At 74.0% G+C, this 55593-nt stretch carries 53 protein-coding genes (1 of these 53 only partly in view); 35 read left to right on the plus strand and 18 right to left on the minus strand.

The window, feature by feature from the left end; all coding sequences use genetic code 11:
- Positions 1-12: 12 nt before the first annotated feature.
- The 3 genes from ACFVHI_RS20190 to ACFVHI_RS20200 form a co-directional block, all read right to left on the minus strand.
- Positions 13-1443 (minus strand): hypothetical protein, encoded by a 1431-nt coding sequence (locus ACFVHI_RS20190; RefSeq protein ID WP_380341268.1) that lies wholly within the window; start codon positions 1441-1443, stop codon positions 13-15.
- Between the two features lie 151 nt (positions 1444-1594).
- A complete protein-coding gene (gene tatA, locus ACFVHI_RS20195) occupies positions 1595-1891 on the minus strand; it encodes a Sec-independent protein translocase subunit TatA (RefSeq protein ID WP_063348755.1) in 297 nt (98 codons plus the stop codon).
- Between the two features lie 292 nt (positions 1892-2183).
- The gene (locus ACFVHI_RS20200; protein ID WP_380341272.1) at positions 2184-2753 is read right to left on the minus strand and encodes a methyltransferase family protein; all 570 of its coding nucleotides are present in this window, start codon (positions 2751-2753) and stop codon (positions 2184-2186) included.
- A 175-nt stretch (positions 2754-2928) separates the two neighbouring features.
- Between ACFVHI_RS20200 and ACFVHI_RS20205 the strand changes: the two genes are divergently transcribed.
- Complete coding sequence (locus ACFVHI_RS20205; RefSeq protein ID WP_244293429.1) at positions 2929-3210, plus strand: type II toxin-antitoxin system Phd/YefM family antitoxin; 282 nt, start codon at positions 2929-2931, stop codon at positions 3208-3210.
- A gap of 5 nt (positions 3211-3215) precedes the next feature.
- A complete protein-coding gene (locus tag ACFVHI_RS20210; protein WP_380341275.1) occupies positions 3216-3494 on the plus strand; it encodes a type II toxin-antitoxin system RelE/ParE family toxin in 279 nt (92 codons plus the stop codon).
- 79 nt (positions 3495-3573) lie between these two features.
- Here the strand turns inward: ACFVHI_RS20210 and ACFVHI_RS20215 are convergent, their stop codons facing one another.
- On the minus strand, positions 3574-5130 hold the full coding sequence (locus tag ACFVHI_RS20215) for an MFS transporter (RefSeq protein WP_380341278.1): 1557 nt from the start codon (positions 5128-5130) through the stop codon (positions 3574-3576).
- 135 nt (positions 5131-5265) lie between these two features.
- Between ACFVHI_RS20215 and ACFVHI_RS20220 the strand changes: the two genes are divergently transcribed.
- Positions 5266-5877 (plus strand): TetR/AcrR family transcriptional regulator, encoded by a 612-nt coding sequence (locus ACFVHI_RS20220; RefSeq protein ID WP_380341281.1) that lies wholly within the window; start codon positions 5266-5268, stop codon positions 5875-5877.
- Positions 5878-5951: 74 nt separating this feature from the next.
- Here the strand turns inward: ACFVHI_RS20220 and ACFVHI_RS20225 are convergent, their stop codons facing one another.
- Entirely contained in the window at positions 5952-6269 is a 318-nt protein-coding gene (locus tag ACFVHI_RS20225; RefSeq protein WP_063348760.1) for a hypothetical protein, read from the minus strand.
- 143 nt (positions 6270-6412) lie between these two features.
- Here ACFVHI_RS20225 and ACFVHI_RS20230 point away from each other — a divergent pair, with 143 nt between their 5' ends.
- Positions 6413-6679, plus strand: coding sequence for a hypothetical protein (locus ACFVHI_RS20230; RefSeq protein ID WP_063348761.1), 267 nt, complete (start codon positions 6413-6415; stop codon positions 6677-6679).
- Between the two features lie 123 nt (positions 6680-6802).
- Here ACFVHI_RS20230 and ACFVHI_RS20235 read toward each other — a convergent pair whose 3' ends face one another.
- Positions 6803-7960 carry an acyl-CoA dehydrogenase family protein gene (locus ACFVHI_RS20235; protein WP_380341283.1) on the minus strand — a complete coding sequence of 386 codons (1158 nt, stop codon included), beginning with the start codon at positions 7958-7960 and terminating at the stop codon, positions 6803-6805.
- A 209-nt stretch (positions 7961-8169) separates the two neighbouring features.
- Here ACFVHI_RS20235 and ACFVHI_RS20240 point away from each other — a divergent pair, with 209 nt between their 5' ends.
- Entirely contained in the window at positions 8170-9405 is a 1236-nt protein-coding gene (locus ACFVHI_RS20240; RefSeq protein ID WP_380341286.1) for a TetR family transcriptional regulator, read from the plus strand.
- A gap of 52 nt (positions 9406-9457) precedes the next feature.
- On the opposite strand, the gene ACFVHI_RS20245 is transcribed toward ACFVHI_RS20240, so the two are convergent.
- Positions 9458-9775: a hypothetical protein gene (locus ACFVHI_RS20245; protein ID WP_063348764.1), complete on the minus strand. Its 318-nt coding sequence runs from the start codon at positions 9773-9775 to the stop codon at positions 9458-9460.
- Positions 9776-10118: 343 nt separating this feature from the next.
- On the opposite strand from ACFVHI_RS20245, the gene ACFVHI_RS20250 reads away from it, so the two are divergent.
- The 8 genes from ACFVHI_RS20250 (at position 10119) to ACFVHI_RS20285 (ending at position 21848) form a co-directional block, all read left to right on the plus strand.
- A complete protein-coding gene (locus ACFVHI_RS20250) occupies positions 10119-12056 on the plus strand; it encodes an ATP-binding protein (RefSeq protein WP_380341289.1) in 1938 nt (645 codons plus the stop codon).
- A gap of 75 nt (positions 12057-12131) precedes the next feature.
- The gene (locus ACFVHI_RS20255) at positions 12132-14489 is read left to right on the plus strand and encodes a hypothetical protein (protein WP_380341292.1); all 2358 of its coding nucleotides are present in this window, start codon (positions 12132-12134) and stop codon (positions 14487-14489) included.
- Between the two features lie 107 nt (positions 14490-14596).
- Positions 14597-15250, plus strand: coding sequence for a DedA family protein (locus ACFVHI_RS20260; protein ID WP_063348767.1), 654 nt, complete (start codon positions 14597-14599; stop codon positions 15248-15250).
- Between the two features lie 209 nt (positions 15251-15459).
- On the plus strand, positions 15460-17235 hold the full coding sequence (locus ACFVHI_RS20265) for a threonine/serine exporter ThrE family protein (RefSeq protein WP_063348768.1): 1776 nt from the start codon (positions 15460-15462) through the stop codon (positions 17233-17235).
- 78 nt (positions 17236-17313) lie between these two features.
- Positions 17314-18387, plus strand: coding sequence for a hypothetical protein (locus ACFVHI_RS20270; RefSeq protein WP_063348769.1), 1074 nt, complete (start codon positions 17314-17316; stop codon positions 18385-18387).
- Positions 18388-18625: 238 nt separating this feature from the next.
- Entirely contained in the window at positions 18626-19897 is a 1272-nt protein-coding gene (locus ACFVHI_RS20275) for a C40 family peptidase (RefSeq protein WP_063348770.1), read from the plus strand.
- A gap of 108 nt (positions 19898-20005) precedes the next feature.
- A complete protein-coding gene (locus ACFVHI_RS20280; RefSeq protein ID WP_063348771.1) occupies positions 20006-20527 on the plus strand; it encodes a GNAT family N-acetyltransferase in 522 nt (173 codons plus the stop codon).
- A gap of 40 nt (positions 20528-20567) precedes the next feature.
- Positions 20568-21848, plus strand: coding sequence for a GNAT family N-acetyltransferase (locus ACFVHI_RS20285; protein ID WP_380341297.1), 1281 nt, complete (start codon positions 20568-20570; stop codon positions 21846-21848).
- 77 nt (positions 21849-21925) lie between these two features.
- Here ACFVHI_RS20285 and ACFVHI_RS20290 read toward each other — a convergent pair whose 3' ends face one another.
- Complete coding sequence (locus ACFVHI_RS20290) at positions 21926-22792, minus strand: TetR family transcriptional regulator (protein ID WP_380341300.1); 867 nt, start codon at positions 22790-22792, stop codon at positions 21926-21928.
- A 194-nt stretch (positions 22793-22986) separates the two neighbouring features.
- On the opposite strand from ACFVHI_RS20290, the gene ACFVHI_RS20295 reads away from it, so the two are divergent.
- The gene (locus ACFVHI_RS20295; protein WP_380341303.1) at positions 22987-23544 is read left to right on the plus strand and encodes a GNAT family N-acetyltransferase; all 558 of its coding nucleotides are present in this window, start codon (positions 22987-22989) and stop codon (positions 23542-23544) included.
- Here the strand turns inward: ACFVHI_RS20295 and ACFVHI_RS20300 are convergent.
- Together ACFVHI_RS20300 and ACFVHI_RS20305 are read right to left on the minus strand one after the other, a co-directional pair.
- On the minus strand, positions 23529-24008 hold the full coding sequence (locus ACFVHI_RS20300; RefSeq protein WP_380341306.1) for a macro domain-containing protein: 480 nt from the start codon (positions 24006-24008) through the stop codon (positions 23529-23531). The genes ACFVHI_RS20295 and ACFVHI_RS20300 overlap by 16 nt on opposite strands.
- Before the next feature lie 10 nt (positions 24009-24018).
- A complete protein-coding gene (locus tag ACFVHI_RS20305) occupies positions 24019-25275 on the minus strand; it encodes an MFS transporter (RefSeq protein WP_380341309.1) in 1257 nt (418 codons plus the stop codon).
- Positions 25276-25387: 112 nt separating this feature from the next.
- Between ACFVHI_RS20305 and ACFVHI_RS20310 the strand changes: the two genes are divergently transcribed.
- Positions 25388-26350 (plus strand): LysR family transcriptional regulator, encoded by a 963-nt coding sequence (locus tag ACFVHI_RS20310; RefSeq protein WP_063348775.1) that lies wholly within the window; start codon positions 25388-25390, stop codon positions 26348-26350.
- Between the two features lie 180 nt (positions 26351-26530).
- Here ACFVHI_RS20310 and ACFVHI_RS20315 read toward each other — a convergent pair whose 3' ends face one another.
- A complete protein-coding gene (locus tag ACFVHI_RS20315) occupies positions 26531-27145 on the minus strand; it encodes a YceI family protein (protein ID WP_063348776.1) in 615 nt (204 codons plus the stop codon).
- 182 nt (positions 27146-27327) lie between these two features.
- Between ACFVHI_RS20315 and ACFVHI_RS20320 the strand changes: the two genes are divergently transcribed.
- From ACFVHI_RS20320 to ACFVHI_RS20350, 7 genes are all read left to right on the plus strand, one after another.
- Positions 27328-30600 (plus strand): SNF2-related protein, encoded by a 3273-nt coding sequence (locus tag ACFVHI_RS20320; protein WP_380341312.1) that lies wholly within the window; start codon positions 27328-27330, stop codon positions 30598-30600.
- Positions 30597-30863 carry a hypothetical protein gene (locus tag ACFVHI_RS20325; protein ID WP_380341314.1) on the plus strand — a complete coding sequence of 89 codons (267 nt, stop codon included), beginning with the start codon at positions 30597-30599 and terminating at the stop codon, positions 30861-30863. The genes ACFVHI_RS20320 and ACFVHI_RS20325 overlap by 4 nt, the downstream gene beginning before the upstream one ends.
- Before the next feature lie 43 nt (positions 30864-30906).
- On the plus strand, positions 30907-31800 hold the full coding sequence (locus ACFVHI_RS20330) for an RNA polymerase sigma-70 factor (RefSeq protein ID WP_380341316.1): 894 nt from the start codon (positions 30907-30909) through the stop codon (positions 31798-31800).
- Between the two features lie 34 nt (positions 31801-31834).
- Complete coding sequence (locus ACFVHI_RS20335; protein WP_380341318.1) at positions 31835-32968, plus strand: MerR family transcriptional regulator; 1134 nt, start codon at positions 31835-31837, stop codon at positions 32966-32968.
- Between the two features lie 69 nt (positions 32969-33037).
- Positions 33038-33502: a helix-turn-helix domain-containing protein gene (locus ACFVHI_RS20340; RefSeq protein WP_079135790.1), complete on the plus strand. Its 465-nt coding sequence runs from the start codon at positions 33038-33040 to the stop codon at positions 33500-33502.
- A gap of 2 nt (positions 33503-33504) precedes the next feature.
- Positions 33505-34083: a hypothetical protein gene (locus ACFVHI_RS20345; RefSeq protein WP_380341321.1), complete on the plus strand. Its 579-nt coding sequence runs from the start codon at positions 33505-33507 to the stop codon at positions 34081-34083.
- Positions 34084-34206: 123 nt separating this feature from the next.
- Positions 34207-34557 carry a DUF2516 family protein gene (locus ACFVHI_RS20350; protein ID WP_063348783.1) on the plus strand — a complete coding sequence of 117 codons (351 nt, stop codon included), beginning with the start codon at positions 34207-34209 and terminating at the stop codon, positions 34555-34557.
- Between the two features lie 110 nt (positions 34558-34667).
- Here ACFVHI_RS20350 and ACFVHI_RS20355 read toward each other — a convergent pair whose 3' ends face one another.
- Together ACFVHI_RS20355 and ACFVHI_RS20360 are read right to left on the minus strand one after the other, a co-directional pair.
- On the minus strand, positions 34668-36158 hold the full coding sequence (locus tag ACFVHI_RS20355) for a PP2C family protein-serine/threonine phosphatase (protein WP_063348784.1): 1491 nt from the start codon (positions 36156-36158) through the stop codon (positions 34668-34670).
- Positions 36159-36613: 455 nt separating this feature from the next.
- Positions 36614-37444 carry a class I SAM-dependent methyltransferase gene (locus ACFVHI_RS20360; protein ID WP_380341325.1) on the minus strand — a complete coding sequence of 277 codons (831 nt, stop codon included), beginning with the start codon at positions 37442-37444 and terminating at the stop codon, positions 36614-36616.
- A 218-nt stretch (positions 37445-37662) separates the two neighbouring features.
- Between ACFVHI_RS20360 and mshA the strand changes: the two genes are divergently transcribed.
- Both mshA and ACFVHI_RS20370 read left to right on the plus strand, forming a co-directional pair.
- Positions 37663-39033, plus strand: a complete 1371-nt coding sequence (mshA, locus tag ACFVHI_RS20365; protein WP_380341362.1) for a D-inositol-3-phosphate glycosyltransferase — start codon at positions 37663-37665, stop codon at positions 39031-39033.
- A 119-nt stretch (positions 39034-39152) separates the two neighbouring features.
- A complete protein-coding gene (locus tag ACFVHI_RS20370) occupies positions 39153-39665 on the plus strand; it encodes a YbjN domain-containing protein (RefSeq protein WP_363375114.1) in 513 nt (170 codons plus the stop codon).
- A 22-nt stretch (positions 39666-39687) separates the two neighbouring features.
- Here the strand turns inward: ACFVHI_RS20370 and ACFVHI_RS20375 are convergent, their stop codons facing one another.
- Positions 39688-41076: an MDR family MFS transporter gene (locus ACFVHI_RS20375; protein ID WP_380341328.1), complete on the minus strand. Its 1389-nt coding sequence runs from the start codon at positions 41074-41076 to the stop codon at positions 39688-39690.
- Between the two features lie 149 nt (positions 41077-41225).
- Here ACFVHI_RS20375 and ACFVHI_RS20380 point away from each other — a divergent pair, with 149 nt between their 5' ends.
- Complete coding sequence (locus tag ACFVHI_RS20380) at positions 41226-41984, plus strand: phosphoglyceromutase (protein WP_380341330.1); 759 nt, start codon at positions 41226-41228, stop codon at positions 41982-41984.
- Between the two features lie 282 nt (positions 41985-42266).
- A complete protein-coding gene (locus tag ACFVHI_RS20385; protein WP_063348790.1) occupies positions 42267-42857 on the plus strand; it encodes a lytic polysaccharide monooxygenase in 591 nt (196 codons plus the stop codon).
- Positions 42858-42972: 115 nt separating this feature from the next.
- On the opposite strand, the gene ACFVHI_RS20390 is transcribed toward ACFVHI_RS20385, so the two are convergent.
- Positions 42973-43152, minus strand: coding sequence for a hypothetical protein (locus ACFVHI_RS20390; protein ID WP_063348791.1), 180 nt, complete (start codon positions 43150-43152; stop codon positions 42973-42975).
- A gap of 244 nt (positions 43153-43396) precedes the next feature.
- On the minus strand, positions 43397-44077 hold the full coding sequence (gene phoU, locus ACFVHI_RS20395) for a phosphate signaling complex protein PhoU (protein ID WP_063348792.1): 681 nt from the start codon (positions 44075-44077) through the stop codon (positions 43397-43399).
- A gap of 307 nt (positions 44078-44384) precedes the next feature.
- Here phoU and ACFVHI_RS20400 point away from each other — a divergent pair, with 307 nt between their 5' ends.
- Complete coding sequence (locus tag ACFVHI_RS20400) at positions 44385-45806, plus strand: sensor histidine kinase (RefSeq protein ID WP_380341334.1); 1422 nt, start codon at positions 44385-44387, stop codon at positions 45804-45806.
- Positions 45807-45808: 2 nt separating this feature from the next.
- Positions 45809-46504, plus strand: a complete 696-nt coding sequence (locus ACFVHI_RS20405; protein ID WP_030061050.1) for a response regulator transcription factor — start codon at positions 45809-45811, stop codon at positions 46502-46504.
- Positions 46505-46613: 109 nt separating this feature from the next.
- Here the strand turns inward: ACFVHI_RS20405 and ACFVHI_RS20410 are convergent, their stop codons facing one another.
- Positions 46614-47279, minus strand: coding sequence for a DUF461 domain-containing protein (locus ACFVHI_RS20410; protein ID WP_363375142.1), 666 nt, complete (start codon positions 47277-47279; stop codon positions 46614-46616).
- A gap of 428 nt (positions 47280-47707) precedes the next feature.
- Between ACFVHI_RS20410 and ACFVHI_RS20415 the strand changes: the two genes are divergently transcribed.
- From ACFVHI_RS20415 to ACFVHI_RS20445, 7 genes are all read left to right on the plus strand, one after another.
- A complete protein-coding gene (locus ACFVHI_RS20415) occupies positions 47708-48190 on the plus strand; it encodes a CarD family transcriptional regulator (RefSeq protein WP_030244332.1) in 483 nt (160 codons plus the stop codon).
- Positions 48191-48501: 311 nt separating this feature from the next.
- Positions 48502-49227, plus strand: a complete 726-nt coding sequence (gene ispD, locus ACFVHI_RS20420; RefSeq protein WP_107452910.1) for a 2-C-methyl-D-erythritol 4-phosphate cytidylyltransferase — start codon at positions 48502-48504, stop codon at positions 49225-49227.
- Positions 49217-49738: a 2-C-methyl-D-erythritol 2,4-cyclodiphosphate synthase gene (gene ispF, locus ACFVHI_RS20425; protein WP_063348795.1), complete on the plus strand. Its 522-nt coding sequence runs from the start codon at positions 49217-49219 to the stop codon at positions 49736-49738. Before ispD ends, ispF begins: the two co-directional genes overlap by 11 nt.
- Positions 49739-49884: 146 nt before the next feature.
- A complete protein-coding gene (locus ACFVHI_RS20430; RefSeq protein ID WP_063348796.1) occupies positions 49885-50277 on the plus strand; it encodes a PPOX class F420-dependent oxidoreductase in 393 nt (130 codons plus the stop codon).
- 94 nt (positions 50278-50371) lie between these two features.
- Positions 50372-51781, plus strand: a complete 1410-nt coding sequence (gene cysS / locus ACFVHI_RS20435) for a cysteine--tRNA ligase (protein WP_063348797.1) — start codon at positions 50372-50374, stop codon at positions 51779-51781.
- Positions 51782-51916: 135 nt separating this feature from the next.
- Complete coding sequence (gene rlmB / locus ACFVHI_RS20440) at positions 51917-52909, plus strand: 23S rRNA (guanosine(2251)-2'-O)-methyltransferase RlmB (RefSeq protein WP_063348798.1); 993 nt, start codon at positions 51917-51919, stop codon at positions 52907-52909.
- Between the two features lie 252 nt (positions 52910-53161).
- Entirely contained in the window at positions 53162-54760 is a 1599-nt protein-coding gene (locus ACFVHI_RS20445; RefSeq protein ID WP_063348799.1) for a DoxX family membrane protein, read from the plus strand.
- 103 nt (positions 54761-54863) lie between these two features.
- On the opposite strand, the gene ACFVHI_RS20450 is transcribed toward ACFVHI_RS20445, so the two are convergent.
- Positions 54864-55593: the 3' portion of a nucleotidyltransferase family protein gene (locus ACFVHI_RS20450; protein ID WP_063348800.1), read on the minus strand. Its footprint extends 62 nt past the window's final position; only the last 730 of its 792 coding nucleotides appear in the window; its start codon lies beyond the right edge, outside the window; it ends in the stop codon at positions 54864-54866.

A 55593-nucleotide genomic window follows, 5' to 3' on the forward strand; every position in this document is an offset into this window, starting at 1 on the left:
GCCGACCGCTCCTCAGACGGAGGCCGGGGCTCCTCCGTCCGGTCGGCCGGGCTCGTCCAGCAGCTCCAGCACCGCCAGGACGGCGACCAGCGCGAGCGCCAGACAGAGCGTCACCAGCACCGTCGGATAGCTCCACAGCACGAACGCCAGCGCCGCGCCCGCGACCGCCGCCCAGCCCAGCCAGGCCTTCCAGCGGTGGACGAACCGCCCGACCGGGCCGAGCCGCAGCCCGGCCCGTTCGGCGGTGGTCCGCGCCGCGCCGAGCCCCGCGTGCCAGCCGCCGCGCGCGGTGCGGGCCCAGCGCCCGCCGCCGCTGATCCAGGCGCCGAGCGCGACGACCAGGCCGAGCGCGATCACCACCCGGACGGCGGAGCGCAGGTAGCGCACCAGCGCGTCGTACACCGCCTGGGCGGCCGACTGGTCCACCCCGGCGGGGAGCCCGTCCAGGTAGACGGCCCGGAACACGCTCAGCCCGATGCCCAGCAGCAGCGCCCCGCCGGCCATCCCCAGCGCCGCCGTGACCGCCGCCCGGCGCCGCCGGACCGCGAGCAGCACCCCGCCGACCGCGCAGGCCAGCGTGAGCACCGGCATCCAGAAGCCGGCCAGGTCCAGCAGCCGCAGGCCGGTGCGGACCTTGGGGATGGCGGAGGACTGCACCAGCGTGAACGAGGTGTGGATCTCCGGGATCCTCGCGGCCGGCGTGAGCCCGTTGTCGACCAGCGCGGTCTTCACCCGGGCGATCACCGGGGCGAGGTCGAGCACCACGGTGTCGTTCCTGACCTCGACGGCGCCGCCGCCCTGCCCGGTCAGCATCCGGTCGATCGCGGTGTGCGCCTGCCGGTTGACGTCCGTCCAGAGGGTGGCGAAGGCGTCGCTGTCCACCACCCGCTGGACCTGGTTGCGGACGAAGCCGGTGAGCCCGTCGGTGAGGGCCTGGCCGATGCCGTTCAGCAGCGCGCCGAGCTTGGGCCGGTCGTCGGGGGCGATGGTGTCGAGCAGCGAGTCGACCGGGATCCGCGTCACGATCTCGTCGGTGACCCGGTTGGTGACGGCCGCTCTGACCGCCGGGTCCCTGGCCAGCGGCGCCATCGTTGCGACGTACCGGTCGGTGTCGCCGATCTCCGACCTCGCCCACACCGCGACGGCGCTCAGCGGGGTCAGCACGCAGGCCAGCAGGATCAGCAGGACGGCGAAGAGGGAGCGCACCCGGTGGCGGTCCGGGCGGGTCTCCAACTGCCGGGTGAGCCGCGCCTGGTGGGCCTCGGCGGCGTTCAGGCGGGCCCGCAGGTCGGCCAGCTCGTCGGGCGACCCGGCGGGCGGTTCACCGGGGGGTTCACCGGGGGGTCCGCCCGGCGGTCCGGCAGACGGTCCGCCCGGGGGTCCACCCGGGGGTCCGACGGGCGGTCTGACGGGCGGCTCGTCGCCCGGTTCGTCGGTGGGCATGCCGCGACTCCGTTCCTCCGGTAGGTGCATACCAGGAGATAACGGATCAGATCGGACGGCCAGTCGGGAGCGCCGTGAGCAGCCCGGATGCAGCAGAAACCCCCGGCACCGTCATCGGACGGTACCGGGGGCTTCCGGAAAAGAGCGAGACTCAGACGGCCGTCTCGGGCCGCTTCGTCTCGGTGGCCTTGGTCACGTTGGTCGGCGTGACGGCCGGCGGGGTCGTGGCGGCCGGCTGCGGCGCGGCGGTGCTCTGCGCGGTGCCGGCGCTCTGCGCCGCGTCCGCCGGGGCTTCGTCCTCGCGCAGCGCCTTCGTCTCCGCCTTCAGGATGCGCATCGACTTGCCGAGGCCGCGGGCCATCTCCGGCAGCTTCTTCGACCCGAACAGCAGGATGACGATCGCCAGCACCACCAGGAGGTGCCAGGGCTCAAGACCGTTCCGCAGCATCCCTGGCCACCGGTCCCTTCTTGTCTAGAGTCAAGGGTGGGCGAGCGCCCGTGCTGGCCAGTATGCCTGGCGACGACGGCGAACGGATACACCGGCCGGGAAACGCTGGCCAAAAAGCAGGTGCCGTTCGAGCGGAACGCGAGCGCCCGCGGCAGCGGCCGGAACCGGCCCGGTCCGGCTCGCACACCCGTGACCAGCCCGCACGGCACCGCGCCGCGCAACACCCGCCCCTCGGGCCCCTTCGCTCCCGTCGCCGGGGGCCGCAGCCGACAACCGCCCGATCGGTGGCGGTTCAGTACACGAAGGGCACGAGTCGCTTCGACACCCGCCGGTATTCCGCGTACTCCGGCCCGAAGGCGGCCAGCAGCAGCCGCTCCTCGGCGGCGATCCGCCAGCCGTACGCGCCGAGCAGCAGCGCCGGCACCAGCAGGGCCGCCGGCCAGCTGCCCAGGCCGAGCGCGTAGCCCGTCCAGACCAGCAGGCTGCCGGCGTAGCCGGGGTGGCGGATCTGCCGGTACGGGCCGCTGCGGACGACGCGCTGGGTGTCCACGGTGCGCAGGGTGCGGGTGTAGTAGCGGCCCAGGGTGCGCATGCCCCAGGCCCGCAGCGCCAGCCCGGCGGCGATCAGTGCGATCCCGAACCAGCGGGCCCAGGGCGGCAGTTCGCCGATCCCGGCGCGGCCGAACAGCACCACGACCAGCACCGCGGCGACGTGGCAGGCGAGCAGCAGCCGGGTCGAGCCGCGGTCGCGGCCGTCCGCGCGCCAGGTGCCGGCGGCGGAGTCCTCGCGGCGGCGCAGCAGCAGCTCGTAGCCGACCCAGCAGAGCATGCCGAGGAGGGAGAGCAGGGTCGTCAGGGACATACGGCGGCTCCCGGCGGAGAGGAGGGACGGGCCACGTACCCCTTCACGGTCCTCCCCGGGGCCCGCCGACACACGCCCCCGGGGGTGGACGCCCCGCCCTCCACCCCCAGGTGGACCGTCCGGCCCGCCCGTCGGGCTCGATAAGCAACAGATGTACAACTGCTACATTGACGTCATGAGCGAGCCAGTGATCGAGTCGATGGCCGAGGTCCGGAGTCATCTCGCGGATGTGATCGACCGGGCGCGACGTGACGAGACTCCGACGATCATCACGAGGCGCGGTCGGCAGGAGGCGGTGGTGATCGACATCGCCGAGTACCAGCGCCTGCGGGAAGTCGCCGAGCAGGCCGAAGACGAGTGGCTGAACCGCCTTGCGGACGAGGCAGAGGCCGAGGGCCTCGAAGGCTCCGTGTCGCTGGAGGAAATGGCCGCCATGCTCCGCGAACACCACGGCTGAGCGCGATGGGGTATGTCACGCGGTTCAGTCCTGGCGCGCAACGGGATCTTCTCAAGGTGCCCAGGCCGGACGCTGTCCGCATCCTGCACCGCCTCGCCGAGTTGCAGAAGGTGCTGGACGTCGGCGACACCTCGGGTTTCGACATCAAGTCGCTCCAGGGGCACCAAGCCCGGTGGCGGCTGAGGGTGGGGGACTACCGGGTGCTGTACACGGTCGAAGACGGAGTGCTGATCGTCTGGGTCATGGCGGTCGGCAACCGTCGTGAGGTCTACCGGCACCAGTAGGGGCCGGCGGGAACGGCGGAGAGCCCCCGCCCGAGGGGGCGGGGGCTCTCGATGACTCGCGTGGATCGGTCCTGGTGGGTCAGACGGTGACGGCCTCGGGTGCGGTCTCCGGGGCCGGGGCGGCGGCGGGGAGGTGGCGCATCAGGCGGTAGGCCAGCAGGGCGGCGCCGAGGGCGAAGACCAGGCCGACCGCCGCGGCGACGTGCAGGCCGTCGGTGAAGGCGGCCCGGGCGGTCTCCAGCAGGTCCGTGCCGATCCGGCCGGGCAGGTGGCCGGCGACGGTGACCGCGCCGCCGAGGGTGTCCTGGGCGGTCCGGGCGGCCTCGCCGTCGACGCCCGCGGGGAGGGCGCCGTCCAGCTGGTGGCGGTAGACGGCGGCGCCGGCCGCGCCGAGCAGGGCGATGCCGAGTGAGCTGCCGAGTTCGACGGCGGTCTCGGAGATGGCGGAGGCGGCGCCGGCCTGCTCGACGGGGGCGGCGGAGACGACCATTTCGGCGGTCATGGTCATGGTGCCGACGGTGCCGGCGGCGAGGACGCCCGCCGCGACGAGGATGAGCGCCAGCGGGGAGTGCGCGCCGACCTGGGTCATCAGCGCGAAGCCCGCCGCGCCGACCAGGAATCCGCCGCCCATCAGGGCCGCCGGGCGGACCTTGCCGGCCAGCGCCGAGCTGGTGCCGACGGCCGCGCCGACGCCGACGCTGGGCACCAGCGACCAGAGCGAGGCGGTGAGCGGGCTCATGCCCTTGACCAGTTGCAGGTACTGCGAGGTGAAGAGGGCGAAGCCCATCATCGCGAACATCGCGATGGTGTTGACGCTGATCGCGCCGCTGAAGGTGCGGATCCGGAACAGGCCGAGGTCGATCAGCGGGTCGGCGGCGGTGCGCTGGCGCCGGACGAATGCGGCGGCCAGCAGCAGGCCGGCCGGGACGGCGAGGGCGGGCAGCGGGCTCCAGCCGTCCACGGCGAGGGTCTTGACGCCGTAGACCAGCGGCAGGATCGCGGCCATCGAGAGCGCGGCGCCGGGCAGGTCGAAGCGGCCGGTGCGTGCGGTGGAGCGGTACTCGGGGAGCAGGGCGGGCGCGGTGAGCAGCACCAGGGCCATCACCGGGACGGCGACCAGGAACGTGGAGCCCCACCAGAAGTGGTCGAGCAGCAGGCCGCCGACGACCGGGCCGAGGGTGGCGCCGGCGGTGAGGACGCCGCCCCAGGCGCCGAGGGCGATCTGCCGCTGCTTGGGGTCGTGGAACATGTTGCGGATCAGCGCGAGCGTCGAGGGCATCACGGTGGCCCCGGCGACGCCGAGCAGGGCACGGGCGGCGATCAGCTGGCCGGCGGTGTCGGCCCGGGCGGCGAGCAGCGAGGCGCCGATGAAGCCGGCGGCGCCGATCATCAGCAGCCGGCGGCGGCCGATCCGGTCGCCGAGCGAGCCCATGGTGATGAGCAGCCCGGCGAGCAGGAACGAGTACATGTCCATGATCCACAGCTGCTGGGTGCCGCTGGGCGCAAGCGTGGTGGAGATGAAAGGGACGGCGAAGAAGAGCACGCCCATGTCCATGGCCAGGACGAGGGTCGGGAGCAGGAGGACGGCCAGGCCGATCCATTCGCGACGGCCTGCGCGGCTGGTGGTTGCGGTCATGGGGAAGACGGTACGGGCGTGTCAGACGCCTGTCTAGTACATATGTGTAAATCGATCGTGCGAGACGAATGTACGAGACGGTCGTGCGAGACATTCGTGCAAGACATTTGTGCAGTCCTTCCGTAGGATCGGGTCATGGGAAACCGCGAAGACCTGATGGCCGGCGCCAAGCGCTGCCTGTACGAGAAGGGGTACGGGCGCACCACCGCCCGTGACGTCGCGACCGCCTCGGGCGTCAGCCTGGCCGCGATCGGCTACCACTTCGGTTCGAAGGACGCGCTGCTCAACGCGGCGATGATCGAGGCGATCGGGGAGATGGGGGCGGCCCTGGGCGCGGTGGTGGACGCCGCCAACCGGGTGTCGGACGACCCGGAGGAGCGCTTCGCCGCGGTCTGGGACGGCCTCAGGACCGTCTTCACGGAGCACCGCGGGCTCTGGGCGGCCCAGTTCGAGGCGCTCGCCCAGGCCGCGCACGCGCCCGAGCTGGCGCACGCGTTCGCGGAGGCGCAGAAGGAGGGCCGGCTCGGTCTCGCCGCGCTGTTCCAGGGGCTGCCCGAAGTGCCGGACACCGAGGAGGAGATCGCCCGCGGCTCCTTCTATCAGACCCTGCTGGCCGGGTACGCCGCCCAGTGGCTGGCCGCCCCCGAACTGGCGCCGAGCGGGCGGGACTTCCTGCGCGGGCTGCGGCTGGTCAGCGCAAGCGTGCTCAGCCCCGCGGTGCCGTCACCGCCCGCTGCCGCCCGCTGACGGCTGCCGCCCGTCGCCCGCTGTCGCCCGTCGCCCGCTGACAGTTGCCGCCCGCTGTCGACGCCGCCGCCCCGCTAGGCGGTGACCACCGTCAGCAGCACCACCGAGTCGACGTGGGCCAGCAGCCCGTGCCGCTCCTGCGGCACCGGCTCCAGCCGTCCGACCGGCAGCTCCTGGTGCCGGCCGGCGATGGTCAGCGAGACCCGGCCGCGCAGCACCTGGACGCTGCCGGCGGTCGGCGGGGTGTGTTCGTCCAGCGAGGTGCCCGCGGTCAGCGCGATCACGGTCTGCCGCAGGACGCCGTCGTGGAGCACCAGGTGGGCGCTGCGCCCGTGTGGGCTCTCGGCCGCCCGGGTGAGGTGTTCCACGGCGAGCTGTTCGAGATCGGGCATCGCGTGTCCTCCTGACCCGGCGGGCCGGGCCGACCCCGGGCGCCCGGACCGGCGCCGTGTGCCCAGGTTCGCGGACGCGCCCGGCTCGCGCACCCGGAGCCGTTCGACGTGCAGCCCCCGGCGAGTGCCCGCATCGTGGAGGCATGGCGATCAACGAGACAGTCTCCGGCGGGTTCCAGGTCAATCGCTCGCTGCTGGCGGGCGGCGCGCTGCTCACCGGTATCGGCGCCGTGCTCGGCGTGGCCGGGGCGGCGATGGTGTGCGCGGCGCTGGCCACGGCGGGCCGCAGCTGGGTGCGCAGCCTGGAGACCGCGCCGGCCGCGTTCGCCCAGCGGGCGCTGCGCGAGGCGAAGGTGGCGTCCAGTGCGGGCTGGGAGGCCTGGCGCGCGGAGCACGGTTCGCCCAACTGAGCGCACCCGTCCGCCTGAGCCGCACCCGCCGGCCCCGGCCGAGTGCGCCCGTCCGGGTGCGGCGGGCCGCCATGGGGGTGCGGCCCGCCGCGGTTGTGGACCCGTCTGCCCCGCCTACCCCGTCTACAGGCCGAGCGACTTGGCGATGATGCTGCGCATGACCTCGCTGGTGCCGCCGTAGATCCGGAACACCCGGTTGTCGGTGTAGAGCCGGGCGATCGGGTACTCCAGGATGTAGCCGTAACCACCGTGCAGCTGAAGGCACTTGTCGATGACGGTGGACGCCGACTCGGTGCAGAACAGCTTCGTGGCGGCCGCGTCGGCGACGGTCAGCTCCCCCTGCTGGTACAGCTCCAGCGCGCGGTCCACCATCGACTGCTGCGCCACCACCTGGGCCTCGCAGTCGGCCAGGGTGAACTTGGTGTTCTGGAACTCGGCCACCGCCTTGCCGAACACCTTGCGGTCCTTGACGTACTGGAGCGCGAACCGCACCGCCGCGGCCGCCGACGCGTACGCGCTGACGGCGATCGCCAGCCGCTCCTGCACCAGGTTGTGGGTCAGGTAGGAGAAGGCCCGGCCCTCCTCGCCGAGCAGGTTCTCCACCGGCACCTTGACGTCGCTGAAGGCCAGTTCGGCGGTGTCCGAGGTGCGCAGGCCGATCTTCTGCAGCTTGCGGCCGACCGTGTAGCCGGGGGACGTGGTGTCCACGCAGAGGATGGATAGGCCGGCCCGGCGGTTGTCCGGGTCGTACGGGGCGGTGCGGCAGACCACCAGGACGAGGTCGGCCAGCACGCCGCCGGTGATGAAGGTCTTGGCGCCGTTCAGGACGTAGTGGGTGCCGTCCTCGGAGAGCCGCGCGGTGGTGGTGATGCCCGCGAGGTCGGAGCCGGCGCCCGGCTCGGTCATCGCGATGGCGGTCATGATGTCGCCGGAGACGAAGCCGGGCAGCCAGCGCCGCTTCTGCTCCTCGGTGGCGTACTCCAGCAGGTAGGGCAGGACCAGTGCGGTGTGCACGCCCGAGGAGCCGAAGCTCACGCCCGCCCGGGCGGTCTCCTCGGTGATCACCGTCTGGTACTTGAAGCCGCTCTCGCCCGCGCCGCCGTACTCCTCCGGCACCTCGATGCCGTAGACGCCGAGCGCGCCGAGCTGTCGGTAGAAGTCGCGCGGCGGGTGGCCGTCGGCCTCCCAGTTCTCGTAGACCGGGACGACCTCGTTGGCGATGAAGTCCCGGATGGTCTCCCGGAAGGCCTCGTGGTCCTCGTTGAACACGGTGCGGCGCACGGCGGCGCTCCCTTCGGTGGTGACCGGCTGCGGGTGCCGGCGGGGGCTGAACGTGCCAGGTGATGGCCTCACAAGTTAATCCCGGGTAGCTTCGGCTGTCCAGGGTCGACGGCCCCGGAAAAGGCCGGTGGCCACCGGCGGTCGGCGCCCTCAAGTGAATCCTTGCTAGCCTTCGGTCGGCAGTCCGGAGCGCGGGAGGGAGGCTCGCCATGGTGGTCCGACGACCGCCCGGGCGGCGCGCCCAGATCCTCGCCGTGGCGGCCGACCGGTTCCACCGCAGCGGCTACCACCAGGTCTCCATGACCGAGGTCGCCGCCGGGGTCGGCATCACCGCGCCCGCCCTCTACCGGCACTTCCGCGGCAAGCCCGAACTGCTCGACCGCGCCGTCCGGCTGGGGCTGGACGCGCTGGCCTGCGGGCTGCGCGGGGCCCGCACCACCGGCGACCTCGGCGCCGCGCTGGCCGCCGTCGCGGTCGGACACCGCCCGCTCGGCACCCTGGTGCAGCGCGACGCCAGGCTGCTGCCGCCGGCCCGGCGGGCGGCGCTGCGCCGCGAACTGCGCGCCGACGTCGCGCTGATGACCGCCGTGCTGCGCGCCGGCCGGCCGGAACTCCCGTCGCCGGACGCCGAGTTGCTCTGCTGGTCGGCGCTCTCGGCCTGCACCGGGCTCTCCTACCAGTCGGCCGCGCCGCAGCCCCGCCGCGCCGAGGCGGTGCTGCGCGAACTCGTGGCCGCAGTCCTCGCGGCCTCCCTGTGCGGCGCCGCCGCCCACCCGGATCCCGCTGTCCACCCAGGTCCCGCCCTCATCCCCGTCTCCGCCGCCGATCCCGTCGCCCCCGGGCCGCCGGAGCCCAGGCCGCAGGCGCGCCGCGAGGAGCTGCTCGCGGCGGCCGTCCGGCTCTTCCACCAGCGCGGCTTCGACAACGTCAGCACCGACCAACTCGGCGCCGCCGTCGGCATCTCCGGCCCCAGCGTCTACCGGCACTTCGACAGCAAGGCCCAGTTGCTCGCCGCCTCGCTGGTGCGCAGCCGCGAACGGCTCTGGCAGGAGGTGGACGGCGCGTTCGCGGCCGCCGCCGGGCCGGAGGCGGCGCTGGCGGCCGGCCTGGGCGCGTACGTCGGTTTCGCGCTGCGCAACGGCGACTACCTGGGCGCGATGCTGAGCGAGACGGAGCGGCTGGCCCCGCCGGACCGCCGGGTCGCGGTGGACTTCCGGCGCGACTTCCTGCGCACCTGGGTCGGCCTGCTGCGGCAGGTCCGGTCCGAGTACGACGCGGTCGAGGCCCGGATCCGGGTCCACGCCCTGTTCGCGCTGGTCAACGACGGGGTGCGGAACCGCCCGCACAGCGCCCGCCCGGACCTCGGGGACTGCCTGCTGCACCTCGGCCGGGCGGTCCTCGGACTGCCCGGAACGGACGGCGGCCGGGTGCCCGCCCCGCGTTGAGGGGGCGGGCACCCGGCCCGTGGGGTGTGGCTGCGCCCGGGGCGGGGTGGCTCTAGCCGACCGGGAAGAAGGCCCGGGCGTCGAGGTTGCCGTTGCCCTGCAGGGCGCCGATGTTGCCGCCGTTGCCGGTCGCGGCGAGGCCGTTGTTCTGGTTGCTCGCGCCCGAGCCGGTGGCCGTCTGCTGGGTGACGACCACGTTGCCGTGGACGTTGCCGATGACGTTGGCGGAGCCGGTGTTGCTCACGACGCTGCTGTTGGAGTGGTCGAGGGCGCCGGCGCCGTTGTCGGCGTGGGCGCTGGCGGCGCCGAAGCCGACGAGGAGGAACGCCCCGAGGGCGGTGACGGCGGCGGCTGCGCGGATACGGGACACGGTGGTCTCCCTGAGCTGGGGGTGCGAAATGTGGCGCGATCCGGAGTGGCCGCTCCGTGGCGCCGTTGCCTGACGTCGCACGTTCAGCATTCACCAGCAGCGCGGACGAACTCCACCAAACGGGTGGCAATTCCCCCGATGGTGTCATGGTGACGCCGTATCCGGAGATTGCCCGATGGCCGCGACGAAGGCATCTCAACCCATCAAAACTGCTGGTGGAGAGGGAAGTTGATGCACAAGCGACGGAGTTGGACAACCCTGTGCAGTCAACACAGAGTTGACTGAGTTTTCTCAGAGAGAAAGAAATGGTGGCCAGATAGTCGCACTGGCACACTGGGGACCCATGTCTGAAGGTGCCCCGCCCGAGCCCGCCCCCGCCGAGGATCTGCGTACGACCGAGGTCGATCTCGGCGGACTGGTGAACGTCCTCGCCACCCACCTCTACTCCACCCCGCTGGTCGCTCTGCGCGAACTCGTCCAGAACGCCCACGACTCGCACACCCGCCGACTCCTGGAGGACCCGGACGGCGACCACCGCCCGCTGATCCGGGTGCGCGGCGACGCCGCCCGGCGGACCGTCTCCATCGAGGACACCGGCGCCGGCCTCACCGAGCCGGAGATCCACTCCTACCTCGCCACCGTCGGCACCGGCTACACCCGGATGCTGCGCGACCTCACCGGCAACCAGGAGCTGATCGGCGCCTTCGGCCTCGGCTTCCTCTCCGCCTTCTCGGTGGCCGACGAGGTCGCCGTCACCACCACCTCGCACCGCGAACCGCACCTCGGCCACCGCTACCGCAGCCGGGGCGGCGAGCAGTACCAGGTCGACCCGGTGGCCGCCCGGCCCCGCCCCGGCACGGTCGTCGAGCTGACCCTCAAGGCCGAACACGCCCACCTCGCCGACGAGGACGCGCTGCGCGACGTGCTCGGCCGGTACTGCGTGCTGCTGCCGATCCCGGTCTACGTCGGCGACGACGAGCAGCCCGTCAACAACGTCGAGGTGCCCTGGCGCCACAGCGTGCCGGGTGACCAGCACGCCGCCCGGATGCGCTTCGCCACCGCCTTCGGCCGCCGCTTCGAGCCGCTCACGGCCTTCCCCGTCCACCCGGCCGAGAGCGGCACCGGGGGAGGGGCCGAGGGAGGCACCGACGCGATCGGCCTGCTCTGGGTCCAGGACGGTGGCACCTACGGCAGCAGCGACAACCGCGACCTCGCCGTCTACCTGCGCGGCATGCTGCTCGCCGAGGACGCCCGCGACCTGCTGCCCAGCTGGGCCGGGTTCATCGGCGGCGTGGTCGAGTCCAGCCGGCTCACCCCCACCGCCAGCCGCGAGGACCTCCAGCGCGACGACCACTACCGCGCGCTCCAGCGCGCCCTCACCGACGCCATCGTCGACGGCCTGTACGAGACCGCCCGGCTGCGGCCCGCCGCCTGGCGCCGCATCCTCACCCGGCACGGCCAGGACCTGCTCGGCGCCGCGCTCTGCGACGAGCGGCTGTTCACCCTGCTCGCCGACGACGTCCCCGTCCCCACCTCCCAGGGCGACCTCACCGCCGGCGCGCTGCGGGCCGCGGGCGGGGGCGCGGTGCACGTCGCGCTCGGCAGCGGCGGCGGCTTCGAGGAGATGCTGTACCGGGCGATGCGGGTGCCGATCGCCCGCGGCGACCGCTACGCCGTCCTGCCCTTCCTGCGCCGCTACGCCCAGCTGCGCGGCTGCCGCCTGGTCGAGCTGGGCAGCGAGCACGGCGACCGCGAGCTGTTCCGCGACCCGGAGCGGCCGCTGCCGACCGGCGAGGCGGCCTGGCTGGCCGGCGCCCTCGCCGACGAGGGCGAGCAGCTCGTCCCGGCCCGGTTCGACCCGCCCGGCCTGCCGCTGGTCCTGGTGCCGGACCGCGAGGCCGAGCTGAAGGCCCGGATCGAGGACGACCAGGCCGACGCCCGGATCCCGTCCGCGGCGCTGCGGCTGGCCCGGGCGTTCACCGCCCGCACCGACGGCGAGGTCAGGGCCCGCCTCTACCTCAACCTGTCCTGCCCGGCCGTGCTGGACCTGCTCGCCGCCTACCGTGCCGGGCACACCGGCAGTGCCACGGCGGCCGGGCTGCTCCGCTCGCTCAAGGTGATCATGGCCGCCGCCTCGGCGGGCTCGACCGGCGCGTCCGGCGGCGACCTCACCGCCGCGCTGTCCGGCGTCGGCACCGCGGTCTCGGCGCTGACCGCCGCCGTCCCGGCCGGCCTGTCGGCCGTCCCGGACACCCTCGACGCCCTCCCGGACGAGGCGTGACGGACGAGGCGTGACGGACGGATTGTCAGTGGTCCGCGGTAGACATCACATCAGCACCACGCAGGGGGACACCACATGAGTACCGACATCTGGGCCTGGGTCCACGACGCCCACCGCCAGCTGGCCGAGGCCGGCCACCGGCGGCTGGCCGACGCCATCTACGAGCTGCCCGGCCACGCCAACGAGGGCCGCAACGACCAGGTGGACGCCGTCTACCCGGAGGCGCTGGCCGCCTCCAGGGCGCTCGGCCTGCCCTGGGTCGAGGTCTACCTGCGGCACTGGCGGATGCAGAACCTGCTGAACAAGCGCCACCAGGGCGAGCAGGCCCTGCCCGAGGCGGTCGACCTGCTGGAGTTCGCCCACCGCGAGGAGACGGCGGGCTGCCCGCAGTCCGTCTGCGTGGTGCAGGACTTCGCGATCTGCCACGCCCGGGTCGACGGCCCCGGTTACGTGCCGGAGCGGCTGGCGGTGCTCGGCGAGACGCTGGAGCGGATCGAGCCCGGCCGCGCCTGCTTCGACTGCCTCTCCCGCGAGTACTCCGACGCGCTGGAGGACGACGGCCGCCACACCGAGGCGCTCGCCCACCTGGACACCGCCGCCACCCGGATCCAGGCGGCCGGCGAGCGGCTCTCGCTGCACTTCCACCACGCCCGGGCCGGCACCCTGCACCGGCTCGGCCGGCACCCGGAGGTGCTCGCGCTGCTCGACACCGCCGAGCAGGCCGAGCGCTCCCGCGGCCACGAGATCGACGAGAGCGACCGGCTCTGGGGCGGCCTGCTGCGGGCCCGCGCGCTGGCCTCGCTCGGCCGGACGGAGGAGGCGCTGGCGCTGCTGCCCGACCGGGAGGCCGCCGAGCGCCACGCCGACCTGCGGGACGGCTGGACGCACACGGTCGAGCTGCTGGTCGCGGCCGGCGCCTGGGAGAACGACGCCGAACTGGGCGCCGCCGTGGCCGGCTGGGTCGGCTACCTGGACGGCACCGGCTCGCACCGCCCGTGCGTGGACCTGCTGCTGGCGGCGGGTCGGCTCGCCCTCGCCCGCGGCGCCCGGACGGTGGCGCTGACCCTCGCCGCGACCGGGGAGCGCAAGCTCGCCCAGCTGCGCCGCACCGACGGCGTGGCCGCGGAGGTCGCCGCGCTGCGGGCGGCCGCCGAGGCGCTGCCGGAGCCCGGGCTGCCCGTCCCGCCCGGCGAGCTGACGGCGCACCTGGCCGAGGTCGGAGTGCCCTACGAGACCGGCGCCGACCTGCTCTCCGTCGCCCTGGACCGGTACCGGGGTGAGCAGGCCGGCGCCACCGAACTGGCCGTCAACCTGGCCGCGGTGCTCGGCGGCCTCGGCCACGCCCGGGCCGCCGCCGACCTGCTCTGGCACTGGCTCGACACCGCCCCGGCCGACGAGGTGCTGATCGGCATGCTCGGCTCCGCCCTGATCGACGCGGGGGACGGCGAGGGTGTCCGCCGCCTCGCCGACCGGCTGGCCGACGACAGCCCGGAGGACGGGCACTGGATACGCGCCCGCTGGGCCGCCGCCGAGGGTCGCTGGGCCGAGGTGCTGGAGCAGTGCGAGGCGATCCTCGCTCTGGACGCCGGCCGGATCAACACCCGCCGGCTGGCCGCCGGCGCCGCCACCGAGCTGGGCGACCACGCCACCGCGCAGCGGCTGTACCAGGAGCTCCTGGAGCACGCGCTGCCTGCCGAGGCCGCCCCGGAGGAGGAGCGCCACCGCACCGTCCAGGAGCCCGACCTCTGGCACCTGATCACGGCGGCCACCGCCAACCGGGACTGGGCCGCGGTCCGTTCCGCGGGCGCGCTGCTCGGCATCGAGTTCGACGAGCCCGAGGGGCCGGTGGACGAGGAGTGGCAGCTGGTCACCGTCCGGGCCACCCGCACCAACGGCGCCACCGCCGACCTGCCCGCCGTCCGCACCGGTCCGGCCACCGCCCGGATCCTGCCGGTGCTCGGCGAGGACCTGACGCTCAACCACGGCGACGTGGTGGTCTTCGCCCCGGCGCTGCTGGAGCCGCCGCCGGCCGAGGACGCCCCCGAGGAGGAGCGGCGCGGCTGGCACCCGGTGTTCGAGCTGCTCACCCTGCTCGACCCGGCGGGGTACACCACCTACTGGATCGACGGCGGCTGGCCCGGCGACGAGCCGTGGGCGGCGCTGCGCGAGAGCCTCCAGCAGGCCGGCTTCGCGGTCTGGGCGTACAGCGGGGAGCAGTACCGCATCACCGACCCGGCCGACGAGGACGGCACGCTGCCCGGCGTCTACGCCGCCCTCGGGGTGCCGCCGACGGCCTCCGCCGCCGAGGCCGATGCGCTGCTGCACCGGCTCACCGGCGACTGGCCGCACCCGCTCGCCTGGCTCGACCTGGCCGAGGCGGCGGGCGCGGACGCCGCCCGGCACGAGGAGATCGTCGAGCGCTACGGCCTCTGACCCGTTCCCGCTCCAGCCCGGGGCGGGAACCATCCCGGGATCTGTCGAGTCTTGGTAAATGCTTTACCATTTCATTGCCAAGACTCGACCCCCAGGAGTGTCCGCCCGTGACCAGCCTCGCCCTCGGCCCGTCCTGGCTCGATCCGACCAACCTGATCTCCGCCTTCGGCCTGATCGGCATCCTGGCCATCGTCTTCGCCGAGTCCGGTCTGCTGATCGGCTTCTTCCTGCCGGGGGACTCGCTGCTGTTCACCACCGGCCTGCTGGTGGCCGACGGCACCTACCTGCACCAGCCGCTCTGGCTGGTCTGCGCGCTGATCGTGGCCGCCGCGGTGGCGGGGGACCAGGTCGGCTACCTGTTCGGCCGCAAGGTCGGGCCGAGCCTGTTCCGCCGCGCCGACTCCCGGCTCTTCAAGCAGGAGAACGTGGAGAAGGCCGCCGCCTTCTTCGACCGGCACGGGCCCAAGGCGATCGTGCTGGCCCGCTTCGTGCCGATCGTGCGCACCTTCACCCCGATCGTCGCCGGGGTGAGCAGGATGAACTACCGCACCTTCGTGGTCTTCAACCTCGTCGGCGGCGTGCTGTGGGGCGCCGGCGTCACCGTGCTCGGCTACTTCCTGGGCCAGATCCCGTTCGTCCGGGAGAACATCGAGGCGATCCTGGTCGGCATCGTGCTGGTCTCGGTGGTCCCGGTGGCGGTCGAACTGCTGCGGGCCCGCCGTTCCGGCGCGGCGTCCGCCGACCGCCACCGCGCCGGGTAGGAGTCCGCGGCCCCCGTCGGGGTACGCCGCGTACATGTGCGTCCGGCAGTTCGATCAGGCAAGGTGTAACCCGAGATCGAACGGTGGCCGACGGCCGCCAGGGGTGGCAAGGAGCGGAAGTGCCTAAGCGGGGCCGACCGGGCGCAGGCAAGCGGGCGAGGGGAGGCCGGGCGGTCCGTCAGACCCGGCGGACGCCGCCGGTACGGCCGGTGGACCCCGCCGAGGCGCCGCCCACCGAGGGCCTGCTGGGCCATCCGGCTCCGACCGTCGAGCCCGCCACCGTCGTCCCCTTCGTCCCGCCGATCACGGAGACCAGGGGCCTGCTGTCCCCGGAGCCGGAGCGGGAGCCGCCCGCCGAGTCCGGGGCGACCCCCGGGTCCGGGCCGCACCCTGCGCTCGGGCCGCACCCCGCGCCCGGACAGGCGCCCGGTCCGGAGGACGCGCGCCCCGCCCGCCGCCGATCGGTCGCCGAGGACACCCTCACCCCCGAGGAGTGGCGGGCCGCCGGCTACACCCCACCGATGGGCATCCCGGTCCCGGAGCTGACCGCCGGCGCCCCCGGCGAGGCGCCCTGGCCGGACCGGATGCGCACCCTGCTGCGCATGCCGATGTCCGAGCGCCCCGCCTTCGAGCGGACCGCCCGCGAGCTGCACCCCTCCGCGGGCGCGACCCGCAACGTCCCCCGCATCCTCGACCTGACGCTGCGCATCGGCGAGCTGCTGCTCGCCAGCGGCGAGGCCGCCGAGGACGTCGAGGCGGCGATGCTCGGCATCGCGCACGCCTACCGGCTGGACCGCTGCGAGCCGCAGGTGACCTTCACCCTGATCGGCATCTCGCACCAGCCCTCGCTGGTCGAGCCGCCGATCACCGCCGACCGGGTGGTGCGCCGCCGCACCTCCGACTACACCCGGCTGAACGCGGTCTACGAGCTGGTCGCGGACATCACCGCGGAGAAGGTCACGGTCAACGACGCCTACCGCCGGCTCGCCCTGATCCGCCGCAACCGGCACCCGTACCCGGGCTGGATGCTCGCGCTGACCACCGGTCTGCTGGCCGGCGCGGCCACCTTCCTGGTCGGCGGGCGGATCGACGACAAGGCCTGGCTGGTCTTCGCCAGCGCCTTCGTCGCGGCCGTCCTCGGCGACCGGCTGGCCTCCACGCTGGCCCGGCGCCGGCTGCCGGAGTTCTACCAGTTCGTGGCGGCCGCGATGCCGGCCGCCGCCTCCGGGATCATCCTGTCCTTCAACGACTGGGGACTGCGCGGCTCGGTGGTGATCACCGGTGGCCTGTTCGCGCTGCTGCCCGGCCGGGCGCTGGTCGCCGCCGTCCAGGACGGCCTGACCGGCTTCTACATCACCGCCGCGGCCCGCCTGCTGGAGGTGATCTACCTGGTCGCGGGCATCGTGATCGGCGTGATGCTGATCCTCTACCTGGGGGTCGGCTTCGAGGCGAAGCTGCGGCCGGACGAGAGCCTGGCGGGCGTCACCTACCCGCCGGTCCAGATGATCGCCGCGATGCTGCTGACCCTGGCCTTCGCCACGCTGCTGCAGACCGACCGCCGCTCGCTCGCGCTGGTCACCCTGAACAGCGGCATCGGCTGGGCCAGCTACGGCGTGCTGGCGTACAACGCGGGCATCTCCCCGATCGTGGCGACGGGGGTGGCGGCCGGCCTGGTCGGCCTGTTCGGCCAGCTGATGGCGCGCTACCGCAACGGCTCCGCGCTGCCGTACGTGACCGCCGCGATCGGCCCGCTGATGCCCGGTTCGGCGCTCTACCTGGGGATGCTCTCCTTCGCCCAGGGCCACGCCAGTGCGGGCCTGGTGTCCGTCTCCCGGGCGGCGGCGATCGCGATGGCACTGGCGATCGGGGTGAACCTGGGCGGTGAGATCGCCCGGATGTTCATGAAGCTGCCGGTCGGCGGCGAACGCCCGTCGCTGTACCCGGTCGTGCCGCGCCGGGCGGCCAAACGCACCCGCGGGTTCTGACCGCACGTTGGACCGGTGTTGGGCTCCGGGCCATGTCACGGCAGGCCGCACGCAGGACCAGGAACGAAGGTAAGACGCATGACCACACTGCTGGACGGCTACCGCGAGCACATCGTCGCCGCGCACAAGCAGCCGTTGTTCCTGCTGCTGGTCGGCTTCATCACCTCCTTCGTGTTCATCCGGTTCAGCGTCCGGATGATCCGCGCAGAGGTGCGGTGGTGGTTCGGCAACGTCACCCCCGGCGGCCTGCACATCCATCACATGGTGTTCGGTCTGGGCTTCCTGCTGGTCGGCGGCGTCGGGGTGTTCGCCACGTACGGCGGGCACCCGTGGATCGACTGGTTCGGGCTGGTCTTCGGCATCGGCTGCGGCCTGGTGCTGGACGAGTTCGCGCTGATCCTGCACCTGGACGACGTGTACTGGAGCGAGCAGGGCCGCAAGTCGGTGGACGCGGTGATCTTCGGGATCCTGTTCACCGCCCTGCTGCTGGTCGGGTACGTGCCGCTCGGCGTGGTGCCCAGCCAGGAGACCAGGTGGGGCCTGATCACGGTGATCTCGGTGAACGCCCTGGCCTCGGTGATCACCCTGATCAAGGGCAAGATGTGGACCGGCCTGCTCGGCATCATGGTCCCCGGCCTGTCCTGGATCGGGGCGATCCGGCTGGCCCGCCCGAGCAGCCCGTGGGCCCGCTGGCGGTACGCCACGCGCCCGCGCCGCCGGGCGCGTGCGCTCCGGCGCGAGCGCCTGCTGCACCGGCGTGCGGACCGGGCCCGCACCTGGCTTTTCGACCTGATCGCCGGCGCCCCCGACAAGGTGCCCGCGAACCATCCCGCCGCCCATCGGGTGGCCGAGCGGATGTCCGCCCGGGCCACCGCCCACCTCGACGCGCACGCCGCCCGGGCCCTGGCCCGGCGTCAGGCGCGGCTGGCGGACCGCCGCTCGGCGGCCGCCGCCGGGGCCGCCCCGGCGGCGGTGGGCGGGGCGTACGGCGCGGGCGACAGCGGTGGGGGCCCGTCCCTCGGGGCGCAGCAGCGCCGTCGCGCGATCCGGGCGGGGCGCAACCGGACGTACGCGGTTCGTCCGACCGGGGTGGAGCACCGGTCCGGGCGACACCCTCACCTGCGTCCGCACACCCGCCGGATCCATCGGTAGTTCGTATACCTGGTGCGCCTGACTGAAGGTGACTGGCGGTCGGATCATCTGATGGTCACCCGCGCGGCGGAGTGCGTTCGAGGTGTGAAAAGCGCTGGAGTTGAGAACATGATCGACGAGTGACCGTTCTGTCATGTGATGGGATGATTCGTCGGACCTGCTCCGCCCGGCCGCCCCGCCCGAGCGCCGCGGACCGTCCGCCGCCGTCCCCTCCGGACCCGTGAGAAGGGGATGTCTCGTGGCGCGCAGGCTCCTGCCGACCCTCCTGTTGTCCCTCACCGCCCTGCTCGGGCTGCTCCCCGCAGCCCAGGCCGCCCCGGCGGACCCCGAACCGGCCGCCGGCCCCGCCCGGACGGAGGACCCGTACCCCACCACCGGGGAGATCGACCGGGCCCGCGCCGAGGCCGACCGCACCGCCGCCTCCGTCACCGCCATCGAAGCCGGCCTCGCCGCCGCCCGGACCGAACTCGACCAGGCCGGCCGCAGCGCCGAACAGGCCGTCGAGGCCTACAACGGCGCCCAGCTCGCCCTCGTCCGGGCCCGCGCCGACGAGACCGCCGCCGCCCGGCGCGCCACCGCCGCCGAGGCCGACCGCACCGCGGCCGCCGAGGACGCCGCCCAGCTCGCCGCCGAAACGTACCGCCAGGGCGCGGGCGCCGCCCTCTCCGCCCTCAACGCCCTGCTCGGCGCCCACGGCCCGCGCGAAGCCGGCGACCGCGCCGCCGTGATCGGCGTCGCCAGCGACCGCACCCGGCAGATCCTCGACGCCGCCACCTCCACCGCCGCCGCCGCGACCCGCGCCTCCGCCGCCGCCCGCGCCGCCACCGAGACCGCCGAGAAGGCCGCCACCGAGGTCGGCGCCGCCAAGGCCAGGGCCGAGGCCCGGCTCGCGGCCCAGCAGGAGGCGGTCGTCGCCGCCGACCGCCGCCGCGAACAACTCCTCACCGACCTGGCCGCCGCCCGGCACACCACCGTCGACCTGGAACGCCGGCGCAGCGAGGCCCTGGAGGCGATCGCCGCCCGTGAGGCCGAGGCCGCCGCCCGCGCCGCCGCCGAGAAGGCCGCCGCCGAAGCGGCCGCCGCGGCCGAGGCCGCCGCCAAGGCCACCCCGGCCGCACCCCCCGCCGCCGACCGCCTGTGGTCCGCCGAGGGCGCCGCCGCCGCCATCGCCTTCGCCCGCTCCAAGATCGGCCTGCCCTACATCTGGGGCGGCGAGGGCCCGGCCGGCTACGACTGCTCCGGGCTCACCATGATGGCCTGGCGCGAGGGCGGCAAACAGCTCAACCACTTCGCCGCCGACCAGTACGCCGAGAGCACCCCGGTCAGCTACCGCCAGCTGCGCCCCGGCGACCTCGTGTTCTGGACGGACACCGGCCGCGCCGTCGACATCCACCACGTCGGCCTCTACATCGGTGACGACCAGATGATCGAGGCCCCCCGCGTCGGCATGCCGGTCAAACAGGCCAGCCTCTGGATCATGGGCACCCCCGACTTCTACGCCCGCCCGTAGGTCCTGTCCGGCAAGATCGGCCGGACAGGGCCTAGCGCCCCGGCTCGCGCCGGGGCTGTCGGCGGCAGGCGCTAGCGTGGCCGCGTCGATCACTCGGGAGGAGACGCGATGAGGCTGCGGGACGTCGAGGCGGGGGACGTCGGGGCGTACGTCCGGATGCGGTGCGACGCGGTGATGATGGCCGAGCTGGGCGGGCCGCTGCCGGAGGAACGGGTGCGGGAGCGGCTGCGCAAGGACGTCGTGGAGGTCGCCGAGGACCGTTCGTGGATCAAGGTGATCGTCCCGGACGGCGCCGGGCCGGAGGTGGTGGCCGGCTCCGTCACGCTCTGGTCGCACGAGGAGGACGGCGCCGCCGTGGCCGAGATCGGCTGGATGGTGCTGCCCGAGTTCCAGGGGCGCGGCCTCGCCAAGGCGGCCGTCCGGGAACTGCTGGACGCGGCCGCCCGGGACGGCCGGTGGGGCCCGGTGCACGCCTTCCCGGCGACGGCCAACGGCCCGTCCAACGGGATCTGCCGGTCGCTCGGCTTCCGGCTGCTCGGCGAGCTCGACGTCGACTTCGCCAACCGCGTCCTGCACTGCAACCACTGGGTGGTGGTGCCGGGGGAGCACCGCGCATCGGGCACGGAATAAATGGGATGCCGCCCGAAAGCGGCGCCCGTACGGTGGCCCGATGGGCAACACAACCGATGACGGGGCCGTCGACATCGTGAACGGCCTCCAGACCCGCGCGATCGCCGAGAGCGAGGTGGCCGCGTGGGACCGGGCGCTCGCTCTGGGCTTCCTGCGCTCGCACGCGGAGAGCACGGCCGACTTCCGCCGCCGGCAGTGGGAGCCGGGCCGGATGCTGGCCGGCTTCGACGGTGACCGCTGCATCGCCACCTTCCGCAGCTTCGACGTCGAGTTGACCGTCCCGGGCGGGGCCACCGTCCGGGCCGACGCCGTCACCGCCGTGACGGTCAGCGCCACCCACCGCCGCCGCGGCCTGCTCGGCACGTTGATGCGCCACGACCTCGCGGCCGCCGCCGAGCGGGGTTCGGCGGTCGCCATCCTGATCGCCGCCGAGTACAACATCTACGGCCGCTACGGCTTCGGCCCGGCCACCCGCGGCCACGGCTGGAACATCGACCTGCACCGCACCCGCGGCCTGCGCGACGGCCTGCCCACCGTGCCCGGCGGGCGGATCGACTTCGTGACCATGGAGCAGGCCCGCGAGCTGGGCCCCGACCTGCACGAGCGCTGGCGGCGCACCCAGCCGGGCGCGATCGCCCGCGACGAGCTGTGGTGGAAGCGGAACACCGGCGAACTCCAGTTGCCGGGCCACGAGTTCAAGGAGCCGTTCGTGGCCGTCCACCGGGACGCCGACGGCACGGTCACCGGCCTGGTGGCCTACCGGGTCGACGACGCCTGGGACGGCAGCTACCCGAACTGCACCCTGACCGTGGCCGACTTCCTCGCCCTCGACCGGGCGACCGCCGCCGAGCTTTGGCGCTTCGTCCTCTCCGTCGACTGGGTGCGCAAGGTCGTCGCGGAGAACATCGGCCCGGACGACCCGCTGCCGCTGCTGCTCCAGGAGCCGCGCGCCGCCACCCCGTACGTGGACAACGCCGACTTCACCTGGCTGCGGGTGCTGGACGTGGCGGCCGCGTTCGACGCCCGGACGTACGGCGCGCCCGGCCGGGTGGTCCTGGAGGTCGAGGACCGGCTCGGCTACGCCTCCGGCCGCTGGGCGATCGAGGTCGCCGCGGACGGCACCGGCCGCTGCACCCGGACCACGGACGACGCCGACCTCGCCCTGGACGCCTCCGAGCTGGCTTCGCTCTACCTGGGCGGCGAGACGGCGCCCCGGCTGCTCGCGGCCGGCCTGCTCACCGAACTGCGCCCCGGCGCGGCGGTCGCCGCCGACCTGCTGCTGCGCACGCCGCTGCAACCCTGGAACCCGGACGGCTTCTGAGCGGCGCCGTCACGCCGAGGGCCGGACCGCACCGCTGCGGTCCGGCCCCCGACGCGTCCGAGCTGCCCTCGGGAGGGCTACTTGACGGCGGTTTTCCCGATGGTGGGCAGGATGAAGTCCTGAATGAGCCCCTTGGCATCGCGGACGATCGGGCGGAATACCCGATAACGCGAGAGGTTGATCACCCGGGCCGCCATGGGGGTGGACCGGCGGACGAATTCCCGTGTCCGCTCGGTGTCCTCGGTCCGGTCGAAAACCCAGTAGAGCACCACGACCATCAGGTGCAGCCAGAGCACGTCGGGCAGCAACTCTCCCAGCTCGGCATCCAGCTTGGGCGCCAGCTCCGAGCCCTGCAGCACGTCGCGGAACAGTTCCACGGCGGTTGCCCGGGCCGGGTGGGACTCGTTGGAGAACGGGCTCAGCGAGCTGGTCGGGTCGGCAGCGGTGCGGAAGAACTGGGCGGCGAACTCGTGGTACGGCGCGGCCGTGTCGAGCCAGGAGGTCAGCGCGATTTCCAGGCGCTCGGCAAAGTTCCGCGTATTGGCCATGCGATTCCTGGCCTCCGCCGCATGGTCGTACGTCATTCGGTCATAGAATCCCTGAATTAGGAATTCCTTCGCCGAAAAATAGTAGTAAGCATTGCCGACCGAGACGCCCGCCTCGGTGGCGATCGCTCGCATGGTGGTCTTCTCGTAGCCGCGCTCCTGGAAGAGCCGCATCGCGGTCTCCAGGATCAGCGCCCGGGTCTGCTCGCTCTTGTCGGTCTTCGGCTGCGCCCGACCGCCGGGCATGGGCCCGCTGTCGGTGCCGGGCCCGCTGTCGGTACCGGGCGCGGCCGCGGGGTCGGTCGCGGTGTCGGCTGCAGGGTCGGTCGGGGTGTCGGCCGGGGTCGCGGCCGCACCGCTCGTGCCGTCCGTTCGGTTCGTCGCTGCCAGGTCGTCCACGGGCACGAGCCTAACCGGAGACGAAGCTCCAACCCGTGTCGGTGGACGCGGCACCGGGCGTCCCCTCCGTGCTCGGTGCCACATCCACCACCCCCGCCATTTCGAACGCGTTCAAAATGATGTGAGCACTGTAGAGGTTTCGCTTGAACATGTTCAACTCCAATCTGTGGGAGGCTCGTCACATGATCAGTCCCGTGCAGACCACCATCCGGCGCGGCGGAGCGCAGGACGCCGCGGCCGTCGCCGACCTGCACGCCCGCAGCTGGAGCGCCGCCTACCGCGGGATCGTCCCCGCGGAGGCACTCGGCGACGGACTGCCCGTCCAGCGGCGCGAGCTGTGGGAGCTGCGGCTGACCGTCGACTACGGCGATCCGGCCGCCGAGCCGGAACTGCTGATCGCCGACCAGGCCGGGGAGACGGTCGGGTTCATCTACCTCGTCCCGCAGCCGGACGGCCGGGTACTGGTCGACAACCTGCACGTCCGCCCCGGCCGGACCGGCGGCGGCATCGGCCGCGCACTGTTCGCCGCGGCCCGCGCCCACGTCGCCGAGCGGCACCCCGGGGCCGAGCTGTACCTGGAGGTGCTGCGCGACAACATCCGCGCGATCGCCTTCTACGAGCGCGAGGGCGGTGTGCGGACGCGGGTACAGGAGGGCGTGTTCCCGGGCGGGTACGTGCTGCCCGAGTACGTGTACAGCTGGCCCGCCGAGAGCCTCGCGGCGCAGGCGGTGCAGGCTCAGCCGACGTCGTAGACCGTCACCGGCACCCCCCGCTCCACCAGCCGCGCGGACACCAGCGGTTCGACCCGCTCCCAGCGCCCACCGGCCAGGCCGCAGCCGATCCGCGGCATGTGGACGGAGGCGCCGAGCTCCCGCGCGTGGTCGCCCAGCGCGGCCAGCGCGGTGCCGATCGCTTCGTACCGGACCGGCACTCCGGTGGAGCGCCCCGTCCGGATGCCGCGCTGGCCGACCAGGTTGGCCACCCAGACGTACGGCTCGACCTGCACCAACTGCAGGGCGCCGAGCCCGAAGTCGTTCCCCGCCCGCTCCCGGTGCCAGCGCCGGAACGCGGCCTCGGGCTCGGGCCAGCGTCTGGACAGCGCGAGCACGAAGCCCTTGCCCCAGCCGCCGAGGTCGTTGCAGACGTGCGCGATCACCTTCACGCCCTTGCCCTGCGGCGCGGTGGCATCGCCTCGGACATAGGTGATTTCCGCCATGCCCCGAACGCTAGACCGAGGTACTGACAGTCCGCTCGGCACTTTCCGCCGGGGCCCCGGCGGCGCGCAGGTGCCGTCGCCCGGTCAGGGCGATCAGCAGGGCGAGCGCGGCGGCGCAGGCCGGCAGGGCGTAGCCGGTGCCGGGGGCGGCGTGCTCGGCGACCGCGCCGGCGAGCGCCGCGCCGCCCGAGATGCCGACCACGATGCCGGACACCGCGATTGCCATCCCCTCGTTGAACTGCTGCCCCGGCAGCAGTTCCTGGACCAGCGTCATACCGGTCACCATGGTCGGCGCGGTGGCCGTGCCGGCCGCGAACAGCGCGACCCCGAGCAGGCCGAGCCCGGTCCCGCCGAGTCCGGCGGCGAGCGGCAGCAGCAGCCCCCCGGCCATTGCTGCGGCCCCGGACAGGAAGCGCACCCCGGGTGACCGACGCGGCGTCAGCAGCCCGAAGACCAGCCCGGCCAGGCAGGATCCGCCCGCGACCAGGGCCAGCAGCGCGCCCGCCGCCGCCTTGTGCCCGAGCGCGTCGGCGTACGCCACGGTGGTGATCTCGGTCGAGCCGAAGACGACGCCGGTGGCGAGGAAGGCGAGCAGCAGCACCCGCAGCCCGGGCACCCGCAGCGGCGAGCCGTGGCGGTCGCCCTCCGCGCGGGCGGGCAACGGTGGTTCGGTGCGCCGCTGGGCCGCGAACAGCAGGGCGCCGGTGGTGCCGAGCGCCCCGGCGGCGAGCAGCCCGGCCTCCGGGGCGACCGCCGTGCAGAGCGTCATCGCGAGGACGGGTCCGGCCATGAAGCAGAGCTCGTCCAGGGCCTGTTCGAGGGAGTTGGCCAGGTGCCGGGCGGCCGGGTCGGCCCGGTACAGGTGTGCCCAGCGGGCCCGGGCCATGCCGCCGAGGTTGGGCGCGGCCGCGCAGGCCGCCCAGCAGGCGTAGAGCGTCCAGTCGGGTGCGCCGAGCCGGAGGCAGAGCAGCAGGGCGGCGAGCGGGGCGGCGTTGTAGAGCGCGGCCGGTACGGTCACCCGCGCCTGCCCGTACCGGTCCACCAGCCGCCCGAGCAGCGGCATCCCGATCGCGCCGGTGATCAGCCCGACGGCCGAGACGGTGCCGGCCAGCGCGTACGAGCCGCGCCGTTCGGCGAGCAGCACGACCAGCGAGACGCCGTTCATCGACAGCGCGAGCCGGCCGAGCAGCCCGGCGAGGGTGAAGGCGGCGGCGCCGGGGGCCGCGAACAGCCGCCGGTAGGAGGTGAGGAGGGCGCGCGAGGGCATCGGGCTCCTGGGGGAGGTCGAGGGGGATGGTCCAAGCCTCCCGTCGGTGCCGGGCGGCGGTCCAACACCTGTTCCGCCACATTCACAGCAGGTTGTTGTTAATCTGCCGCCCATGCCCCGTGACCTGCACCCCCGTCTGCTCCGCGGCTTCGTCGCGGCCGCCGAGAGCCTGCACTTCGGCCGGGCCGCCGGGCGGCTGCACGTCGCCCAGCAGGCGCTCAGCCGGGACATCCGGACCTTGGAAGGGCTGCTCGGCGACGCGCTGTTCACCCGCACCACCCGCAGTGTCGAACTCACCCCGGCCGGGCTGCGGTTGCTGCCCCGGGCACGCCGGCTCCTCGCCCTGCACGACGAGATCCTGGCGGGCGCCGCGGCCCGGCCGCTGCTGGTGGACCTCAACAGCGACGTGACCGGCCCGGACCTCACCGCCGACCGGGTGCTCGAACGCGCCCGCGCCGCCTGGCCGGAGGGCGAACTGCTGGCCCGCTTCCACGGCGGCCTCGCCGCGGCCGCCGCCGAACTGCTGGCCCACCGGCTGGACGTGTCCTTCGGCCGGTTCGCCGGACTGCCCGCCCCGCTGCGCGGCCAACTCACCCAGCGGCCGGTCCGGTTGGATCAGATCTCGGTGATGATGGCGGACACCCACCCGCTGGCCGGCCGGCCGGTGCTGCGCGTCGCCGAGCTGACCGGGCACCCCGTCGACGTCTGCGCCGGCAACCCGGCCACCACCGAGTGGGCCGACCTCGGCGTCCGCCTGCTGCGCGAGCACGGCCTGACGCCGGCCGCGCCGTACGTGCCGCCGGTGGGTTTGGACGAGACGGCCCGGTACCTGGCCCGGCACGGCGATCCGATGCTGACCACCGTCGGCGGGCCGAGGATTCCGGGGGCGGTGACCGTGCCGCTGGTGGAGCCGGTGCCGCTGAGCCTGGTCAGCCTCGTGCACCGGCCCGGTGAGCGCCACCCGGGGCTGGCCGCACTGGGCGCCGCGGCCGCCGGGCTCGGTGCGGCCGAGGGCTGGCTGCGGCGGCCGGCGGGCAGCTGGCTGCCGGCGGCGGACGCGGCGCTGCTCGGGTGACCGGGCCAAGTGCCGCGGCCGGGTGAGGGCCGGGTGACGGGGGCCGCCGGGACGCGACACCGCCCCTGCCGTCGGGGGTCGGCAGGGGCGGCGGGTGGGCGGACCGGGCCGGGCGGCGGGTGGGCGGACCGGGCCGCGCGGCGGGTCCGGTGGCCCGGGTGGCAGTCGTGGACGGCCGGGTCAGGCCGCCTTGACGGCGGAGATGTCGAAGCTGAGCTTGACCTTCTCGCTGATCAGCACGCCGCCGGTCTCCAGGGCCGCGTTGTAGGTCAGGCCGAACTCGGTGCGGTCGAGGACGGTGCTGCCCTCGAAGCCGACCCGCTCGGCGCCGTAGGCGTCGGTGGCGCTGCCGGTGTACTCCAGGTCCAGGACCACCGGGCGGGTGGTGTCCTTGATGGTCAGCTCGCCGCTCATCCGGTACGTGTCGCCGCGCAGCCGCTCGGCCGAGGTGCTGCGGAAGCGGATCTCCGGGTAGGTGTCGGCGGCGAAGAAGTCGCCGGTGCGCAGGTGCTCGTCGCGCTGGGCCTGGTTGGTGTCGATGCTGGCGACCTTGATCACCAGGTCGGCGGAGGAGTTGCCCGGGGTGCTGCCGTCCAGGTGCAGCTTGCCGTCGTACTCGGTGAAGCGGCCCTTGACGTTCGTCACCATGGCGTGGCGCACCGAGAAGGCGACCTCGCTGTGCGTGGTGTCGATGGTCCAGTCGCCGGTCAGGTGGGCGAGGTCCGGGCCGGTCGGGGTCTCGGCGACGGCGACGGCGGTGGGGGTGGCGGTCTTGGTGCGGTTGAACAGGCCCATGGCTCCTCCTCGGGTCCGAAGCCATTTGTTTAGGCTTCAACTTGTTGGCTCCAGCGTAGGCCGCTTTCGTTCAAATTTCAACCACAGCCGTCGGCGTTTCGCGAAAGACTTGGCGGAGCGGCACTGTCGGACCGCCCGGTTAGGCTGCGAAGGACGGTTCCGCCGACCGGAAGGCCTCCCGCATGTTCGTCCTGCACGCGCTCTGGCGGGCGGGCGGACGGCTGGCCCTGTGGGCCGAGGACGCCCGCGCCCACCCGGGCACCGTGGAACCCCGCCCCGACCGGGCGGCCCCGCGCGCCCACCCCTACGCCTGCCCGGCCGGCGAACTCGCCGCCGTCCTCGGCGGCATCGGGCCCGGCCTCGGCTGGCTCGCCGGCCAGGCCCCCGAGCGCTGGGCCACCCTGCTGCTGCCCACCACCGGCGCCCTGCCCGCGCCCTCGCCCGACCTGCCGGTCACCCCGGTCCGGGGCGCGGCCGTCCTGGCGCCCTGGCGCGTCCCCGCGCTGCTCTTCGACACCGGGGCGGCCGCCCAACTGCTCGGCGAGGTCTTCGACCCGCACTGGGCCGTCACCAGCACCGATCTGCCCGGCACCGGGCGCGTCGAGGTCGTCCAGGGCCCCTCGCTGCGCTGGCTGACCGGCGTGCACGACCTCGCCTGGCGAACGGTCGGCCGGGGCCGGGTGCTGCCGCTGCCCGTCCTGGCGGACGGCCGTCCGCAGGCCCGCTGGCGGCCCGACCCCACCCCGGCGGGCCGCCGGGAGGCCGCCGCACTGGCGGACGGCTGCCCGCCCGTCCTGCTGGGGGAGTGGCCGGCGGCCGGCGCCGGCACCGGCGAGGCCCTGCTGGACGCCGCGCTGGGCGCACTGGTGGACGCCGAGGCCCGGGCCGCCCTGGCCGGCACGCCCCCGCTGGGCCCGGGCGACACCCGGACCGGCGACGCCCGAACCGGCGACGCCCGAACCGGTGGCGCTCCAGCCGACGCCACGACGGCCGCTGCGGTGGGGACCGCTCCCACGACGGCCGCCGCGGTGGGGACCGCTCCCACGACGGCCGCCGCGGTGGGGGCCGCCGCCGAACGCTGGCTGCACGCCCTGACCACCCCGGACGGCGGCCTCACGGACGTCCGGTCCGAGGGCTTCGCCGAACTGCGCCGCCGACTCGCCGCCTGGTACGCCGCCGCAGAGCCCACCGCGCCCGCGCTCCGGCTCTGCTTCCGCCTGCTGGAGCCGCTCGGGCCCGACCCGGACGACCCCGAGGGCCGGCCCTCCGACGACGCCTGGCAGCTGGAGTTCCTGCTCCAGGCCGTCGACGAGCCCTCCCTGCTGGTCCGCGCCGCCGACCTGCACGAAGGCGGCGCCGCCCACGCCGCGCTGGCCCGCAAGGCGCCGGACCCGGCCGACGTCCTGGTCACCGAGCTGGCCCGCGCCGCCCACCGCTGGCCGGCCCTGGACGGCCTGCGGCACCGCTCCCGCCCGGCCGCCCTGCCGCTCGACCGGGCCGGCGCGCTGGACTTCCTGCGCACCGCCGCGCCCGCCCTCGCCGAGGGCGGCTTCGGCGTGCTGCTGCCCGCCTGGTGGCGCCGCCGGCCCAGGCTCGGGCTCGCCCTGCGGGCCACCACCCCGCCCGCGCCGGGCACGCTCGCCGTCGCCTCCCAGGTGGACCGGGACGCCGTGGTCGCCTTCCGCTGGCAGGCCGCGCTCGGCCCGGAGGGGGCGCCACTCACCGAGCAGGAACTGGCCGAACTCGCCGCCGCCAAGCAGGGGTTGGTTCGGGTGCGCGGCACCTGGCTGGAGGCCGACCCGGAGCAGATCGCCGCCGCGCTCGCCTTCCTCGCCGACCGGCGCGACGGCGTGCTGGCCACCGCCGACCTGCTGCGGCTGGCCCTCGACCCGGAGGCGACCGTCGCCGGGCTGCCCGTCACCGCCGTCCGCGCGGACGGCCCGCTCGGCGACCTGCTGGCCGGGCGCGCCGCTCCGGCCCCCGCCCCCGCGCTGCCGCCCGACTTCCGGGCCACCCTGCGCCCCTACCAGGAGCGCGGCCTGGCCTGGCTGCGGGCGATGGCCGGGCTCGGCCTCGGGGCCGTGCTGGCCGACGACATGGGCCTCGGCAAGACCGTCCAGACGCTCGCCCTGCTGGCCACCGAGCAGGCCGAGGGCGCGGCCGGCCCCACCCTGCTGGTCTGCCCGATGTCCCTGGTCGGCAACTGGCAGCGCGAGGCCGAGCGCTTCGCCCCCGCCCTGCGGCGCCACGTCCACCACGGCTCCGGCCGCCTCGGCGCCGACCAACTCGCCGACGCCGTACGGGGCGTGGACCTCGTCATCACCACCTACGGGCTGGTCCAGCGCGACCTCGCCGCGCTGCGGGCGATCCGCTGGCGCCGGGTGGTCGCCGACGAGGCGCAGTACGTCAAGAACGCCGGTACTGCCCAGTCCCGGGCCGTCCGTGCGCTGCCCGTCACCCGCCACCGGATCGCCCTGACCGGTACCCCGGTGGAGAACCGGCTCGCCGAACTGCACGCCGTCCTGGACTTCGCCAACCCCGGGCTGCTCGGCCCGGCCGAGCGCTTCAAGGAGCGCTACGCGATCCCGGTCGAACTGCACCGCAGCCCCGAGCGCACCGCCGAACTCCAGCGCCGTACCGCCCCGTTCGTGCTGCGCCGGCTCAAGTCCGACCCGGCGGTGGCCGCCGAGCTGCCGGCCAAGCAGGAGATGACCGTCTGGTGCAGCCTCACCGCCGAGCAGGCGGGCCTCTACCAGGCCGTGGTGGCCGACCTGCTGCAGCGGGTCGAGGGGATCCGGGGTGTGGAGCGGCGCGGCACCGTGCTGGCCGCGATCGGCAAGCTCAAGCAGGTGTGCAACCACCCGGCCCAACTGCTGCACGACGGCTCGGCGTTGGGCGAGCGCTCGGGCAAGGTGGCCCGGCTGGCGGAGCTGCTGGAGGAGGCGCTGGCCGAGGGCGACCGGACGCTGGTCTTCACCCAGTACGCCGAGTTCGGCACGATGCTCCGCCCGTACCTGGCCCGCCGGCTCGGCGAGGAGGTGCTCTACCTGCACGGCGGCGTCCCCCGGGCCCGCCGTGAGGAGATGGTCGAGCGCTTCCAGTCCCCGGACGGGCCAAGGGTGTTCCTGCTCTCGCTGCGGGCCGGCGGCACCGGCCTCAACCTGACCGCCGCCAACCAGGTGATCCACCTGGACCGCTGGTGGAACCCGGCGGTCGAGGAGCAGGCCACGGACCGCGCGTTCCGGATCGGCCAGCGCCGGGACGTCCAGGTCCGCCGACTGGTCTGCGTCGGCACCGTCGAGGAGCGGATCGACGAACTCCTCGCCGCCAAACGCTCGTTGGCCGCAGCGGTGGTGGGGGAGGGGGAGCGCTGGCTCACCGACCTGCCGGTCGAGGCGCTGCGTGAACTGGTCGCGCTCACCCGTGAGGACGCCGTCGCCGAGGAGGACGCATGACACCCGGCCACCCTGCCCCCGTCCCGCGGGGAAACGCCCCGGCCGGGGACGCCCAACCCGCCCCCGCCCCACCCGGTAACGCCCCCGCCGTGAACGTCGCCGCCTACTGGGGCGGCGGCTTCACCCTGCGCCCGGCCCCGCCCGGGCCCGAGGAGGAGCCCGACGAGCCCTCGCTGCGCCGCCTCGGCCGCTCCGGCGTCACCGTGCGCGGCCGCGACCTCGCCACCCTGCTCGCCCCCGCGTACGAGGCGTTCCGCGGCTGACGAGGCCTCGGCCCGCCGCCGCCCGTGCGGTAGCGTCGGAGCGGTGACCGACACCCTCGCCGACCCCGCCCTCGACGACTTCGAGCGGCACCGCCGGATGATCTTCGGTATCGCCTACCGGATGCTCGGCAGCGTCGCCGATGCCGAGGACCTGGTCCAGGACACCTGGCTGCGCTGGAGCGGGGTCACCGGCCCGGTCGCCAACCCGGGCGGCTACCTGGCCCGGACGGTCACCAACCTCGCGCTCAACCGGCTCGACTCGGCCGCCGTCCGCCGCGAGGCCTACGTCGGCCCCTGGCTGCCCGAGCCGCTGGTCGCCGAGCCGGACGCGACCGCCGACGTCGAGCGCGCCGAGACGGTCTCGTTCGCCCTGCTTGTGGTGCTGGAGAGCCTGTCCCCGCTGGAGCGGGCCGTCTTCGTCCTCAAGGAGGCCTTCGGCTTCTCCTACCGGGAGATCGCCGAGGCGCTGGAGCGCACCGAGGCCGCCTGCCGGCAGGTCGGCAGCCGGGCCAAGGCGCACGTCCGGGCCCGCCGGCCGCGCTACGACGCCCCGCCGGAGCTGCGCCGCCGCGCCACCGACGAGTTCCTCGCGGCCTGCGTCGGCGGCGACCTCAACCGGATGCTGGATCTGCTCGCCCCCGACGTCACCTCCTGGACCGACGGCGGCGGCGTGGTCCGCGCTGCGCTGCGCCCGGTCACCGGCGCCGACAACGTCGCCCGCTTCCTGCTCGGGGTGCTCGGCCAGCTGGGCGAGGGCGCCGAGCTCCGGCCGGTCCTGGTCAACGGCCAGCCCGGGCTGCTGGTCACCCAGGACGGCGCGATCGACGCCGTGTCGGTGTTCGACTTCGTCGAGGGGCCCGACGGCCGGCCCCGGATCGCCGAGCTGCGCATCGTCCGCAACCCGTCGAAGCTCGCCCACCTCGCCGGCCGGGCTTGACCCTCGACCTGGTCGAGCCCGGAGAGTCACCGGCATGGAGAGCGAGCTGCACAGCATCGGCGAGCTGGCCCGCGCCAGCGGCCTGGGCGTCGGCACCCTGCGCTACTACGACGGCGCCGAGGTGCTCACCCCCGCCTGGGTCGACCCGCAGACGGGCTACCGCTGGTACCGGCCCGGCCAACTCGCCGACGCCCGGCTGCTGGCCCGGCTGCGCCGGGTCGGCCTGCCGCTGGCCGGCATCCGCGCCGTGCTCGGCGCGGCGCCCGGCTCCGGCACGGCCGCGCGGGTGCTCGACGCGCACCTGCGCCGACTGGAGGAGGGCCTCGCCGACGCCCGCCGCGAGCTCTCCCTGATCCGCGTGATGACCGACCAGAGGGAGCAACCGATGACCACCACCCCAGCCGAAGTCCGCTTCACCGTTTCGGCCGAGGAGCTGGCCGCCGCACTGGACGCGGTCCGCTTCGCCGTCGGCGGCGACCCCGGAACGCCGGCGCTCGCCGGGGTGCTGTTCGAACCGGACGGCCCGGTGCTGCGCCTGGTCGCCACCGACCGCTACCGGATGGCGCTCGCCGAGGTGCCCGCCACCACGGCGCCCGACCGGCCGGACGGCGGCACGATCGTCCCCACCGCCCTGGTCGACGCCCTGCGTGCGCTGCTCGGCGCGGGCGCGGGCGCGGGCGCGGCCGACGCCGAGGCCGAGGTCGCGCTGACCCTCGGCGGCGACCTGGTCCGGGCCGAGACCGGCGGCCACCGGATCGAGGGCGCCGCCCTGGACTTCGACTACCCCGACCACCGGGTGCTGACCCGGCTCGAACCGGAGCACCGGATCGACCTGTCCGCCGCCGAACTGCGCGGCGCCGTCGAGACCGGCGCCACCCGCACCCTGCCCTCCGGCCCGAACGGCGCGGACTGCGCGGTCACCGTCCTCACCCTCACGGCGGACGGCCGCCTGGCGGTGGCCGGTGCCGAGTCCGGCCCCGGATCCGCGTCCGGAGACCTGAGGGTGGCGGTCAACCGCGACTTCCTACTGGACGCCCTGCGGGTCGGCCGCCCCGAGCAGCTGGTGCTCGAACTCGGCGGCCCGATCGCCCCCTTGGCGATCCGCACGCCGGGCCGGGAGGGCACCTTCTCGCTCCTGATGCCGGTCCGCGTCCCCGACCTCGGCTGAGCCCGCCCGCCGTTTGCTGTGGTTAGCATCCTGCTTGCATCTGCAAGCAGGATGTTGCAGTCTGCGGGTATGGCCTCACTGAACGTCGGCTCGCTGGGCGAGTACATCCGCGAGCAGCGCCGGAACGCGCAGTACTCACTGCGCCAGCTGGCGGAGGCCGCAGGCGTGTCGAACCCGTACCTCAGCCAGATCGAGCGCGGGTTGCGCAAGCCGAGCGCGGAGATCCTGCAGCAGATCGCGAAGGCGCTGCGGATCTCGGCGGAGACGCTGTACGTCCAGGCCGGGATCCTGGAGGAGCGGCGCGGTGAGGGCCTGGAGCTGCGGGCCTCGATCCTGGCCGATCCGCTGATCAACGAGCAGCAGAAGCAGGCGTTGCTCGCGGTCTACGACGCCTTCCTGAAGGAGAACGCCGTCCAGCGGGGCGCGGTGGCCGAGCGGCCGCCCGCGGCCGGTACCGACACCGGCGTTCCACCAGCCTCCGGCCCGACGACCGACGGCTCAGCCACCCAGAACACCCACCGGGAGGACCGGTAAGCATGCCGATCACCGACGAGATCAAGAAGACCCTCAGCGACCCGACCCCGCTGTACGCCATCGCCGGCGCCGGGGATCTCGCGTACGAGAAGCTGCGCGAGGTGCCGGGCCGGGTGGAGGCGCTCACCGCGGACCGCAAGGGCGCGCAGGAGAAGGCCACCGCCCGGTTCCAGGAGGCGCAGACGAAGCTGGCCGAGGCGCAGGCCAAGGTCACCGAGACCGTCACGACGCTCCCCGTCGACCTGCGGACCTTGCAGGAGCGGGCACAGGGCTTCGCCCTCCAGCAGGTCGGCCGCGCGGTCGAGCTGGCGGTGAAGGCCAAGGAGACGTACGACGAGCTGGCCGAGCGCGGCAAGGTCGTGGTGGACCGGGCCCGCCCGGGCGCGCCCGCCGGGCCGGGGCAGCCGGCCGAGGAATCGGAGCTCGCCAGGGCATCCGAGCCGGTCGAGGCCGAGCTGGTCGAGGACGACATCGACACCCTGGCCACCGACACCCCAGCCGTCGAGACCCCGGCCGCCGACACCCGGTCCGCCCCGAAGAGGGCCGCCCGCGCCCGGAAGACCACCGACCGCGCGGAGTGAGGGAAGGGCCGCCGGACGGGGCACATCCGGTGACCGCAGGACGTTGACAGGAGAGCGGACGGTCGACCGTGCCAGGATGGGCGGCGGCCGGAGCGCCGGAGGCGAGAGACAGAGGAGAGCGTGATGGGCGGAGTGGCCCAGATTCTGGACTTGGCCTATCTGAACCCGATCTGGTGGCTGTCCGTCGCCATCCTGGGTTTCAAGCTGTTCGCCCTGGGCGACGCGGTCACCCGCCGTGAGGACGCCTACCGGGCGGCGGACAAGAAGACCAAGCCGTTCTGGCTGGCGATCCTGGCGATCGCCTTCGGCTGGGACCTGCTGTTCGGGGTGAACTTCTTCACCGGCATCGGGACGCTCGCCGGGCTGGTCGCGTCGATCGTCTACATGGTGGACGTGCGCCCGGCGATCCGGGAGCTGACCGGTGGTGGCGGCCGTGGCGGCCGCAGCAACACCGGTCCGTACGGCCCCTGGTAGGCCGCGCGATCGGACGGCGATCGGGCAACGATCAGGCAACGGCGAGGCCCGGGCGGGGAGTTCACCCGCCCGGGCCTTGCCGTACCCGGCTCCAGCCGGCTCCGGCCGGCTCAGCCGAGGATCAGCTGCATCGGGTTGCGTTCCAGCAGCAGCACCGCGACGTCGTCCGTCAGCGCGCCGCCGTTCAGCTCCTCGACCTCGGCGATGGCGCTGTCGACGAGTCGGCCCCGGGTGAGCCCGGCGGACTGGTGGTCGCCGATGAGGTCGGCCAGCCCGTCCTGGCCGAGGCGGCGGGAGCCGGCCCCGACCCGGCCCTCGATCAGCCCGTCGGTGTAGAGCAACAACCGCCAGCCGGGCTGGAGTTCGAGCTGCTGGGCGGGCCACGCGGCCTGACCGTCGTGGCACGGCAGCAGGCCGAGCGCCGGACCGGCGAGGTCGGCGGGCAGGGTGACCGGCTGGTGGTCGCGGCCGAGCAGCAGCGGTGCCGGGTGCCCGGCGAGGTAGAGCCGGGCAGGCTCGCCGGCGCCGAGCGAGTCGAGGCCGCCGCTGGCGCCGCCCGGCTCGATGACGAGCATGCAGAGCGTCGCGAAGATCTCGTCGCTGCGCCGCTCGTGTTCCAGCACGTGCTGGAGGGTGGTCAGCAGGGCCTCGCCGGTGAGGCCCGCGAAGACGAGGGTGCGCCACGCTATCCGGAGGGCGACGCCGAGCGCGGCCTCGTCCGGGCCGTGGCCGCAGACGTCGCCGATCACGACGTGGACGGTGCCGTCGTCGGTGCGGACGGCGTCGTAGAAGTCGCCGCCGAGCAGGGCGCGGCGGCGGCCCGGGCGGTAGCGCCGGGTGAAGGAGAGGCCCGCGCCGTCGAGCAGCGGGGTGGGCAGCAGGTGGCGTTGGAGGCGGGCGTTCTCCTGGCCGCGCAGCTCGGCCTCGACGAGGCGGCGCTGCGACTCGTCGGCGCGCTTGCGCTCGACGGCGTAGCGCAGGGCGCGGCCCAGCAGCGGGCCGTCCGTCGCGTGCTTGATCAGGAAGTCCTGGGCGCCCGCGGCGACGGCGGCCGCGCCCAGTTCGGCGCCGGCCGCGTCGGTGAGTACCACGACCGCGGTGTGCGGGGCGCGGCGGAGCAGTTCGTGCAGGCCTTCGAGGCCGTCGGAGTCGTCGGACGGGTGCGGCAGGTCGGCGGGTGCGGCGAGGTCGAGCAGCACGCAGCTGAAATCGCTGCCGCGGGAGCGCCCGCGCCGACTGCCGGACGGGGACACGGCGAGCAGTTCGGTGGCCTGTTCCAGCCCGCGGGCCCAGTGGATCTCGATCGAGGTGCCGCTGTCGGCGACCGCCGCTTTGATCAGCTGGGCGTCGGAGGCGTCGTCCTCGATCACCAGCAGTTTGAGCGGCGCGGTGCTGCTGGCGGCTGCGGTCGCGGCGGCGGGGGCCGAGGTGCGTCCGCTCTGGGGCCGGGGGTGCGGTATCGGGGGAGCGGCCGTCACCGGGCCGGCCGGCGTCGGGCCGGTCAGGGACGGGCGGTTGCGGGCATGGTCAACGGGGGCGCCGGCCTGGGCGCCCGACAGGCTCGTGGCACCAGGTGCCCGCCCGTCTCCCGTTGCGGGCATCGGTGGTTCCTCCCTTTCCCCGAGTGCGTAACGGTCAGCGCCCGTCCGCAGTGCCCGCCTGGCACCGTGCGCCGGGGAACTTCTCGCGACCATAACGTGATCTCCGGGGATTTCTCTGGCCGACCGGCGTCGTTGTGGTTTTTGCCACGCCGGTGGCGGTGCGGTGATCTGACTCGGACGACGGCTGGGATCCCCGCGTTGGCGGGGAAGGAAAGGGGACGGGCGATGGTGACGCGGATCACCCTGGTCGAGGGTGATGTCGGGGGCCGCAGGTGGACGCCGTGGCGCCGGGCGGCGACGGCGTACGGGCGGGTCGTCCGGCGGCGTCCATGGTGACGTGATGGGGCGTCAACACGCCAGTGGTATTCGATAACTCGTTCGAGTGAATGCGGCGAGTCGCTCACCCGCACCGGCCCCGGTCCGTGCCGGGCCGGCGACCCCGGCCGCGCGAACCGCTACGGCGCGAGCGCGCTCCACGGCACCGTGACCTCGCCCTGCCGCCACCGCCCGCGCGCGTCCACCAGCGGCCAGTCGCCCGCCAGCGCCGTGCAGGCCGCCACCCAGCGCTGCCGCGCCCCGAACGCCCCGTACGGCGCGGCCGCCGCCCAGGCCCGGTCGAAGTCGGCCAGGAAGGCGTGCACCGGCCGGCCCGGCACGTTGTGGTGGATCAGCGCCTTCGGCAGCCGTTCGGCGAGGTCGGAGGGCTGGCCGAGGCCGCCCAGCCGGGCCGCGAAGGTCACTGTCCGGGGCCCTTCCGGGCCGAGCGCGACCCAGACGTGCCGCCGCCCGATCTCGTCGCAGGTGCCCTCCACCAGCAGCCCGTCCGGGGCCAGCCGGGCACAGAGCCGCTCCCAGACCCCGGCCACCGCCGACTCGTCGTACTGCCGCAGCACGTTGGCGGCCCGGATCAGCTGGGCCGGCGCGCCGCCGTCCAGCGGGACCTCGAAGCCGCCGCGCCGGAAGGTGAGCAGCGGCGGTTCGGCGTACGGCAGCGCGGCCGCGACCCGCTCCGGCTCGATCTCGATCCCGACCACCCGGACGTCCGGGCGCACCGTGCGCAGCCGCCCGGCCAGTTCGACGGCCGTCCACGGCGCGGCGCCGTAGCCGAGGTCGACCGCCACCGGCGGGCGCCCGCCGGCGCGCAGCGTGCGGCCGAGGGTGTGGGCGATCCAGCGGTCCATCCGCCGCAGCCGATTGGTGTTGGTGGTGCCCCGGGTGGCCGTCCCCACCGGCCGTCCGGTCCGCCCACGGGCGGGTGCGGTCGCGGAGTCGAAGGAGGCAGCCATGCCTGGAAGGGTAGTCGGGCCCGCGTCGGCACCGCTGTGACCTGGGACGTCACCCCGTCCGGCATCTCGTCCGCCGGAGCGGGAATGCCGGACGCGGGCCGGGTGGTTGGCTGTCTGGTGGTGATGTGTGCCCGGGACGGGGCAGCGCACACCGGACAGCGGGCGGCCCGTGCGCGGGCCGCCGAGACGGGCCGCACAGAGGAGGCTTCAGCCAGGTGATCCAGCACCCCGTCCGTTCGGTACGCCGTGCCCAGCCCGCCGCGCCCGCGCGGGGCCGGCTCCAGTCGCTCGTCCCGGGCCGCCGCCGCCCGCGCCGGATAGCGATGCTGAGTGTCCACACCTCGCCGCTGCACCAGCCCGGCACGGGGGACGCCGGCGGGATGAACGTCTACATCGTCGAGCTGGCCAAGCGCCTGGCCGCGCTCAACATCGAGGTCGAGGTGTTCACCCGGGCGATCTGCTCGGACGACGCCCCCACCGTCGAGCTGGCCCCCGGCGTGCTGGTCCGGCACGTCACCGCCGGCCCGTACGAGGGCCTGCTGAAGGAGGACCTGCCCGCCCAGCTGTGCGCCTTCACCCACGGGGTGCTGCGGACGGAGGCGGGCCACCGCCCCGGCCACTACGACCTGGTGCACTCGCACTACTGGCTCTCCGGGCAGGTCGGCTGGCTGGCCGCGCAGCGCTGGGGGGTGCCGCTGGTGCACACCATGCACACCATGGCGAAGGTCAAGAACGCCGCGCTGGCCGAGGGGGACACGCCCGAGCCCGCGGCCCGGGTGATCGGCGAGACCCAGGTGGTCGAGGCGGCCGACCGGCTGATCGCCAACACCACCGAGGAGGCCGCCGAGCTGGCGCTGCACTACGCCGCCCGGCCGGACCAGCTGGCCGTCGTCCACCCCGGCGTCAACCTGGACGTCTTCCGCCCCGGCGGGGCGTCGGAGCGGGCCGCCGCCCGGGCCCGGCTGGGCCTGCCGCAGGACGCGGCGGTGCTGCTCTTCGCGGGCCGGATCCAGCCACTGAAGGCCCCGGACGTGCTGCTGCGGGCGGTCGCCGAGCTGCTGGCGCGCCGCCCGGGGCTGCGCGAGCACCTGCTGGTGCCGGTGGTCGGCGGTCCGTCCGGCACCGGACTGGCCCGGCCGGAGAGTCTGCACAAGCTCGCCGCCCAGCTGGGCATCAGCGACGTGGTGCGGTTCCACCCGCCGGTCGGCCAGGCCGAGCTCGCGCAGTGGTACCGCGCGGCGACGGCGCTGGTGATGCCCTCGTACAGCGAGTCCTTCGGGCTGGTCGCGCTGGAGGCGCAGGCCTGCGGCACCCCGGTGGTGGCGGCCTCGGTCGGCGGCCTGCCGGTCGCGGTGCGGGACGGCGAGACGGGCACGCTGGTGCACGGCCACGACCCGGTGGCCTGGGCGCACGCGCTGGAGCCGTACGTCACCGACCGGGGCCTGGTCGCCCGGCGCGGCGCGGCGGCGGCCCGGCACGCGGCCGGCTTCGGCTGGGACACCGCCGCGGCCGGCACCGCCGAGGTGTACGCCGGCAGCCTGGCCCGCCCGGCCGGCCGCTTGGCCGCCGCCCGGCGGCGGCTGGCCTGACCAGGGCCTGACCGGGGCCTGGTGCGGCCGGACCACGAGTCGGCTGCGGCCCGACCGCGGCGGCCGGGGGCACGCACCGCTGGTGCGCGCCCCCGGTACCGCCGAGTAACGTCACCCCCATGGCAACCCGCACCAAGGACGAGGCCCTGACCCTCCTGCGCACCGCCCTGGACGACGCCGGAGCGGCCTGGGAGCCCGCCGCCACCGACCCGTACACGCTGGTGGTGACGCTCCCGGGCACCCGCAAGCTGAGCACCGCCTGCGCGCTGCGGGTCGGCGACCACACCCTGTCGGTGAACGCCTTCGTGATCCGCCGGCCGGACGAGAACCACGAGGCCGTCTACCGCTGGCTGCTGGAGCGCAACACCCGGCTGTACGGCGTCGCGTACGCGATCGACCCGCTCGGCGACGTCTACCTGGCCGGCCGCCTGCCCCTGGAGGCGCTCACCCCGGACGCCGTGGACCGGCTGCTCGGGACGGTGCTGGAGAACGCCGACGAGCCGTTCAACACCCTGCTGGAGCTGGGCTTCGCCTCGGCGATCCGGCGCGAGTGGGAGTGGCGGACCAAGCGCGGGGAGTCCACCCGCAACCTGGCCGCCTTCGCCCACCTGGCCGCCCCGGCGGCCGACTGACCCGGCAGCGGGGTGGGTGCCTTCAGATGCCCGCCGGAGCCTTCTCCTCGGCAGCGGGCACCGTCTCCTCCGTCACCGTCACCTCGGTCACCGCGACCTCCGTCACCGTCACCTCGGTCACCGCGACCTCGGTCACTGCGGCCTCCGGCACCGCGACCTCCGTCACCGCCCCGGCGCGGCCCGCCGTCGCGTCCGTGCGCCGCCCGAGCACCACGTGCCCGGCCGCCGCGACCGTGCCGCAGACCCCGCACACGACCCAGAGCACCGCGGAGCCGGCGTACTGCAGCAGCAGACCGCCGATCGCCGGGCCGAGGAACGAGGCGAGCGACCAGGAGAGTGAGTAGACGCCCTGGTAGCGGCCGCGCGCGTGGGTCGGCGCCAGTTCGGCGACCAGGCCCATGATGGTCGGCGCGTTCAGGACCTCGCCGACCGTCCAGACCGCCACCGAGAGGGCGAACAGCCACGCGGACGACCCGGCCAGCGCCGCCAGCCCGAAGCCCCAGCCCGTGATCAGGCAGCTGGCTATCAGCATGGCGGTCCGGGAGCGGGTCTCCATCCACCGGGTGAGCGGGATCTGGAGCACCACGATCAGCAGCCCGTTCAGGCCGATGACCAGCCCGTACTCGGTGGAGCTGATGCCCGCGGCGCCCATGTCGACGGCCAGGGTGGTGCTGCCCTGCTGGAGGATCAGGGCGAGCAGCAGGTTGAGCCCGACGACGGCCATGAACCGCCCGTCCCGGAACACCGCGCCGAGGCCGATCGCCGGCTCGTCCGCCCCCTTCCCGTGCCGGGGTGACTCCTGCGGCTTGGTCTCGGGGATCCGGATGAAGATCACCACCGCGCACACCAGCGTGGAGAGCGCGTCGAGCAGGAAGAGCGTGAGGTAGCCGTGGGTGGCGATCAGGCCGGCCACGGCGGCGGAGAGGCCGAAGCCGATGTTGATCGCCCAGTAGTTCAGCGAGTACGCGCGGACCCGGTCCTCGGCCGGGACGAGGTCGGCGATGATCGCCGAGGTCGCGGGCCGGGTGGCGTTGTTGCAGAGGCCGACCAGGAAGGCCACCGTGGCGATCGCCACCTGGCCGTCCGTGAAGCCGAGGACGGCGGTGAACAGCGCGGTGCCGAGCTGGGCGGCGACCAGGGTCGGGCGTCGGCCGATCCGGTCGGTCAGCACGCCGGCGCCGATCGCGGCGACCGCCGAGCCGAGGCCGTAGAGGGAGGCCACCAGGCCCGCGTAGGAGGCCGAGTAGCCCCGGTTGGTGGTCAGGTAGAGCGCGAGGAAGGTGAGCACGAAAGCGCCCAGCTTGTTCACCAGTGTGCTCACCCAGAGCCACCAGAATTCCCGTGGTAGCCCGCCCACCGTCTCCTGTATCAGCCTTCGGATCCGGGGGTTGGTGAACAGGGCGACGGGCATGTGGGGGGCTCCCGGGGCAGGCGTCCGCCGAGCGGCACGGGCAGGTCCGGTCAGCCGACGTATGTAAGTGTCAGATAGGCGGTGCACACATTACACATCTGCCGTAGGTCCGGACCAGCGCTTTTCCTGCCTCCACTAAGCTGGGGGCCATGGCTGACACGACGTACCGACTCATCCTGCTCCGCCACGGCGAGAGCCAGTGGAACCAGAAGAACCTGTTCACCGGTTGGGTCGACGTCGACCTCAACGAGAAGGGCGAGAAGGAGGCCGCGCGCGGTGGCGAGCTCCTGGCCGCCGAGGGCCTGTTCCCGGACGTGCTGCACACCTCGCTGCTCCGCCGTGCGATCCGCACCTCGCAGATCGCCCTGGACAAGGCCGACCGCCACTGGATCCCGGTCAGCCGCAGCTGGCGCCTGAACGAGCGACACTACGGTGCGCTCCAGGGCAAGGACAAGGCCCAGACCCTGGCCGAGTTCGGCGAGGAGCAGTTCCAGCTGTGGCGTCGCTCGTACGACACCCCGCCGCCGGTGCTGGCCGATGACGCCGAGTACTCGCAGGCCGGTGACGCCCGCTACGCGGACATCCCGAGCGAGCTGCGTCCGCGCACCGAGTGCCTGAAGGATGTCGTCGACCGGATGCTCCCGTACTGGTACGACGCCATCGTCCCGGACCTCGCCGCCGGCAAGACCGTCCTGGTCACCGCCCACGGCAACAGCCTGCGCGCGCTGGTCAAGCACCTCGACGGCATCTCCGACGAGGCCATCGCGGGCCTGAACATCCCGACCGGCATCCCGCTCGTGTACGAGCTCGACGCCGACTTCAAGCCCGTCGCCAAGGGTGGCCGCTACCTCGACGCCGACGCCGCCGCCGCGGCCATCGAGGCGGTCAAGAACCAGGGCAAGAAGTAAGCCACTTGCCGACACGGCCCCGCCTCCCGGTTCGCCGGGGGTGGGGCCTTCGTCGTTCAACCGGCCTGTGCAGAAGCCGAGTTGAGGTTGGGTTCGGCGGTCGGATCCGGGCTCGTCCCAATAGTGGTTCAGACCATTGACGGGTGGCGGAGTCCGCTCCTACGGTGAGGGCGCCGGACTGCCGCAGGCATGCCAAGGATCTCCCCGTCCCGGCCGCCGCACCCCCACGCGCGCGCGTCTGCGTCCCGGCGCACTCTCCATCCACCCCCACGGAGGAGCATCATGCGCACACGTCACATCGTCGGGGCGGTGGTCGCCGCGCTCGCGGTGCCGCTCACCCTCGCCGTCCCGGCGCAGTCCCACGGGTACATCTCGACGCCGCCCAGCAGGGCCGCGCTCTGCGGAGCGGGCGGGGTGTCGTGGGACTGCGGCGACATCCAGTGGGAGCCGCAGAGCGTCGAGGGCCCCAAGGGCTTCCCGAACGCCGGGCCCGCCGACGGCACCATCTGCGCCGGCGGCAACTCCCGCTTCGCCGAGCTGGACGACCCGCACGGCGGCGCCTGGCCGACCACCGCGGTGACGGCGGGGCAGCAGCTCACCTTCACCTGGACGTTCACCGCCCGGCACGCGACCACCGACTTCCGGTACTACCTGACCAAGCCGGGCTACGACGCGAGCCAGCCCGTCACCCGGGACAGCCTGGACCTGACGCCCTTCCTGATCGCCCCGTACGGCGGGAAGCAGGTGCCCAGCACGCTCAGCCACACCGCGACCGTCCCGAGCGGGCGCACCGGCCACCAGGTCGTGGTCGCGGTCTGGACGATCGCCGACACCGGGAACGCCTTCTACTCCTGCACCGACGTCCAGTTCTGACGCCCGGGGCGGCACGGCGGACGCCGTGCCGCGGACGCGCGGCACCAGGACGCGCAACGAGGTGCACGGCCGACGGAAGGCCGTGCACCTCGGGAACTCCTTGGCGGCGGACCGTTCAGTGGCCGCCGCAGCAGCCGCCGTCCGCGCCGCCGCACTGGCAGGGCGCGCCGGACTGGCAGCCGCAGCCGCAGCCGGGGCCGCAGCCGCAACCGGCCGCGAGGACGGGCAGGAGCTTCGGGGTGGGCGGCTCGACGGTTTCGTGGGCGCGTGCCGGTCGGGTGGGGTTGGCCTTCATCGAGCTGTTCCCTCCTAGTGACGGGCACAGTCCTGTGCCCCCAACGTCGAGTGAAGCCGCCGATCGGAGGGAGCGTCAACGGGCGCGCAGTGGTGGGATGTACGGGTCGTCGTGCGCCCCCACCACCCCTGTCGCAGGTTTACTCACCCTGTGGGGGGAGCGGCCGCCCCTTGAAGCCCCGAGCCCCGAGCCCCGAGATGCTGAGCCCCGAGCCCCGAGGCGGCCGCACCGCACCCGCACGAGGTCACTCCGCCGCCGCGGCCTCCGACGAGGCCACGAACTCGGCCACGTGCTCGCCCGTCACCAGGTACACCACGCGCTTGGCGACCGACACCGCGTGGTCCGCGAAGCGCTCGTAGTAGCGGCCGACCAGGGTGATGTCGACGGCGGTCTCGATGCCGTGGTGCCAGCGGTCGTCGATCAGGTGCGACAGCAGCTCGCGGTGCAGGGAGTCGATCGCGTCGTCGTCCTGCTCCAGCTCCAGGGCCTTGTCGACGTCCTTGGTGGCGATCACCAGGCCGGTCTTGGCCACCAGGCGCTGGGCGAGCTGGCCCATCTCCAGGACGGTGGAGTGCAGGTCGCCGGGCACGGCGGAGTCGGGGTAGCGCATCCGCGCGACCTTGGCGACGTGCCGGGCGAGGTCGCCGCAGCGCTCCAGGTCGGAGCTCATCCGCAGCGAGGTGACGACGATGCGCAGGTCGGTGGCGACCGGCTGCTGGCGGGCGAGCAGGTCGATCGCGCGGTTCTCCAGCTCGTGGTGGAGGTCGTTGATCTTCTCGTCGGCGGCGATCACGCTCTCCGCCAGCGCCAGGTCCGCGTCGAGGAGTGCGGTGGTGGCCCGGCCCAGGGCCGAGCCGACCAGTCGGGCCATCTCGACCAGGCTGTCGCCGATCGCATCGAGTTCCTCGTGGTACGCGTCGCGCATGCTCTCTCCTCAGTAGCTGTGTCGGTGGCGGTGCCGACCGGCCGGCCCGTCCGACGATCGTCTTGTCGTCCGGGTGACCGCTGCTGGTGGCGCGAATCGTACGCGCACACCTGAGACGGCGGCCGGTGGTTCGGCCCGCCGCCCACTCCCACACGGGCTGCATGGCCAACTCTGGGCCGTCCGGGCGACGATGCACGGCCGGTGTGGTGAATCAGCGGCCACGTGAAGGTGAATTCTCGGCAACGCGTGGCCGATGCCTTGATCGGGCCCTTGGGGAGTGCCCTGGCCGTGCGCTTACGCTGGCCACATGGACGTGAACGTGGCCGCCGCCGCTGCCTGCGCCATAGCCGGGCTCGGCGTCGGCCTCACGGCCTCCATCGCCTTCCGTTGGAGCGAGCGCGAGCAGGCCAGGGGCAGGTACGGCGGCACCAGCAGCAGACACCACGGTCGGCACCAAGGGCTGGGCGCCGGCACCCCGGAGCCCCCGCTGCCGCCGGGGGTGGACACCGTCCTCTCCGTCCTCCGCTCCTGCGCGATCGTGCTGGGCGAGGGCGACGAGGTGGTCAAGGCCAGCTCCGCGGCGTACGCGATGGGACTGGTGCGCGGCGGCGCGGTCGCCGTGGACCAGATGCTCTCGCTGGCGCGCGCCACCCGCCGGGACGGCGAGATCCGCCAGGTCGAACTGGAGGTGCCCCGCCCCGGCGTGGCCCGTGCCGGCGAGCCGCTCGCGGTCTCCGTCCGGGTCGCCCCGCTGGGCTCCCGGCTGGTGCTGGTGCTGGTCGAGGACCAGACCGAGCGCCGCCGGGTGGAGGCGGTCCGCCGGGACTTCGTGGCCAACGTCAGCCACGAGCTGAAGACCCCGGTGGGCGCCCTGTCGCTGCTCTCCGAGGCGGTCGCCGACGCGTCCGACGACCCGGAGGCGGTGCAGCGCTTCGCCGGCCGGATGCAGATCGAGGCGACCAGGCTGGCCAGCCTGGTCCAGGAGATCATCGACCTCTCCCGGGTGCAGGACGACCGGCTGATGGTGGACCCGGAGCCCGTCGCGGTGGACGAGCTGATCGCCGAGGCGATCGACCGCTGCCGCCAGCAGGCCGCCGCCAAGCAGATCCTGATCACGGCCGGCGGCATCGCCGGGCTCTACCTGCACGGCAACCGCGGCCAGCTCGCCGCGGCACTCGGCAACCTGGTCGAGAACGCCGTCAACTACAGTCCGCCCCGTACCCGGGTCGCGATCGCCACCCGCCGGATCTCCAGCGCCGCGGCGCTCGGGGAGGCGGACGGCGAGCTGATCGAGATCTCGGTCACCGACCAGGGCATCGGCATCTCGGAGAAGGACCGCGAGCGCGTCTTCGAGCGCTTCTACCGGGTCGACCCGGCCCGCTCCCGGGCGACCGGCGGAACCGGCCTCGGCCTGTCCATCGTCAAGCACGTCGCCGCCTCACACGGCGGCACGGTCTCGGTGTGGAGCGTCGAGGGCCAGGGTTCGACCTTCACCATCCGCCTGCCCGCCGGGCAGGCGCCCGAGGCCGACGACCTCGACGACACCGACGACCTCGACGACACCGGCGCCCGCGATGCCACCGGCAGCCGTGGCGCCGCCGCCGCGCCCACCAGAACCCTCACCACGGACCGGACGGCCACCACAGGCCGCACGGACCGTCCGCTCCCCACGGGGGAGCGGGAACACCCCCTGTCAGACACAACCCCCCAGCTTGCCCCGGAGGCCTGATCGTGACCCGAGTACTGGTGGTCGAGGACGAGGAGTCGTTCAGCGACGCCCTCTCGTACATGCTCCGCAAGGAAGGCTTCGAGGTGGCTGTCGCCGCCACCGGCCCCGACGCCCTGGAGCAGTTCGAGCGCAACGGCGCCGACCTCGTCCTGCTCGACCTGATGCTGCCGGGCCTGCCGGGCACCGAGGTCTGCCGTCAGCTGCGGGTGCGCTCCAACGTGCCGGTGATCATGGTCACCGCCAAGGACAGCGAGATCGACAAGGTGGTCGGTCTGGAAATAGGTGCGGACGACTACGTCACCAAGCCCTACTCCACCCGTGAGCTGGTCGCCCGGATCCGGGCGGTGCTGCGCCGCCGCGGTGAGGACGGCGGTGCCGGCGAGAACGGCGGCGGCCCGGGTGCCCTGGAGGCCGGCCCGGTCCGGATGGACGTCGACCGGCACGTGGTGACCGTGGACGGCGCCAAGGTCGACCTCCCGCTGAAGGAGTTCGACCTGCTGGAGATGCTGCTGCGCAACGCGGGCCGGGTGCTCACCCGCATGCAGCTGATCGACCGGGTCTGGGGCGCGGACTACGTCGGCGACACCAAGACCCTGGACGTCCACGTGAAGCGCCTGCGGGCCAAGATCGAGCCGGACCCGGGCGCCCCGCGCTACCTGGTCACGGTCCGCGGCCTGGGCTACAAGTTCGAGCCGTAAACCGCGGGCGCGGACAGACGCGGAAGGCCCCCGCCGGCAGTCGCCGGAGGGGGCCTTCGCGTTGGTGTCCGGCAGGCCCGGGAGGGCCCGCCGGACGCCGGGTGGTGCGTCAGTGGGCGCCGGCGGACTGGGTGGCACCCGGGGTGGTGGAACCGGACGGTGCGGGCGCACCGGTGGTGGCCGGGGCGGCCGGGGTGGTGGTGCCGGCGGCCGGGGTGGTCGCGGCGGTGGCGCCCTTGGTGGGCGCGGCCGCCGGGGCCGGCGTCGGGCCGAAGCCCTTGTAGAGGCCCGCGTTCGGGCTCACGCCGGCCTGGGCGTCGACCTTCTGGCCGTCCTTGAAGGTGAACGAGGTGGGGGTGAAGCCGCCGACCTGGACGCCGACCGAGGCGACCTTGGCGGACGGATTGCCGTTGCCACCGATCGCCACGGCGCCGCCGGCCGGGACGACGATGGTGGACAGCGGGGCGCCCGCGGCGTCGGAGAACGCGGCGGTGGCACCGTTGCCGACGGTGATGGACTGCAGCTCCGCCGGGGTGCTGCCCGTGTTGGCGATGTTGACGGTCACGTTGGCGGGACCGTTGTGCTCGCCCGAGGACTCGTCCCCGGTGACGACCACGATGTTGTTCAGCCGAAGGTTCGTTCCGAGGGTTGCCGCCGCGTTGTCGGGCTTGACCTGCAGCGTGTCCGGCGTGTTGCCGGCGGCGCAGGACGACAGCGAGGCGATGGCGATGGCGGCGATGGCGGCGATGCTGCCGCGTCGAAGGCTGCGGCTCACGGCGGCGGCTTCTCCTAAGTCAACGTGTCGATAGGTCAGGTCTCAGATTATCGACCTCGCTTATGCGCTCCTCACGGGGTGGTCCCCGTGTCGCACTCCCGGGGTTCGCGGGGCGGCCGTCCGGCCGCACTTGTGGCGTGTCCGGGTCACTCTCGGGACAAGCTTCGACCAAGATCGAATAACGATGTGGATACGGCCCGATAAACGGTGAAAACCCAAGATCCAATCATGGTTTCCAGAGTGTTGCGCAAGGTTTCGCCGAACGCTGGAACCGCCTCCGACCTGCGGGAAGCCTCCCTCGAACACCGGTCGCAGCACGTCATGGGGGTCCTTGTCAAGCCCCGAGACCGGCCCTGACCTGCGAAAACGCCCTTCGGGTGCGCTGAAAAGCGTGTTATTCTGGAAAGCCACGGAAGGGGTCCTGTCACATGACGTTCAAGGTTGGCGACACGGTGGTCTACCCCCATCACGGGGCCGCGCTGATCGAGGCCATCGAAATTCGCCAGATCAAAGGTGTGGACAAGACCTACCTGGTGCTCAAGGTGCAGCAGGGAGACCTGACGCTCCGCGTGCCCGCTGAGAACGCGGAGTTCGTCGGCGTGCGCGATGTAGTCGGCCAGGAGGGTCTGGACCGGGTCTTCGAGGTGCTGCGCGCACCGTACACCGAAGAGCCGACCAACTGGTCCCGTCGCTACAAGGCGAACCTGGAGAAGCTCGCCTCTGGCGACGTTATCAAGGTCGCCGAGGTTGTGCGCGACCTCTGGCGCCGTGAGCGCGAGCGCGGCCTCTCGGCCGGCGAGAAGCGGATGCTCGCGAAGGCGCGCCAGATCCTCGTCAGCGAGCTCGCGCTGGCGGAGAACACCAACGAGGACAAGGCGGAGACGCTGCTCGACGAGGTGCTGGCCTCGTAGCGCAGTCGGGCTGCCGCCCACCGCTCACAGCGCCCGGTGTCGGCGCGCCGCTCCCAGGACGAAGCGTCCCGGGGTGGTGCAGTGGCACTTCGGGCGCTGAGGCGTGTCCGGACGACGCCCCCGCCCCGAGCCGGTCCAGGCCCGGCAAGACCGTTTTCCGTCCTGCAAGACCGATTCTGCGGGATTGTGCGGCGGACGGTTGGACCGTAATTCTTCGGAAGGGGCCCGTAGCGCCCGCCGGGCACGCCAAGGCCATACCCACTTCTCCGAAGGAGTGAAACCTGAACGCCTCAGCAGCAGTCGCAGCAGCAGTGGTGCCCGCCGCCGGACGCGGTGAGCGGCTGGGGCCCGGTGCCCCGAAGGCCCTGCGGGAACTGGGCGGCGTGCCGCTCCTGGTGCACGCCGTGCGGGCGCTGGCCCGCAGCCGGGCGGTCGGCCTGGTCGTGGTCGCCGCGCCCGCCGACGGGGTGGCCGAGGTGGTCGCCCTGCTGGACAGCCACGGGCTGGACGGCAAGGACATCCGGGTGGTCGCCGGTGGTGCCACCCGCCAGGAGTCGGTCCGGCTCGGCCTGGCCGCGATCCCGGCAGAGGTGGAGATCGTCCTGGTGCACGACGCGGCCCGCCCGCTCGTCCCGGTCGAGGTGGTGGACGCGGTGGCGGCCGCCGTCCGGGCCGGTGCCGGAGCGGTGGTGCCCGCGGTGCCGCTGGCCGACACGGTGAAGCGGGTCGAGCCGAACCCGGGCCGCCCCGAGCCGGTGCTCGACACGCCCGACCGGGCCACCCTGCGCGCGGTGCAGACCCCGCAGGGCTTCGACCGGGCCACCCTGGTCGGGGTGCACGCCAAGGCGCTGGCCGAGGAGGCCGCGGGCGCCGCCGACGCGCCGCCGGTCACCGACGACGCGGGCCTGGTGGAGCGCTACGGCGGCCAGGTCGTCGTGGTGCCCGGCCACGAGGAGGCGTTCAAGGTCACCCGTCCACTGGACCTCGTGCTCGCCGAGGCCGTACTCGCCCGCCGGAGGGCCGCCGATGCCTACTGACCCGCAGACGCCCGCCGACCGGGCCCCGGCCCCCGTGCTGCCGCGCGTGGGCATCGGGACCGACGTGCACGCCTTCGAGGCCGGCCGCCCGCTCTGGGTGGCCGGACTGGAGTGGCCGGACGCCGGGGTCGGGCTCTCCGGGCACTCGGACGCCGACGTCGCCGCGCACGCGGCCTGCGACGCGCTGTTCTCGGCCGCCGGGATCGGCGACCTGGGCGCGCACTTCGGCACCGACCGGCCGGAGTGGGCCGGCGCGTCCGGGGTGAAGCTGCTCGGTGAGGCGGCCCGGCTGGTGCGCGCGGAGGGCTTCGAGATCGGCAACATCGCGGTCCAGGTGGTCGGCGTCCGGCCGAAGATCGGCAAGCGGCGGGCCGAGGCGCAGGCCGCGCTGTCGGCCGCGGCCGGTGCGCCGGTGTCGGTGTCCGGCACCACCACGGACGGCCTGGGCCTGACCGGTCGGGCCGAGGGACTGGCCGCGATCGCCACGGCCCTGGTGTACGAACGGCGTTGAGCCGGGCGCGGTCGGCAGGGCCGGAATAGGCGGGCCCTGACGAGTGTTCACCCGGCGTGGCGGTGGATCGGTCGGTAGTGTGCGGTTTCGGGCCCGGGCGGGGCTTCCCCTCGGGCCGTACCGCCGACGATGAGAAGAGGTTCTCGATGGGCGTCGAACTCTCAGGCCCCGCCAAGGAATTGCTCGACCGCAAGAGCTTTGCCGTGGTGTCCACGATCCAGCCCGACGGCAGCCCCCAGTCCTCGGTCGTCTGGGTCACGCGGGACGGCGACGACATCCTGTTCTCCACCGTCCAGGGCCGCCGCAAGCACCTCAACCTGGTGCGGGACCCGCGCATCTCGCTCGTGGTCAACCCGCCGGAGAACCCGTACGAGTACGTCGAGGTGCGTGGTTCGGCGACGATGACCACCGAGGGCGGCCGGGAGCTGATCAACGAACTGTCCCGCAAGTACCGCGGCGAGGAGTACGGGTTCGACGGCCCGGACGACGTCCGGGTGGTCGTCCGGCTCAGCCCGCGCAAGGTGGTCGGCAACATCTGACCGGCCCGCGCGGCCCGTGGTTCCCCGGGAGTGCTGCATATCATTCCCGGGGAATGTCGCGGGGCACCCCCTCCTGCCCACTACGCTTGACGCTGTGAGCATTCGCCTGTACGACACCAGCACCCGCCAGGTACGCGACTTCGTCCCGCTTGTACCGGGTTGTGTCTCGATCTACCTGTGCGGCGCTACCGTCCAGTCGGCGCCTCATATCGGGCACATCCGGTCCGGTCTCAACTTCGACATCATGCAGCGGTGGTTCGCCTACCGCGGCTACCAGATCACCTTCGCCCGGAACGTCACCGACATCGACGACAAGGTGATCGCCAAGGAGCGCGAGTTCGGCATCCCGTGGTGGCAGATCGCCTACGAGAACGAGCGGGCGTTCAACGACGGCTACACCGCGCTCGGTTGCCTGCCGCCGACCGTCGAGCCGCGGGCCACCGGGCACATCCCCGAGATGGTCGAGATGATGCGGGGGCTCATCGAGAAGGGCCACGCCTACGCGGCCGACGGCAACGTCTACTTCGACGTGAAGTCGTACCCGGAGTACCTCGCGCTCTCCAACCAGAAGCTCGACGACCTGCGCCAGCCCGAGGGCGAGGGCGAGACCGGCAAGCGGGACCAGCGCGACTTCGCGATGTGGAAGGCCGCCAAGCCGGGCGAGCCGAGCTGGGAGACCCCGTGGGGCCGCGGCCGGCCGGGCTGGCACCTGGAGTGCTCGGCGATGGTCCACAAGTACCTCGGCCCGGCCTTCGACATCCACGGCGGCGGGCTGGACCTGATCTTCCCGCACCACGAGAACGAGATCGCCCAGTCCAAGGCCTACGGCGACGCCTTCGCCAGCTTCTGGGTGCACAACGCCTGGGTCACCATGGCCGGCGAGAAGATGAGCAAGTCGCTGGGCAACTCGGTGCTGGTCTCCGAGATGGTCCAGCGCTGGCGCCCGATCGTGCTCCGCTACTACCTGGGCACCCCGCACTACCGCTCGATGATCGAGTACAGCGAGGACGCCCTGCGCGAGGCCGAGGCCGGGTTCGGCCGGATCGAGGGCTTCATCCAGCGCACCGTCGAGCGCTGCGGGGCGGTCGACGCCGCCCCCGAGGTGCCGCCGGCCTTCGCCGAGGCGATGGACGACGACCTGGGCGTTCCGCAGGCGCTCGCCGTCGTGCACACCGCCGTCCGCCAGGGCAACAGCGCCCTGAACGCGGACGACAAGGAGAACGCGGTGGCGCGTCTGGCCGAGGTCCGTGCGATGCTCGGAGTGCTGGGTCTCGACCCGCTCGACCCGCAGTGGGTCGGGGCGGAGGGCGGCGAGCCTGGGACAATGAAGAGCATGCACGGTGTGGTCGACTCGCTGGTCCGCCTGGTCCTGGACCAGCGGCAGGCGGCGCGTCAGCGCAAGGACTTCGCCACCGCGGACGCCATCCGCGACCAGCTCGGCCTGGCCGGGCTGGTGATCGAGGACACCCCGTCCGGCCCGCGCTGGACGATCAACAGCCAGTAACCCCATCTGACGATCGGGGTGAGGGTGGGCCGTACCGGACCGGTGCGGCCCTCCCGCATGACGTAGCGCATGCAGTCGGCCGCCGCCGGACAGAACGGGGCGGCCGGGCATGCCGGACAGACAGGAAGTACAGCCATGGCCGGCAACAGCCAGCGCAGGAACCGCCGCAACCCCGGATCGAAGAAGGGCGCGTCTGTCGGTACCGGCGGCCACAGCCGGAAGGCGCTCCAGGGCAAGGGCCCGACCCCGCCCGGAGCGGAGCGCAAGGGCCACCCGAAGCAGCGCGCCGCCAACGCCGCGGTCAAGCGCGAGCGGGACGCCAAGGCCCGCGCCGGCATGCGCCGCGCCGGCGGCGCCGGTCGCGGCGGCCGGGGCGGTGCGGGCAGCGCCGAGCTCGTCTTCGGCCGCAACTCGGTCGTCGAGGCCCTTCAGGGCGGCGTCCCGGCCACCGCGCTGTACGTCCAGCAGTTCGTCGACACCGACGACCGCGTCCGCGACGCCTTCCAGGCCGCCAACGACCGCGGCATCCCGCTGATGGAGGCCCCGCGCCCGCAGCTGGACCAGATGACCGGCGGGCTCAACCACCAGGGCCTCGTGCTCCAGGTGCCGCCGTACGAGTACGCGCACCCCGACGACCTGCTGGTCGAGGCCTCCGACTCGGGCCAGGACGCGCTGATCATCGCGCTGGACGGCGTCACCGACTCGCGCAACCTCGGCGCCGTGGTCCGCTCCGCCGCCGCCTTCGGCGCGCACGGCGTGGTCATCCCCGAGCGCCGCGCGGCCGGCATGACCGCCGGTGCCTGGAAGACCTCCTCCGGCGCCGCCGCCCGCCTGCCCGTGGCCCGGGCCACCAACCTCACCCGCACCCTGGAGGCCTACCAGAAGGCCGGCCTCATGGTGGTCGGCCTGGCCGCCGACGGCGAGGCCGAGCTGGGCGACCTGGAGCTGCTGACCGGTCCGGTGGTGATCGTCGCGGGCAGCGAGGGCAAGGGCCTGTCCCGGCTGGTCTCGGAGACCTGCGACATGCGGGTGCGGATCCCGATGTCCGGGCTGACCGAGTCGCTGAACGCCGGTGTCGCGGCGGGCATCGTGCTCTACGAGGCCGCGCGACTGCGCGCCAAGCGCTGAGCACAGCCGGTGTGCGGGGCGCAGGGGAACTTCTGAATTCTCCGCAATCCGAGTGAAAAGCGATCGGGCCCGACCAGGCCCGATCGCTTTTCTCATGATCATTTCAAGTATGCGCCGGACATCCACTCGGGAGAGTGTCCTAAGCGGTGGTCACCCGGTTAGACGGGCGTGGACACCAGAACACCTCGGCGCCCCCTGTTCGGCGGCGGCAGCACCGGGATAGACGCGGGCCCCGGCCTTGACACGGTCAAGGTGCCGTCCGACCCCGCGCGCCTCAGCATCACCCAGGCGAGCTTCCGGCTCCGGCTCGGCGCCCCGGTGGCGCCGCTGATCGAGGCCCCGGCCGGACTGCTGTCCACCGGCGCCGCGTTCGGCGACCCGTACGCCAACCAGGGCCTGATCCGCCGTCCGCTGGTCACCCCGCAGGTCGTCGTGCCCGCCTCCGCCGTCCCGGCGCTCGCGGGGGCCGCCGGGGGCGGTGCGCCGCGCCGCAAGGGCCGGGTCACCGCCGTCACCTGGACCGGGCAGGCGCCCCCCGGGGACCTCGCGGCCACCCAGCTGCTGGACGCCGTCCGGCTCACCGGCTCCGGGCCCGACGGCGGCGGCCCGGGCATGTCGGACACCCGGGTGATCCCGTCCTACTCGGGCGCCCGGACCGTCCCGCGCCAGCCGCGGGAGGGCGCCGGCACCGCCACCGACGCGGGCATCGGCCCGGTCGGCGCACCGCAGGGCTGGACCCCGAGCGGCGAGCTGCCCGAGGTCTCCGCTACGGCCGCCGAGGGCAAGCCGCCCTGGTACCCCGGCCGCCGGGTCGACCTCGGCCTGGTCCTGCTGCCGCTGCGCGCCGTCCTCGGCTCGCTGTCCGTCTACGCCGGGTTCAGCAAGCTCTGCGACCCGGTCTACTTCGACGGCGGCGAGCGCGGCTCGATGATGCGCTGGCTCGCCTCGCTGCACCCCTGGAAGGTCGCCGAACCGCTGCTGGCCTTCGCCATGGCGCACCCGGTCGGTGCCGGCCTGGTGGTGTCGTTCACCCAGGTCGTGGTCGGCGTGCTGACCGTCCTCGGCCTCTGGCAGCGGCTCGCGGCCGGAGCGGCGATGCTCCTCTCCGCCGCGCTGCTGTTCACCGTCAGCTGGCGGGCCGTACCGGTCTACGACACCCCCGACCTGATCTTCCTGGCGGCCTGGAGCCCGCTGCTGATCGCCGGAGCGCCGTTCGCCTCCCTGGACGGGCGGCTCAACCTGGAGGCCTGGCGGCGCTACGGCGCCGACGCGCCCGCCGCGCTGCGCCGCCGGGTGCTGCGCCGCGGCACGGTGGTCACCACGGTCGTGGTCGGGGCGACCCTGCTGCTCGGCTCGATGCTCGGCGCGGCGGTGCGCACCGGGGCCCGGACGCACCAGGCGCCGGCCCGTCCGGCCACCGACTACGGCACGCCGGTCTGGCCCAGCGGCGCCCCGACCGGCACCCCGGGCGGCCAGGGCTCGTCCACCTCGCCCTCGCCCGCCCCGCGCCCGGCCACCCCCACGCCGAGCCCGACCACCCCGCCCTCCTCCGCCCCGGCCACCCGCCCGGGCAGCCCGACGCCGAGCGGCAAGGGGCACTCCGCCAAGGCGGAGACCGGGGCCGGCACGACCCCGTCCGCCGCCGCACCGTCCGCCGCCGCGCCGTCGGCCGGTTCCTCGCCCGCCCAGCGCAGCACCCCGCCCCCCGCCGGAACGGGGGCGGCGTCCAAGCCCAGCCCGAGCTCCGGGGCGAGCCCCGGGCTGCTCGGCGGGGTGCTGGGCAGCGGCCCGCTCGCCGACCTGTCCGGCGGCGCCCGCTCCTCCCGTCCGGGGGCGCCCACGTCCACCTGACGGCCCGCGGACGCGATCGGCCGGGTGCTCCGAGGCGGGAGCACCCGGCCGATCGTCGTGCGCCGGGGGAGGCGGGGGCGCCGGGGCGCCGGGGGTGCGGCGGTTACCGCGGTGAGCGGCCGGCCCCGGAGGCGAGCTCCTTGGCCGCCTCGGTGAGGTCCTTCGCGGTGTCGATGGCACGCCAGTACACGCCCTGCGGCAGCTGGTAGCCCGCCAGTCGCTTGCTGCGCGCCAGCTGCGGGAACGTGGTGCGCTCGTGGTCGCCCACGTCCGGCAGCAGCTCGGCGAACTCCGGGCTGAACACGTACAGCCCGGCGTTGATCAGGAACGGCGAGGGCGGCGCCTCGATGAAGTCCAGCACGTTGCCGAACTGGTCGGTCTCCACCGCCCCCCACGGGATGCGCGGCCGGGCCAGCGCGAGCGTCGCGACGGCGTCCCGCTCGTGGTGGAAGGCGGCCATGTCACGCAGGCTGAACCGGGTCCAGATGTCGCCGTTGGTGGCGTACCAGGGCTCGTCCGGGCGGGGCAGCGCCTTGGCCGCGTACTTGAGGCCGCCGCCGCGCCCGAGCGGCTCCTCCTCGACCACCGTGCGCACGCGCAGCGGCAGGTCCGCCTTGTCGAGCCACTCCTCCAGCACGGCGGCCAGGTGCCCGCAGGAGACCACCGCGTCGGTGACGCCCTCGGAGGCCAGCCAGGCCAGCTGGTGGCCGAGGATCGGCGTGCCCGTCCCGGGGATCTCGACCAGCGGCTTCGGGCGGTCGTCCGTGTAGGGCCGCAGCCGCGAGCCCTGGCCGCCGGCCAGGATCACGGCCTGGGTGACGGGCGTCGTGGTC

This window comes from Kitasatospora sp. NPDC127121, assembly GCF_042677305.1.
In the GTDB taxonomy this organism is placed as follows: Bacteria; Actinomycetota; Actinomycetes; order Streptomycetales; family Streptomycetaceae; genus Kitasatospora.

Bases quoted from the DNA above. Each gene is read 5' to 3' on its own strand.
- phoU (WP_063348792.1), bottom strand. From the start codon at position 44,077: ATGCGCGACGCGTACCACGAGGAACTCGATGCGATCGGCGACAGCCTG.
- ACFVHI_RS20380 (WP_380341330.1), top strand. From the start codon at position 41,226: ATGGCTGACACGACGTACCGACTCATCCTGCTCCGCCACGGCGAGAGC.
- ACFVHI_RS20305 (WP_380341309.1), bottom strand. From the start codon at position 25,275: ATGCCCTCGCGCGCCCTCCTCACCTCCTACCGGCGGCTGTTCGCGGCC.
- ACFVHI_RS20190 (WP_380341268.1), bottom strand. From the start codon at position 1,443: ATGCCCACCGACGAACCGGGCGACGAGCCGCCCGTCAGACCGCCCGTC.
- ACFVHI_RS20415 (WP_030244332.1), top strand. From the start codon at position 47,708: ATGACGTTCAAGGTTGGCGACACGGTGGTCTACCCCCATCACGGGGCC.
- ACFVHI_RS20375 (WP_380341328.1), bottom strand. From the start codon at position 41,076: ATGCCCGTCGCCCTGTTCACCAACCCCCGGATCCGAAGGCTGATACAG.
- ACFVHI_RS20320 (WP_380341312.1), top strand. From the start codon at position 27,328: ATGTTCGTCCTGCACGCGCTCTGGCGGGCGGGCGGACGGCTGGCCCTG.
- ACFVHI_RS20255 (WP_380341292.1), top strand. From the start codon at position 12,132: ATGAGTACCGACATCTGGGCCTGGGTCCACGACGCCCACCGCCAGCTG.
- ACFVHI_RS20225 (WP_063348760.1), bottom strand. From the start codon at position 6,269: ATGCCCGATCTCGAACAGCTCGCCGTGGAACACCTCACCCGGGCGGCC.
- ACFVHI_RS20335 (WP_380341318.1), top strand. From the start codon at position 31,835: ATGGAGAGCGAGCTGCACAGCATCGGCGAGCTGGCCCGCGCCAGCGGC.
- ACFVHI_RS20340 (WP_079135790.1), top strand. From the start codon at position 33,038: ATGGCCTCACTGAACGTCGGCTCGCTGGGCGAGTACATCCGCGAGCAG.
- rlmB (WP_063348798.1), top strand. From the start codon at position 51,917: ATGGCCGGCAACAGCCAGCGCAGGAACCGCCGCAACCCCGGATCGAAG.
- ACFVHI_RS20350 (WP_063348783.1), top strand. From the start codon at position 34,207: ATGGGCGGAGTGGCCCAGATTCTGGACTTGGCCTATCTGAACCCGATC.
- ACFVHI_RS20200 (WP_380341272.1), bottom strand. From the start codon at position 2,753: ATGTCCCTGACGACCCTGCTCTCCCTCCTCGGCATGCTCTGCTGGGTC.
- ACFVHI_RS20325 (WP_380341314.1), top strand. From the start codon at position 30,597: ATGACACCCGGCCACCCTGCCCCCGTCCCGCGGGGAAACGCCCCGGCC.
- tatA (WP_063348755.1), bottom strand. From the start codon at position 1,891: ATGCTGCGGAACGGTCTTGAGCCCTGGCACCTCCTGGTGGTGCTGGCG.
- ACFVHI_RS20280 (WP_063348771.1), top strand. From the start codon at position 20,006: ATGAGGCTGCGGGACGTCGAGGCGGGGGACGTCGGGGCGTACGTCCGG.
- ACFVHI_RS20215 (WP_380341278.1), bottom strand. From the start codon at position 5,130: ATGACCGCAACCACCAGCCGCGCAGGCCGTCGCGAATGGATCGGCCTG.
- ACFVHI_RS20345 (WP_380341321.1), top strand. From the start codon at position 33,505: ATGCCGATCACCGACGAGATCAAGAAGACCCTCAGCGACCCGACCCCG.
- ACFVHI_RS20210 (WP_380341275.1), top strand. From the start codon at position 3,216: ATGGGGTATGTCACGCGGTTCAGTCCTGGCGCGCAACGGGATCTTCTC.
- ACFVHI_RS20250 (WP_380341289.1), top strand. From the start codon at position 10,119: ATGTCTGAAGGTGCCCCGCCCGAGCCCGCCCCCGCCGAGGATCTGCGT.
- ACFVHI_RS20230 (WP_063348761.1), top strand. From the start codon at position 6,413: ATGGCGATCAACGAGACAGTCTCCGGCGGGTTCCAGGTCAATCGCTCG.
- ACFVHI_RS20205 (WP_244293429.1), top strand. From the start codon at position 2,929: ATGAGCGAGCCAGTGATCGAGTCGATGGCCGAGGTCCGGAGTCATCTC.
- ACFVHI_RS20430 (WP_063348796.1), top strand. From the start codon at position 49,885: ATGGGCGTCGAACTCTCAGGCCCCGCCAAGGAATTGCTCGACCGCAAG.
- ACFVHI_RS20285 (WP_380341297.1), top strand. From the start codon at position 20,568: ATGGGCAACACAACCGATGACGGGGCCGTCGACATCGTGAACGGCCTC.
- ACFVHI_RS20390 (WP_063348791.1), bottom strand. From the start codon at position 43,152: ATGAAGGCCAACCCCACCCGACCGGCACGCGCCCACGAAACCGTCGAG.
- ACFVHI_RS20370 (WP_363375114.1), top strand. From the start codon at position 39,153: ATGGCAACCCGCACCAAGGACGAGGCCCTGACCCTCCTGCGCACCGCC.
- ACFVHI_RS20315 (WP_063348776.1), bottom strand. From the start codon at position 27,145: ATGGGCCTGTTCAACCGCACCAAGACCGCCACCCCCACCGCCGTCGCC.
- ACFVHI_RS20360 (WP_380341325.1), bottom strand. From the start codon at position 37,444: ATGGCTGCCTCCTTCGACTCCGCGACCGCACCCGCCCGTGGGCGGACC.
- ACFVHI_RS20220 (WP_380341281.1), top strand. From the start codon at position 5,266: ATGGGAAACCGCGAAGACCTGATGGCCGGCGCCAAGCGCTGCCTGTAC.
- ACFVHI_RS20270 (WP_063348769.1), top strand. From the start codon at position 17,314: ATGACCACACTGCTGGACGGCTACCGCGAGCACATCGTCGCCGCGCAC.
- ACFVHI_RS20355 (WP_063348784.1), bottom strand. From the start codon at position 36,158: ATGCCCGCAACGGGAGACGGGCGGGCACCTGGTGCCACGAGCCTGTCG.
- ACFVHI_RS20310 (WP_063348775.1), top strand. From the start codon at position 25,388: ATGCCCCGTGACCTGCACCCCCGTCTGCTCCGCGGCTTCGTCGCGGCC.
- ACFVHI_RS20400 (WP_380341334.1), top strand. From the start codon at position 44,385: ATGGACGTGAACGTGGCCGCCGCCGCTGCCTGCGCCATAGCCGGGCTC.
- ACFVHI_RS20385 (WP_063348790.1), top strand. From the start codon at position 42,267: ATGCGCACACGTCACATCGTCGGGGCGGTGGTCGCCGCGCTCGCGGTG.
- ACFVHI_RS20300 (WP_380341306.1), bottom strand. From the start codon at position 24,008: ATGGCGGAAATCACCTATGTCCGAGGCGATGCCACCGCGCCGCAGGGC.
- ACFVHI_RS20240 (WP_380341286.1), top strand. From the start codon at position 8,170: ATGGTGGTCCGACGACCGCCCGGGCGGCGCGCCCAGATCCTCGCCGTG.
- ispF (WP_063348795.1), top strand. From the start codon at position 49,217: ATGCCTACTGACCCGCAGACGCCCGCCGACCGGGCCCCGGCCCCCGTG.